This is a genomic window from Bacteroides sp. MSK.18.37, from assembly GCF_019129155.2.
Classification (GTDB): Bacteria; Bacteroidota; Bacteroidia; order Bacteroidales; family Bacteroidaceae; genus Bacteroides; species Bacteroides ovatus.
Genome location: NZ_JAHOIB020000001.1, coordinates 115,344 through 173,014, shown reverse-complemented (window position 1 = coordinate 173,014; position 57,671 = coordinate 115,344). Strand labels below are relative to the sequence as shown.

56 protein-coding genes and 1 pseudogene (2 of these 57 cut by a window edge) are annotated in these 57,671 nt (G+C 43.0%); 31 read left to right on the top strand and 26 right to left on the bottom strand.

The window, feature by feature from the left end; all coding sequences use genetic code 11:
- From tnpC to KSX81_RS00655, 7 genes are all read right to left on the bottom strand, one after another.
- Positions 1 to 581 carry the 5' end (the start) of an IS66 family transposase gene (gene tnpC, locus KSX81_RS00685; protein WP_332058169.1) on the bottom strand. 985 nt of this gene lie to the left of the window's left edge, so only the first 581 of its 1,566 coding nucleotides appear in the window; the start codon lies at positions 579 to 581; its stop codon lies beyond the left edge, outside the window.
- Positions 582 to 667: 86 nt separating this feature from the next.
- Positions 668 to 1,018 carry an IS66 family insertion sequence element accessory protein TnpB gene (gene tnpB, locus KSX81_RS00680; RefSeq protein WP_004296723.1) on the bottom strand — a complete coding sequence of 117 codons (351 nt, stop codon included), beginning with the start codon at positions 1,016 to 1,018 and terminating at the stop codon, positions 668 to 670.
- Positions 1,006 to 1,410 (bottom strand): hypothetical protein, encoded by a 405-nt coding sequence (locus KSX81_RS00675; RefSeq protein WP_004298116.1) that lies wholly within the window; start codon positions 1,408 to 1,410, stop codon positions 1,006 to 1,008. The genes tnpB and KSX81_RS00675 overlap by 13 nt, the downstream gene beginning before the upstream one ends.
- 72 nt (positions 1,411 to 1,482) lie before the next feature.
- Positions 1,483 to 1,638: a hypothetical protein gene (locus KSX81_RS00670; protein ID WP_165601821.1), complete on the bottom strand. Its 156-nt coding sequence runs from the start codon at positions 1,636 to 1,638 to the stop codon at positions 1,483 to 1,485.
- A gap of 466 nt (positions 1,639 to 2,104) precedes the next feature.
- Entirely contained in the window at positions 2,105 to 3,511 is a 1,407-nt protein-coding gene (locus KSX81_RS00665) for an OmpA family protein (RefSeq protein WP_004319956.1), read from the bottom strand.
- A 54-nt stretch (positions 3,512 to 3,565) separates the two neighbouring features.
- The gene (mobV, locus tag KSX81_RS00660; RefSeq protein WP_060451181.1) at positions 3,566 to 5,017 is read right to left on the bottom strand and encodes a MobV family relaxase; all 1,452 of its coding nucleotides are present in this window, start codon (positions 5,015 to 5,017) and stop codon (positions 3,566 to 3,568) included.
- 209 nt (positions 5,018 to 5,226) lie between these two features.
- Positions 5,227 to 6,111: a hypothetical protein gene (locus tag KSX81_RS00655; RefSeq protein ID WP_149923756.1), complete on the bottom strand. Its 885-nt coding sequence runs from the start codon at positions 6,109 to 6,111 to the stop codon at positions 5,227 to 5,229.
- A gap of 226 nt (positions 6,112 to 6,337) precedes the next feature.
- Between KSX81_RS00655 and KSX81_RS00650 the strand changes: the two genes are divergently transcribed.
- A complete protein-coding gene (locus tag KSX81_RS00650; RefSeq protein ID WP_004319951.1) occupies positions 6,338 to 6,703 on the top strand; it encodes a hypothetical protein in 366 nt (121 codons plus the stop codon).
- Here the strand turns inward: KSX81_RS00650 and KSX81_RS00645 are convergent.
- The 3 genes from KSX81_RS00645 to KSX81_RS00635 are packed head-to-tail and all read right to left on the bottom strand — an operon-like array spanning position 6,675 to position 8,750.
- Entirely contained in the window at positions 6,675 to 7,157 is a 483-nt protein-coding gene (locus tag KSX81_RS00645; protein WP_225449529.1) for a hypothetical protein, read from the bottom strand. The genes KSX81_RS00650 and KSX81_RS00645 overlap by 29 nt on opposite strands.
- 9 nt (positions 7,158 to 7,166) lie before the next feature.
- Positions 7,167 to 7,613, bottom strand: coding sequence for a hypothetical protein (locus KSX81_RS00640; protein WP_004319947.1), 447 nt, complete (start codon positions 7,611 to 7,613; stop codon positions 7,167 to 7,169).
- 24 nt (positions 7,614 to 7,637) lie between these two features.
- The gene (locus KSX81_RS00635; RefSeq protein WP_149923754.1) at positions 7,638 to 8,750 is read right to left on the bottom strand and encodes a hypothetical protein; all 1,113 of its coding nucleotides are present in this window, start codon (positions 8,748 to 8,750) and stop codon (positions 7,638 to 7,640) included.
- Between the two features lie 254 nt (positions 8,751 to 9,004).
- Here KSX81_RS00635 and KSX81_RS00630 point away from each other — a divergent pair, with 254 nt between their 5' ends.
- From KSX81_RS00630 to KSX81_RS00580, 11 genes are all read left to right on the top strand, one after another.
- The gene (locus tag KSX81_RS00630) at positions 9,005 to 9,634 is read left to right on the top strand and encodes a recombinase family protein (protein WP_004319940.1); all 630 of its coding nucleotides are present in this window, start codon (positions 9,005 to 9,007) and stop codon (positions 9,632 to 9,634) included.
- 3 nt (positions 9,635 to 9,637) lie between these two features.
- Entirely contained in the window at positions 9,638 to 10,183 is a 546-nt protein-coding gene (locus tag KSX81_RS00625) for a hypothetical protein (protein WP_149923752.1), read from the top strand.
- Positions 10,184 to 10,186: 3 nt separating this feature from the next.
- The gene (gene trxA / locus KSX81_RS00620; RefSeq protein ID WP_004319936.1) at positions 10,187 to 10,486 is read left to right on the top strand and encodes a thioredoxin; all 300 of its coding nucleotides are present in this window, start codon (positions 10,187 to 10,189) and stop codon (positions 10,484 to 10,486) included.
- Between the two features lie 10 nt (positions 10,487 to 10,496).
- The gene (locus KSX81_RS00615; protein WP_044917833.1) at positions 10,497 to 11,069 is read left to right on the top strand and encodes a DUF6155 family protein; all 573 of its coding nucleotides are present in this window, start codon (positions 10,497 to 10,499) and stop codon (positions 11,067 to 11,069) included.
- A gap of 17 nt (positions 11,070 to 11,086) precedes the next feature.
- A complete protein-coding gene (locus KSX81_RS00610; protein ID WP_004319932.1) occupies positions 11,087 to 11,332 on the top strand; it encodes a hypothetical protein in 246 nt (81 codons plus the stop codon).
- Between the two features lie 183 nt (positions 11,333 to 11,515).
- Positions 11,516 to 11,953: a DUF4186 domain-containing protein gene (locus KSX81_RS00605; RefSeq protein WP_004319930.1), complete on the top strand. Its 438-nt coding sequence runs from the start codon at positions 11,516 to 11,518 to the stop codon at positions 11,951 to 11,953.
- Positions 11,950 to 12,156, top strand: coding sequence for a hypothetical protein (locus tag KSX81_RS00600; protein WP_072067344.1), 207 nt, complete (start codon positions 11,950 to 11,952; stop codon positions 12,154 to 12,156). Before KSX81_RS00605 ends, KSX81_RS00600 begins: the two co-directional genes overlap by 4 nt.
- Before the next feature lie 9 nt (positions 12,157 to 12,165).
- A complete protein-coding gene (locus KSX81_RS00595; protein ID WP_060451178.1) occupies positions 12,166 to 12,399 on the top strand; it encodes a hypothetical protein in 234 nt (77 codons plus the stop codon).
- Positions 12,400 to 12,411: 12 nt separating this feature from the next.
- On the top strand, positions 12,412 to 12,978 hold the full coding sequence (locus KSX81_RS00590) for a flavin reductase family protein (RefSeq protein WP_004319925.1): 567 nt from the start codon (positions 12,412 to 12,414) through the stop codon (positions 12,976 to 12,978).
- A complete protein-coding gene (locus KSX81_RS00585; RefSeq protein WP_004319924.1) occupies positions 12,975 to 13,730 on the top strand; it encodes an MBL fold metallo-hydrolase in 756 nt (251 codons plus the stop codon). Before KSX81_RS00590 ends, KSX81_RS00585 begins: the two co-directional genes overlap by 4 nt.
- A gap of 16 nt (positions 13,731 to 13,746) precedes the next feature.
- Positions 13,747 to 13,926 carry a transcriptional regulator gene (locus tag KSX81_RS00580; protein WP_004319923.1) on the top strand — a complete coding sequence of 60 codons (180 nt, stop codon included), beginning with the start codon at positions 13,747 to 13,749 and terminating at the stop codon, positions 13,924 to 13,926.
- Between the two features lie 301 nt (positions 13,927 to 14,227).
- Here the strand turns inward: KSX81_RS00580 and KSX81_RS00575 are convergent.
- The 6 genes and pseudogenes from KSX81_RS00575 to KSX81_RS00550 form a co-directional block, all read right to left on the bottom strand.
- A pseudogene (locus KSX81_RS00575) lies at positions 14,228 to 14,593 on the bottom strand (SLOG family protein); the annotation flags it as partial.
- 141 nt (positions 14,594 to 14,734) lie between these two features.
- Positions 14,735 to 15,013 carry a hypothetical protein gene (locus KSX81_RS00570; RefSeq protein WP_004319919.1) on the bottom strand — a complete coding sequence of 93 codons (279 nt, stop codon included), beginning with the start codon at positions 15,011 to 15,013 and terminating at the stop codon, positions 14,735 to 14,737.
- A 7-nt stretch (positions 15,014 to 15,020) separates the two neighbouring features.
- Positions 15,021 to 15,776 carry a ParA family protein gene (locus KSX81_RS00565; RefSeq protein ID WP_004319917.1) on the bottom strand — a complete coding sequence of 252 codons (756 nt, stop codon included), beginning with the start codon at positions 15,774 to 15,776 and terminating at the stop codon, positions 15,021 to 15,023.
- Positions 15,777 to 15,895: 119 nt separating this feature from the next.
- Complete coding sequence (locus KSX81_RS00560; protein WP_004319915.1) at positions 15,896 to 16,342, bottom strand: single-stranded DNA-binding protein; 447 nt, start codon at positions 16,340 to 16,342, stop codon at positions 15,896 to 15,898.
- Positions 16,343 to 16,394: 52 nt separating this feature from the next.
- Complete coding sequence (locus KSX81_RS00555) at positions 16,395 to 16,625, bottom strand: hypothetical protein (RefSeq protein ID WP_004319914.1); 231 nt, start codon at positions 16,623 to 16,625, stop codon at positions 16,395 to 16,397.
- Complete coding sequence (locus KSX81_RS00550) at positions 16,622 to 17,032, bottom strand: hypothetical protein (RefSeq protein ID WP_225683899.1); 411 nt, start codon at positions 17,030 to 17,032, stop codon at positions 16,622 to 16,624. The genes KSX81_RS00555 and KSX81_RS00550 overlap by 4 nt, the downstream gene beginning before the upstream one ends.
- 1,183 nt (positions 17,033 to 18,215) lie before the next feature.
- Here KSX81_RS00550 and KSX81_RS00545 point away from each other — a divergent pair.
- On the top strand, positions 18,216 to 18,404 hold the full coding sequence (locus KSX81_RS00545) for a hypothetical protein (protein ID WP_225449525.1): 189 nt from the start codon (positions 18,216 to 18,218) through the stop codon (positions 18,402 to 18,404).
- Positions 18,405 to 18,457: 53 nt separating this feature from the next.
- Positions 18,458 to 18,604 (top strand): hypothetical protein, encoded by a 147-nt coding sequence (locus KSX81_RS00540; protein WP_165601820.1) that lies wholly within the window; start codon positions 18,458 to 18,460, stop codon positions 18,602 to 18,604.
- Between the two features lie 132 nt (positions 18,605 to 18,736).
- Here KSX81_RS00540 and KSX81_RS00535 read toward each other — a convergent pair whose 3' ends face one another.
- A complete protein-coding gene (locus KSX81_RS00535) occupies positions 18,737 to 19,123 on the bottom strand; it encodes a single-stranded DNA-binding protein (RefSeq protein WP_004319910.1) in 387 nt (128 codons plus the stop codon).
- Between the two features lie 418 nt (positions 19,124 to 19,541).
- Between KSX81_RS00535 and KSX81_RS00530 the strand changes: the two genes are divergently transcribed.
- Complete coding sequence (locus KSX81_RS00530; protein ID WP_165861582.1) at positions 19,542 to 19,700, top strand: hypothetical protein; 159 nt, start codon at positions 19,542 to 19,544, stop codon at positions 19,698 to 19,700.
- Between the two features lie 263 nt (positions 19,701 to 19,963).
- Here the strand turns inward: KSX81_RS00530 and KSX81_RS00525 are convergent, their stop codons facing one another.
- Together KSX81_RS00525 and KSX81_RS00520 are read right to left on the bottom strand one after the other, a co-directional pair.
- Positions 19,964 to 20,146: a hypothetical protein gene (locus tag KSX81_RS00525; RefSeq protein WP_004319908.1), complete on the bottom strand. Its 183-nt coding sequence runs from the start codon at positions 20,144 to 20,146 to the stop codon at positions 19,964 to 19,966.
- A 15-nt stretch (positions 20,147 to 20,161) separates the two neighbouring features.
- Entirely contained in the window at positions 20,162 to 20,746 is a 585-nt protein-coding gene (locus tag KSX81_RS00520) for a hypothetical protein (RefSeq protein ID WP_195590810.1), read from the bottom strand.
- Positions 20,747 to 20,810: 64 nt separating this feature from the next.
- Between KSX81_RS00520 and KSX81_RS00515 the strand changes: the two genes are divergently transcribed.
- The 9 genes from KSX81_RS00515 to brxL all read left to right on the top strand — a co-directional run bounded on the left by KSX81_RS00515 (position 20,811) and on the right by brxL (position 39,326).
- Positions 20,811 to 21,131: a hypothetical protein gene (locus tag KSX81_RS00515; RefSeq protein WP_004319902.1), complete on the top strand. Its 321-nt coding sequence runs from the start codon at positions 20,811 to 20,813 to the stop codon at positions 21,129 to 21,131.
- 736 nt (positions 21,132 to 21,867) lie between these two features.
- Complete coding sequence (locus KSX81_RS00510; RefSeq protein ID WP_004319900.1) at positions 21,868 to 22,497, top strand: BrxA family protein; 630 nt, start codon at positions 21,868 to 21,870, stop codon at positions 22,495 to 22,497.
- Positions 22,494 to 23,105: a BREX protein BrxB domain-containing protein gene (locus KSX81_RS00505; RefSeq protein ID WP_004319898.1), complete on the top strand. Its 612-nt coding sequence runs from the start codon at positions 22,494 to 22,496 to the stop codon at positions 23,103 to 23,105. Before KSX81_RS00510 ends, KSX81_RS00505 begins: the two co-directional genes overlap by 4 nt.
- 3 nt (positions 23,106 to 23,108) lie before the next feature.
- Positions 23,109 to 26,717 (top strand): BREX system P-loop protein BrxC, encoded by a 3,609-nt coding sequence (gene brxC / locus KSX81_RS00500; RefSeq protein WP_217725669.1) that lies wholly within the window; start codon positions 23,109 to 23,111, stop codon positions 26,715 to 26,717.
- 21 nt (positions 26,718 to 26,738) lie between these two features.
- Entirely contained in the window at positions 26,739 to 30,239 is a 3,501-nt protein-coding gene (gene pglX, locus KSX81_RS00495) for a BREX-1 system adenine-specific DNA-methyltransferase PglX (RefSeq protein WP_217725668.1), read from the top strand.
- Positions 30,240 to 30,248: 9 nt separating this feature from the next.
- Positions 30,249 to 33,071 (top strand): SIR2 family protein, encoded by a 2,823-nt coding sequence (locus tag KSX81_RS00490; RefSeq protein WP_217725667.1) that lies wholly within the window; start codon positions 30,249 to 30,251, stop codon positions 33,069 to 33,071.
- Positions 33,072 to 33,084: 13 nt separating this feature from the next.
- Positions 33,085 to 34,683, top strand: coding sequence for an RNA-binding domain-containing protein (locus KSX81_RS00485; RefSeq protein WP_217725666.1), 1,599 nt, complete (start codon positions 33,085 to 33,087; stop codon positions 34,681 to 34,683).
- Positions 34,680 to 37,220 (top strand): BREX-1 system phosphatase PglZ type A, encoded by a 2,541-nt coding sequence (gene pglZ, locus KSX81_RS00480; RefSeq protein WP_217725665.1) that lies wholly within the window; start codon positions 34,680 to 34,682, stop codon positions 37,218 to 37,220. Before KSX81_RS00485 ends, pglZ begins: the two co-directional genes overlap by 4 nt.
- A gap of 24 nt (positions 37,221 to 37,244) precedes the next feature.
- Positions 37,245 to 39,326, top strand: a complete 2,082-nt coding sequence (gene brxL / locus KSX81_RS00475) for a BREX system Lon protease-like protein BrxL (RefSeq protein ID WP_217725664.1) — start codon at positions 37,245 to 37,247, stop codon at positions 39,324 to 39,326.
- A 142-nt stretch (positions 39,327 to 39,468) separates the two neighbouring features.
- On the opposite strand, the gene KSX81_RS00470 is transcribed toward brxL, so the two are convergent.
- A complete protein-coding gene (locus KSX81_RS00470; protein WP_217725663.1) occupies positions 39,469 to 44,343 on the bottom strand; it encodes a RecQ family ATP-dependent DNA helicase in 4,875 nt (1,624 codons plus the stop codon).
- 445 nt (positions 44,344 to 44,788) lie between these two features.
- Here KSX81_RS00470 and KSX81_RS00465 point away from each other — a divergent pair, with 445 nt between their 5' ends.
- Positions 44,789 to 46,435 (top strand): M64 family metallopeptidase, encoded by a 1,647-nt coding sequence (locus KSX81_RS00465; protein WP_004302155.1) that lies wholly within the window; start codon positions 44,789 to 44,791, stop codon positions 46,433 to 46,435.
- Between the two features lie 175 nt (positions 46,436 to 46,610).
- Here KSX81_RS00465 and KSX81_RS00460 read toward each other — a convergent pair whose 3' ends face one another.
- From KSX81_RS00460 to KSX81_RS00435, 6 genes are all read right to left on the bottom strand, one after another.
- Positions 46,611 to 48,866 carry a cation:proton antiporter gene (locus tag KSX81_RS00460; RefSeq protein ID WP_004302157.1) on the bottom strand — a complete coding sequence of 752 codons (2,256 nt, stop codon included), beginning with the start codon at positions 48,864 to 48,866 and terminating at the stop codon, positions 46,611 to 46,613.
- 51 nt (positions 48,867 to 48,917) lie between these two features.
- Positions 48,918 to 49,934: an inorganic phosphate transporter gene (locus tag KSX81_RS00455; protein WP_004302159.1), complete on the bottom strand. Its 1,017-nt coding sequence runs from the start codon at positions 49,932 to 49,934 to the stop codon at positions 48,918 to 48,920.
- Between the two features lie 15 nt (positions 49,935 to 49,949).
- Positions 49,950 to 50,597 (bottom strand): DUF47 domain-containing protein, encoded by a 648-nt coding sequence (locus KSX81_RS00450; RefSeq protein ID WP_004302161.1) that lies wholly within the window; start codon positions 50,595 to 50,597, stop codon positions 49,950 to 49,952.
- A gap of 79 nt (positions 50,598 to 50,676) precedes the next feature.
- A complete protein-coding gene (locus KSX81_RS00445) occupies positions 50,677 to 51,312 on the bottom strand; it encodes a DedA family protein (RefSeq protein WP_004302163.1) in 636 nt (211 codons plus the stop codon).
- 149 nt (positions 51,313 to 51,461) lie between these two features.
- On the bottom strand, positions 51,462 to 51,893 hold the full coding sequence (locus KSX81_RS00440) for a hypothetical protein (protein WP_004302168.1): 432 nt from the start codon (positions 51,891 to 51,893) through the stop codon (positions 51,462 to 51,464).
- A gap of 84 nt (positions 51,894 to 51,977) precedes the next feature.
- Positions 51,978 to 52,424, bottom strand: a complete 447-nt coding sequence (locus tag KSX81_RS00435) for a GNAT family N-acetyltransferase (protein ID WP_032843206.1) — start codon at positions 52,422 to 52,424, stop codon at positions 51,978 to 51,980.
- Between the two features lie 167 nt (positions 52,425 to 52,591).
- Between KSX81_RS00435 and KSX81_RS00430 the strand changes: the two genes are divergently transcribed.
- The 6 genes from KSX81_RS00430 to KSX81_RS00405 all read left to right on the top strand — a co-directional run.
- A complete protein-coding gene (locus KSX81_RS00430) occupies positions 52,592 to 53,851 on the top strand; it encodes a carboxypeptidase-like regulatory domain-containing protein (protein ID WP_004319878.1) in 1,260 nt (419 codons plus the stop codon).
- A 50-nt stretch (positions 53,852 to 53,901) separates the two neighbouring features.
- Positions 53,902 to 54,453, top strand: coding sequence for an RNA polymerase sigma-70 factor (locus KSX81_RS00425; RefSeq protein WP_004319876.1), 552 nt, complete (start codon positions 53,902 to 53,904; stop codon positions 54,451 to 54,453).
- Positions 54,453 to 55,307: a FecR family protein gene (locus tag KSX81_RS00420; RefSeq protein ID WP_004305691.1), complete on the top strand. Its 855-nt coding sequence runs from the start codon at positions 54,453 to 54,455 to the stop codon at positions 55,305 to 55,307. The genes KSX81_RS00425 and KSX81_RS00420 overlap by 1 nt, the downstream gene beginning before the upstream one ends.
- Before the next feature lie 21 nt (positions 55,308 to 55,328).
- The gene (locus tag KSX81_RS00415; RefSeq protein ID WP_217725662.1) at positions 55,329 to 56,873 is read left to right on the top strand and encodes a carboxypeptidase-like regulatory domain-containing protein; all 1,545 of its coding nucleotides are present in this window, start codon (positions 55,329 to 55,331) and stop codon (positions 56,871 to 56,873) included.
- Positions 56,874 to 56,934: 61 nt separating this feature from the next.
- Positions 56,935 to 57,111: a DUF4250 domain-containing protein gene (locus KSX81_RS00410; RefSeq protein ID WP_004302174.1), complete on the top strand. Its 177-nt coding sequence runs from the start codon at positions 56,935 to 56,937 to the stop codon at positions 57,109 to 57,111.
- 199 nt (positions 57,112 to 57,310) lie between these two features.
- A protein-coding gene (locus tag KSX81_RS00405) for an RNA polymerase sigma factor (protein ID WP_060451175.1) crosses the window boundary here: on the top strand, positions 57,311 to 57,671 show its 5' portion. Its footprint extends 179 nt past the window's final position; the window shows 361 of its 540 coding nt (coding positions 1-361); the start codon lies at positions 57,311 to 57,313; its stop codon lies beyond the right edge, outside the window.

Below are 57,671 nucleotides of genomic sequence, written 5' to 3'. Positions count from 1 at the left end.
TGTATATAACGTAATTCCATCAATCCGGCAATAAATGAACCGTCATAGCTGGAATTCAAGAAGGCCGAAGCCGGTGTTTTTCCCTCAAACAGGCGACCTTCTTGCGTATAGGTGTGTATCTTGTAGACATGCTTGATGAAGCGCATGGGTACACATTCATAGCGGACGCATATTCTGGGAACAGTGGTAAACAACCGGGCCTTATTGATGTCAAAATCGGGATCATCGGGATAAACGACATGTTCTTCTTCCTCCATCTCATAATGCATGTCACGTTTGGCCCCATTGTTCTTTCTTGCTTTACGCTTATCTGCTTTTTCCGCTTCTATCTTCTGCCGCTCTTCTTCGGATATGGCAGATTGGGGAGCCTGTTGCCGTTCGGATGTGTTGGATACAAGTTTGGCGAGTCCCTTAGTAAGGCGCTGTTGCTTGCTAAGAGATTCGCCTTTTTGAAGGAGTGCCTCTTTAAGGGAAGAAACCTCCTTTATCAAAGCATCTATTTGGTCCAAGAGTCTGTTGTTGTCATCTCGTAATCCCTTGATTTGTTCCTTCAATAACTCTATGATCTCATCCTTTTTCATGGCATAAAGATATAAAAAATCAACGAATTGGCCAAATAAACCGGATGATATCTTTAGCGCAAATATCTAATAATCAGAATGTTGAATTAGATCCTAAAACGCTTTCTCAACCGTACAGACTTTAATGACACTCCATTTAAGATAAAAGACAAAACCTGATAAGAAATCTCGTAATTACCTGTATTGGGGTTAAATGTCGGTAACTCAAAACTTCCACCTTCGAGGCGCTTGTAGTACAGAAGAAAGCCATCGCCATCCCAACGCAGTATTTTTACACTTTGTCGGTTTTTACCAAAGAATAAAAAGATATCTCCGGAAACGGGAGACAAGTCCTTCATTTCCGATCGTATAATTTTGAATAAACCGTCAATGCCAAGGTTCATACGAACAAAGCCCTGGTACAGATAGTATCGATTGGCTGATGTTAGAGAATACATGGATCTCCCTCCGTTCTTTCGTAATCGCGCAACATTTTAATAACACCACCGGGTGTGGCCCGTTTGACCGAAATGGTGGTTCCACTGTTAAAGGTGATTGTGATCCCGGCAAGACTAAACTCTTCTTCCGACAACATGGCGGGTGCTATTTGAGTGAATGAAGGAGAGGAAGTTGTCGGTTGGGAGGGTTCAACGCCGCCATAATAATCACGGACCACATCTGCCTTGGCTTGTTTAACGCTATAGCCCCGTCTGGACATCCAGGAACTCATACCACCAAAAGTGGTATGCTGATCGCGGCAAACATCGGCTAAAGAACAATTGTAGTCTACTTTCAATACTTCAAGGAAATGTTTCCAAGTTTTTCCAAATCGATTTTCTGCTAAATCCATAATGCTTCATTTTTATACATAGCAAAAATATAAGAATGAAAAAAGGCCGACAAGATAGAATCGCGGAGACGCTTACTTGTAGATATAATCTCCGCAACGCACCAACAAGGCATCCATGCCATAGTAGATGCGCTTCATGCCTTTGATGCTTCCGCTCTTGTGAAAGTTGGGGAAACGGCTGATATTGCACTGCTTTCCTTGTTCTTTGCTCAATCTTCTTGTCCTCATATCGTTTAATGTTTGAATGTTCAACTTGTTTTTAACTTCGTTGAAGAAACTCACACTCAGCATAGTGAATATATTCCCTCTACGTTCGCATAACCGTTTCTTTCTTCCCTCCTTTTGAAGCCTTTCGGCTCCGCTTGCCGGGAACAGATTTTTCGTGCATCAAAAGACTGCGGAATGAGGGCGATAAGGCAAGGAAACAGACAGAGGAGTTAATGAAATACCCAAATCTTTGATTTGCGGAAAGCTGTCGTTCAGTCCTCTGCCTGTTAGCATGGCGGTACTTGACCATTCGCCCGGGCAGTAACTTTGCAAAGAAAAATGGGCATCGGCAAGTGGACCTGATAAAGCGAATAGAAAAAAATGTATATAAAAGGGAGAGAGCTTATCCGTCACGGACAAGCCCCCTCGCTTAAAATTTATCAATGAAAAAAAGTTTTAGTGCTCTTGTTCGGAGCTGTATGTCTGGCTATAGATACAACATAATTCTGGTATGGCGGTTCGCCTCATTGGGCGAGTAATCGTCAATGCCGCCATCGAAAATCTGAGAGATGGTGCCACTTTCCATACCACGTTTCATCAGTTCCTCTGCAATGAATCTGGCACGGGAACGGCTGAGGTTATCATTGATGGCTTCACTGCCTGTGGCACTGTCGGCAGCGCCGATGACCTTAACTTTCAAGCCATATTTCTTGGCGATGCGTGCTACTTCGTCGAGATTGACGAGCTGCGACCTGTTGAGCAACCTGTCAGTGCCAAGTTCAAAGAAGAAATAGATGGGCGCACCTATGCAAGCCTTTCCTGAGTGGATGAGCGATAGGTAATCGTCTTCCGGCTCACCTTCAGCATTGCCATATTCTTCTGTACAAGAGGCGGACTCCATGACCTTTGTCTTTTGACCATTACCATACTTGTCTCTCATTCTTGCACGCAGCGAGTTGAGACCGCTGTAGTCGTTTCGAGGATAACCGTTTGTGACGGAGGAAGTGGCATCGTCAGAAAAGAGGTGGCCGTATTTGTCCAGAAGTCCCTCGATTGCAAGAATCTTACGCAGCTGTTCCAGAGTCTGACAGTCTCGATCGTGCTGGGCGTGATAGCGGCTGTTGCTGTCAGAAAGGGATGCGGCGTAGGCGGAAAGCCATTCGTTCTGTGCGATGTACGGACGAGCGTCTATCACTCGCTTCCAGCCAGTCTTGCCAATGCGGACAGAGAGGCCGAGGGATGCGGACAGCAGATGGTCGCCAAGGCGGTGTGCCTTGCCATAGCCGTCAAAATCCTGCATGGTGGTCATGTTGCCTATCTCTGCCGTAACAGCAATGCGTGGGGAGAGATGATACAGCCCCTGTATGCCGTAGGAAATGGTAAAGGGCTTGTGGGCATTCACCTTGTTGTGCAGCATACCCACGCCCACGTATGGAATGACACACCATCGGGCAAGGGTGTGTACATCGTCCTTGTAGAGGTTGCCGAGGACATTCCACATGAAATCAGCACGAAGGTACTGGTAGTCCTGCGAGGAGTTGTTGCAGTCGTTGAACTGCATACCGCCATAGTTCAGACGACCGCCGACGGAAGGTGTGAACCATTTGCCGATCGACACGGAGAATGCCGGTTTCATGCGACCGAATAGGTCGTTGCATCCGAGCGGTTTGCCGAGGAAGACCGTAGTTCCTCCTGCCGCTTGGACAAACCAGTTGTCCGTCCACGGCGAAGCGACCAATGCCCCTTTCATGTAGGAAGGTTTAAGCGGACGAAGCATACCGTCTGCCGAAAGTCTGCGTACAACGGTGGTGGTGTCCGCCGTGCGGTGATAGTCTTTGGCTTGTACGCCCAATGACAGGGCTAAGCCAAGGGATAGAATAAGTATTTTTCTCATGTTGTTCAATTTAATCTGGTGAATACTATAACAGGTGATACGTGACAGTGCCGCTTATCGTTTCTTCTTTTTGCCGGAAGAGGGGCGCATCATGCGTGCAGCCTTCATCATGCATCGGCGTGCCCAAGCGCGTTCATCCTCGTCATCGTCACGTCCCCATTTGAGGTCGGACGAACTGCCGCCACCGCCATGACCTTCGGCAAAGGTGGTGGCATCATCGACGTAGCCGAGGAATAGAAGCGTGGCACAGTACATCACCTCCGTTCCATTCTCTGCAAAGGCCTGAAGCAGGGAATCGTCAAACACGTCCTTGCCCTCATTGGAAAGCCGTGCCACACGTTCGGAGAACTCGCTGACCATGTTTTCGAGAAGGGCATTTCTGAGAACGGTGTCCGCACCTTGTCGGATAGTATCGGAATATCTGTGTGCCTCCTGCCGCAACTCCTCCGTGCGCTCTTTCATGGCGGTCATCTCCTCACGCAGGGCATCGAGCTTGCGGTCAGCCTCTGAGAGCTTTTCCTTCTTGTCGTCCAGTTTCGACTGGATAGCGGACAGTTCCTGCTCCAGCTCTTGGACTTGCTGACGGAGAGCATCAGGATTGTCGTGACCCGCAAGAATCTGCCGATGCAATTCAGCAAGTGCCGCCTCCTTCTCAGCCTTCTCCTGCAAGAGGTTGTTGACCATTGAGGTGAGTCCTTTTACTCTCCGCTCTGCCAGACGGATGTCCGACTGGAGCGAGGCGAGTGTCCGCTGATGGGCGGCGACGGACTGCTCAATGGTGGTGCACTGTTCTGACAGCTGGCGGCGGTACTCTTCGGTGGTGCGGTGGCGTGCTCCCGTCTCTGAAACAGAAGTCCCGCGCTCCATGCCCCAACGCTTGTTGACCTCGGCGAACTCGCTGTGCAGGGCTTTCATCCTGGCAGAAAACTCGTACTTGTCCTTTCCGGCAAATATCTGCTTGTACGCAAACTTGCCGTCCTTGATTGGCAAGAGGGTGCAGTGGACGTGCGGATTGGTTTCGTCCAAGTGTACGATGAAAGCGACGATGTTCTCCTCACCGTATTTGTCCGCAACAAAGCGGTAAACATCCTTTGCCCATTCCTCAATGTCCTTGCATCGGGTAAGATGCGAATTGTCCGCTCCATGAGTCAGATCCACCTTCTGGTCACCAAATGCCAGTTCCGTCATACGCTCACGAGAGCCTCCGAAGATGAAATTGACCACAGTGCGGAAGCGCGGCTCTGCCAGTCCCTCGTTGGGGTCTTTGATTCCACGGCTCCGCAGGATGTCAGCCATGCGCTCCGGGATGCTTCGGCTCTTGTCAATGGGATAGACCTTGCCGCCCCGAATCTCGAAGTTGAGCCGCTCACGGCTGCGGTCGTAGTTGCCTGTCGCTTCAGCGGATCCCCAACCCTTTTCCGTCCAACGGCGTTGGTGCTCGTTGCTCTGTGCTGTGGTGATTCCCTTAGATGGTCGGAAATCCATAACCTGTTTTGGTGTTGCCATAACCAATTTCCTTTTATGTGTGTACAACTCTCCTGTCCCCAGCTTGCTGCTTGTAAGGACAGCCTCCCGATGGTCGGAGACCAAGAGGGGTATTAGGCTACCCAAATTCCCTCATTTCCGACCAACGGGCAAGCCCGATTATTTTACAGCAATGGCAGACGTGTGAAGCACGGTGCCAGTAGAAAAGAAGAAGCGTTATACGATGATTATTAGAGGTCATTAGAGCCTATAGTAGGACAGGAAACCTCTTGGTTGGCTATAATGGCAAGGAAAGGTCGGCAGAGCGACTGGAACTGCGACTTGATGGCTGCGCTTTCCTGCTGCAAGGCTGGTGAGCTGCCATCCAATGCCAATTCTGATATTGCCTTTGCCGCCTCGATGAATGAGAGCCAGTCTCCTCCCAGGTCTTTGTAAAAGAAGGGAAGAAGGGAGATAGCGAGGGCGTTATCTGTTTCCTGCGAAAGCACCTGATGGAAGGTGGCTTCGCAGACAGCTGTGAGTGCAGTCATACAAAAGGCGTGTCCTACAGATTCGGGAATGTTGCTTCCGCATGGCACCTTGCCAATTGAATTGCCATTGTCGGCTTTCTGCAAGATAATGGCTACTTCCTCTGTAGCATCTTCGTAGAGTTGTTCACATTCCGAGGCGCAAGCCGATGCGGACATCTTGCCGCTTCGCCATTCGTCCAATGCGGTACGCATCTTCTGGCGGAACACATCCAAGGCTGCGTCAATCGGAGAAACGGCAGGTGTCTCAGCCAACATCGGGATGGTGATGATTTGGCTCTTCGTGAGACGGGTGACGGAAATCTGGTTCATCTTCTCCAACTGCTCGATGAAGGTGCGGACAGTGGCGCGGTGCCAATGCCAGCATCCTGCCAGTTCGGTAATGGTGATTACAAACTGCCCGTTGGACAGGCTGAACTCCTGCTTGCACAGATCCTTGGGGATGTACTGTACAGAAGCCTTGTCCACAAGGTCAAGGTAGGCTTCGAGCTTCGACAGCCTTATCCCGGACCTCTCTTTCAAGAACTCCAACAGGGACATCCGTTCAGACATCTTGCCGGAACTCGTTCTATGTTTCTGTTTCTTCATTTCAATAATCTGTTTGGTGAATACTGTTGTTTGTCGCCAGCTCCATTATACAAAAGGAACGGCATGATACAGGTGATACTTAATAGTAGTATATGATGAGCATTTCTGTGTCTTCGAGGAGCATCTTGCGGTCAGCCTTGTTCTTCCACAGCGATATGACTATGCGCGAGGGATAGAACAGTGATGCCAGAAGGACAAAGGAGATGGTGACAGCAAGCGTGAACAGATGAGGAGTGAAGACAAACACCACTGCCGCCAACGCGGCGATGCGGAATGGTGTCCGCTCCTCGTGCAGACGCTGCAGCCACCTCTCTACATCCATAAAGACAAAGAATATGGCAAACGCTATGGTGGAAGCCACTACGCCTATGTCGTTATAGTGTACACAGAGGTAGAGGAAGTGGAACACGTACAGCAGGATGAGCAGCATCAGCCGGTAGAGCTTCCTTGCTGTCACAAGCGCGGTCATGCGCAGATAGAACCGTGTCATAAACTGTCTGCGGCTTCTGTGCAGAATCATCGGCACAAAGAAGAACGCCGACATCAGGATGAGAAACAGTATCTTACTTGTCATAATATGTATAGCATGTGAATAATGGAAGTGGACTCAGGTCGGGCTGGACGACACCGTGTGTGGCAGTGGATATGATACGCTCCACATCCTCCAGTGTCAGTTCTCCCTTGATTATTCTCTGACGGAAAGCCCCGTCGGTTGTCCGAAGGCTCTTGATAGCCTGTTCCATGTCGTACTCGGCTATCTGCCACACTTGCCCTCTCGTGTAGGGGAAATGATGGTGGATGGCCTTGACCACAAGCACACGGCTGAGGATGTCGGTCATTCTGCCGTTCCTGACTATCGTGTGGTTGCGGACAGTGGCGATGCTCTCAATCTCCAGCCATGTGCGGTGACGGTCGAGAAGATGGATAATCTTCATGTAAAGCGTTTCCTTCATCAGATGGTCGGGAGTTTGCGGCATGACTTTAGCTTTGGTTGTGGACAACAGAATGGTGCGTTGTTGCGGTAGAACAGGACTGTCATCTGGCAAATGTAACTTTCAGATGAAGTCGAGCAGGACTTCCTCCTTGGGCTTCATGTATTTGAAGAATCCGTTCTTGCAGTGCAGGCTGAGGTCGAGGCATACATCTGCCGACATGTGCTCCAGCGAGTCATAGATGGTCACTTTTATCTGGCTGACCATGCCACGCTCATCGGTGGAGCCGTTGACCTTGAACATCCGTCCGAAAGAGGGGTTGGAATAGGCACAGCAGCTGTGCCCGAACTCCGTATGACGGCTTGGAATGTGGTGATAGAGGATTATCATTTCCATCTCGTCTTCGAGCATATCCATCACTTCCTCTATCGTGAAAGGGGTGTTCAACTGGAAAGTAAGAAGCACGTAATCGTCATACTTGACAGGCTTCTCCATCTTGCGCTTGTCCAGCAGTTCTGGCAACTGCAAAGGCACGACGGCAAGGAAATCATCGCAAAACTGTTCTAACATAATCGTATTCTCTGTTTGGGGTGTTTATAATCTTGTAACATAAATCTTCATCATGAGAATGGGCATATCTGACAGGCGTTGCTTGTCGAGGTGCAGCTTCTTGGCCAGGTTGTCCATCTCCTTAGGAAGCGCATCGGCTATCTTGTAGAGGTCTGCCTTGTCCTTGTCGGAGAGCACGCTCACGGAAAGGTCATCCATCGTCATGAACGGCTGCATCATCATCAGGAGGTAGGCGTGCATGGTGTGCTCGTCCTTTACCCTGCCACTTTTCAGATCCTCGATAGCTGCTTGTGCATTGCGCAGCAGACGGAGGTTGGTGCGCATGGAGAGATAAATCATGGCATCCTTGTGTGACAAATCCTTGCGGTCGGCGGCACGGAGTATCTCCCGACAGCATTGTTCGGTATTCCGTCTGATGTCACCGATGTCATCGTCAGCAAAATCCGGCAGGTATTGCAGGAAGGATTTGAAATACAAATGCTCTTCCTTGATGAAAGCGAGCAGGTCTTCCTTGCCGTGAATGCCTTGCTTGGCGGATTTTTGCAGGAACAGCAGGTAACGCTTCAGTACCGCCTGTTTACCACCTTTATTATATATAGGCAGGCTGTCCAAGGAAGCAAAGAACGGCTGTGCTTCCTTCACGGCTTGCTGTAGTTCCTCATCACCAACATGGGAAGAGGTCTGTTCTCTGAGATAGAGCAGGTCGTGAAAGGTGCGTTGCTTAGACATCGCCATACGGCACAGCTCGATGTGGATGGAGTCGTTCAACTCATGATATACCGTGAACGGGTATGAGTGGGCTTTCCTGACAGTGTCACGTGAGATGCACGATGTCACGGAATCGTCCAACACGCGCCATTCGTTGACAATCTTAACTAATGTCTGAATTGAGACCTTGTCGTTCTGTCGAAGAGTGGTCAGAAAGCCATGATACTCTCTGATGGCTTCATCGCTCGAATGGAACGACTTCGTGCCGTTTCCGTCTGAACATGCTGCCAGCATGACTACGGCAAACGCAGTGGCAATACAAATGGCAAGTCTGATACAGCCATGCGAGTTTGATTTTGCATTATGCAATATTTGCTTCATGCAATGGAGGTTGGTTTGTCCTCCGAAAAGTTGGGTTTCATATTTCATTGTTGTCATTATTTTGAGTCTGATTTTGAAATTGACGGTGCAAAGTTAATGCGTTTTAGCGATATATTTGCAAGAATGAAAGTAAGTTTAATCTTATTTGTGTATCATACTTGCGAGTATGATTTTCAATGAAATCAAGTGAAAAGAAAATGGCAAATTATCGTGTTTAAGTATGATTTTTCGTCCAAGTATGATTGTTTCTCGGAAAAATAGTGTACCTTTGCACTTGATTTCATTTAATAGCGTACAACAGTATGGCAAAAGTAGGTTACATCTTCATCGCCACCAATGGCGAAGAGTATGCAGAAGACAAGGCTTGGATGCAGCAATACGGCTGTGTACAGGTGATAGAAGAACTGTCCGAACACGAGAGGCTGCGCCCGATGTGGAAGCAGCTAATATCGAGTCTGGAGCGCGGCGACGAGCTGGTGGTGTCGAGATTCAGCAACGCACTGCGTGGCACCCGTGAACTGGCTACATTCATAGAATACTGCCGTGTGAAGGTGGTTCGCATCATCTCCATCCAAGACCGCATCGATACTTTTGACGAACTTTTTCCCGACACCAAGCCCTCACAGGTCATCCGTATGTTCGGGTCACTCTCTGAGGAGTGTGCCGTGCTGCGCAAGGCATCGGCACACATCATCCATCTGCAACAGAATATCCGGCCGCCCAAGAAGTCGGAAAGGGCACTGTCGAAGCTGGAGCGTGAGAAGAATATCGTGAACATGTACAACGAGGGGCACAGCATTGATGACATCTTCGCTATCAGTGGCTTCACAAGCCGAAGTTCCGTGTTCCGTATACTCAACAAGCATGGTGTGACGCTGAACCGTGGGCCGCACAGCGGACCATTGAAGAAAAGGAATAAAAGAGAGGAATAAGAAATGGAAGATATTAGAAAGGTTTTCACGATTCAATGGGTTGGTCCATTCGATACTTTTACGTCTTTGTCCGAGTATTTGAATGACCCAAATACTTGTGACTGTCATTTGTTCAGCTTTTATTATTGTTCGGGTAACAAAAAAGGTAAAGGGCATCCCATTAGCAAGGATGACTATCGGTATTTTGGCCTCCATCGCTCTGGAACACCAATACATACGAGAGTGGCTCCTTGGCACGAACATTTAAGAAACTTTCGAGAACCTTTTTCTTTATGGATTGGTAGTTTTAGCGATTCGACTCAACAGACTCCACAAAACGTTGAGGACGTTGAAACAGTTTTCATTTCGACATACAAGGATGTCCTTACAGAAAACACACAAAAGAAAAAGGCAACACCTAAAGAAAGCATCTGTATCATAAACCTTTGGTATAGGTCTAATGAGAAAAGATGGTTGAATAAGAAACGAGACATCAAGATCTTCGATGATGTGCTTATTTATGAGGCAGAAAGCATGACCTATTCCAAAGGTAATTTGTCAATAGTTTAAAATATGGAAACATTCAAAGACGTTATATCAGGCGACCAACTGGTCTTGGTCGATTTCTTCGCCACATGGTGCCAGCCATGCAAGATGATGCACCCCATCCTGAAGCAGGTGAAGGAAGTGTTGGGTGACAGAATACGCATCATCAAGGTGGATGTGGACAAGTATGGGGTGGCTGCAAGCCAGTATGGCATACAGTCTGTGCCCACATTGATGCTGTTCAGACACGGCGAAGTGTTGTGGAGGACGAGCGGTGTGATGCAGAAATCAGAGTTGCTGGCAACGATTGACCCGTTTTTAAGATAAAAGAGCAGAAATGTCAAAATCTAAATTAAAGTCTGTCCTCATGTCCATGGACAAGAGTGAGATAATAAAAATGGTATTGGAACTTTATTCTGCACGGAAAGAGGCAAAGGAATATCTTGACTTCTATGCAGAGCCGAATGAGGGTCAGAAGTTGGAAGAGTACAAGCACATCATACGAGAAGAGTTCTATCCGAGCAGAAACAGAGAGCCAAAGACACGCTTCTCAGTGTGCCGCAAGGCATTGTCCGACTTCAAGAAACTGAAGCCTTCGGAAGATTCTATAGCAGAATTGATGGTGTTCTATATGGAGAACGCCTGTCAGTTCACTTACGACTATGGAGACATGTGGGAGCAATTCTATGATTCTGTTGAGAGTAATTTCGACAAGACATTGCGCCACATCGTGCTATATGACCTTTGGGACAAGTATGATTCCCGAATCAAGCAATGCCTTCGTTGGGCAAGCCCTTGTGGATGGGGATTTCCTGACGCACTGAATGATATGTATGAGGAAATGAAGGCGCATAATGAGGAACTCCGAAAGAAATACAGGAATTTCAAGATGCCCATCAACGCTGATTAATAAACGAATATACTCAAATGGGGAAACCGAAGAAAAAACATAAGAAGGCGAAACAACTACCCTTAAGCAAAGAAGAGCAGATTTATCAAGCGGCAAGAGACCTTGCAGCTGAAATTGGCATATCCTATTCTGAGGCATTAGGGTTTACCTTGGGCATAAAGGACGTAACGTATGGTTGGGAAGACGACTATACGGAAGAAGAGTTTCAGGCACTGATTGACCATGCTGTGGGAGACACTGATTATGAGCACACCCTCTATTGAATCATCTACACGAGAGGAACGTTTGGATTACGTTCTGAATGAATGGAAATGCCTACACAACTGTGAGATATGCGGCAAATGCCATGTTCTGAAAGGCAGAAGTGAGGAAATGCTCTATGCCGACTATATTGACGGCAAGCGGTCATATATGGATATAACACTGGAAATAAGAAGTAACAGATAATGATGTCACAGAAATACATATATCCATCGTTGTTCCAGGAGGAGGATCCGCATGAGAGCATTCCTTCTGAGAAAACAGAGTACGACCTGACCAATCTCTTTGAGAGGCTGGCAAAGTCTGACTTTCGCAGCCGTTTCCATCTGTCCAAGAAAGACAGGGAGTATGTAATGGAAAAGGGATTGCCGACGATACGAAAACACGCAGAGGACTTTGTGGCAAAAAGACTTGCTCCGGCTGTCATACCGAACGACGGCAAACAGACTCCAATGCACGGGCATCCTGTTTTCCTGGCTCAACATGCCACTGGCTGTTGTTGCAGGGGATGCTTCTTCAAGTGGCATCACATCCCAGCAGGCAGGGCACTGACCAAGGAAGAACAGGAATATGCTGTTGCCGTATTGATGGCATGGATTGAAAAGCAGATGAATAAAGGATGAAGATAGAAGAAGCCATAGTATATGTGATGGTAAAGCGAAATGGCGGCATGACAACTGACCAGATTGCCGATGCCATCAATCGTCATGGGCTGCACCTGAGAAAGGACGGTCAGCCTGTGACAAGCAAGCAGGTGTATGCAACAATCTGCCGTTTCCCTGAAATGTTCACAAAAGAAGCTGGCAGAATCATGTTAATGATATGACGTAACGATATGACAATAGATACAACCAACATGTGCTCACACCTTCAGAAGAAGTTGTTTGAACCAGAAGGTGTGTATTATCCTATATGGCAAGCCATGCAGGATGATGAGACCTTGACGGCTGTGGTGCGAAGCAGGCAGCTGCACATATACAGGAATGGGAAGAAGATCCTCGTTCTGGCAGGCAAGGCACAACCGAAAGTAATACGAGAAGATAAGTTGAATGAATTGATAACACAATAAAAAGAAGTAAGAATGAAATCATTTGGACAAAAATCGTGGATGCTTCCACAGCCGGTACTGATTATCGGCACATACGACAAGAACGGCAAGCCCAATGCAATGAACGCTGCTTGGGGCGGTCAATGGGACGCAAAGGAGATTATGATTGCCATGGGCGCACATGCCACTACGGAGAACCTGAACAACTGCCCCGACTTCACCGTGGCATTTGCTACAAAGCAGACCATGGTGGCAGCAGATTTCGTAGGCATCGTATCTGCCAAGAACGATGCGGATAAGATGGCGAAGACAGGTTGGAACGTCGAGAAGGCAGAGAATATCAACGCTCCCGTCTTTACAGACTTCCCCATGACATTGGAATGTCGCATCAAAGAGAAAATCGATGAGTCACCAGAGGGTTATTATATCGTGGCAGAGATAGTAAACATTCTCGTAGATGAAAAGTATCTTGCCGAGAATGGCAAGCCAGATATGGAGAAGATGGAACTCATCGTGTTCGATCCCATACATCACGGCTACATTGAGCTTGGCAAGACAGTTGGTCACGCATTCTCAGACGGTAAGGCTTTGAAGGGATGATACTCAGATACATCTTCCATAGCGGCTTCTTGCTTGAAACGTCTCAATGCATCCTGGTATTTGACTACTGGATGGATCCTGCTGGTGTCATGAGTGTGTACATGAATACATGTAAACCTGTGTACGTGTTTTCAAGTCACTTCCATGAAGACCACTTCACAAAAGAAATCTTCAAGTGGAAGAATCGCATTCCCAATGTCACATACATTCTGTCAAAGGACATACTCAAACGAAGAAGAGCTCAGAAAGAGGATGCAGATGTTTGGATGGTAAAAGGAACAGTCTGGGAAGATGAGTATCTGAAAGTGACAGCAACAGGCAGTAACGATAGCGGTGTAAGCTGGATAGTAGAAACTGAAGGAAAAACTATCTTTCACGCAGGAGACCTATGCAACTGGTACGCACGCTTCCTCGCCGACAACACACCTGAAGGAGAGGTCTTCAGCGAAGAGTTCGGTCAATATATCAATCCTGTGGCGGAGGAAAAGCGATTCCTTGGTGAACTTAAAGACATTCGAAAGATAACTGATTCCTTTGACCTCGTGATGTTTCCTGTGGACGGACGCATCGGTAACGGCTATACGCTGGGAGGAAGGCAGTTTATTGAACGTTTCAAGGTTGGAATGTTTGTCCCGATGCACTTTGTCATGAGTGGATTTGAGAGTGTATGGCGCATGGAACCTTTCTGCAAAGAGAAGGAAGTTCCCTTTTGGTGTATCGAGCATGAAGGAGACAGCATAACAATTTCATAATCAAATCATCAAAACAATGGACGCAAAAGAAAAAGTATTGGCAACAATGAAGGAGGCTGGTCAGCCTCTCAACGCAGGTAAAATCGCAGAACTCAGCGGTCTCGACCGCAAAGAGGTTGATTCTGCAATGAAACAGTTGAAGGCAGAGGGTGCAATCGTCTCTCCTGTGCGTTGCAAATGGGCACCTGCAGAGTAAGGTTTATACTGCTGTCTTGAAATATAGGCAGCAGTATCTTTAGTTTTTATCAAAATGTTAAGGTGAGGAATCTGAATATCCTTGCCTACGGACATGAATATCCGCTGCATCTTTTTGGGGTAAGGTGCAGACGTGTGGCTGTCAGCGTATCTTGGATTAGAAACGCTTAGCGGTCACGGCGAAAGTCATTTCGTCTCTCTCCGCCGAACAAAGCTCTGAGCACATTGCCCAAAGCTCCGAACACGAAGCAGCAAACGATGATTGCAACAATATCGTCCATAAGCATTTTCTGTTTTATGGGTTATACACTATTATGAAGATTCACTATGTCCAAGCCCTGCTGCTTGGCTTCTCTGACGGTGTAGAATGTGCCGCCCTTGGGATTGCCATTGAAGTAGGCAATGAGCCGTGAACTGCGGTTGACCATGTAGTCGTTGCGCCTCAGAAGGCAGCCATTATAGTATCGCTCGCTCAATACGACCACGTCATCCACGATGCGTAGGATGGCATCATATTTGGCTTGCTCTTCCTTGCCCCACCTATCAGACTGACCACGGAACGGCACAACGGCTATCACCTGCAAGTCCTTCAACTCGCATTGCAACGAAAGGGCGGCTTCTGCCGCCAGCAGGTCAAATCCCATTGCCATGCCACAATAGAAATACCGAGTATAATAGTATAAAGTATTTACTAAGGGGATTATCGACTACGAATAGTAAAGTAGTACAATAGTATTTACTACGATTAGTTGAGTTCATAGAAGAGATAGCGGTATCATCGTCTGTCCGGCGATGATACCGCGCGGCACTCATGTGTCATGCCGCTTTAGGTATTCGGTCATTGCCTCATTGACAATATTACGCAAGGACATCCCTTTCTTGATGGCGAGGTACTTCATCTTCGTGTGGATGCTCTTGTTGATAAGGAAATTGCAATGCACCGGCACTTCTGTAGTCTCAGAAACAGACACTGGTGGGGCTTGTGTGTTTTCTGTGACTATCTGCTCTTTACTCGGCTTCTTGGTGGAAGAAAGGAGTCCGTTGAGACCGCCTTTCATTCCCTCTTTCAACATACTGCTCTTGCTCATGGCCATACTATTTTAGTTTCAACACTTCCTTTGCCAAAGACATGTAATCACTGGCACCATTGGACTTGGGATTATACTCAAAGATAGTCTTGCCGTTGATGGGGGCTTCTGCCAAAGCCACATTGTCACGGATGACGGTCTTGAAGACTTTCTCGTGAAAACTGTCATTGACGATTTCCCTCACGCTTCGGTTCAACGTCTTGCGGCGGTCGAACTGCGTGATGACAATGCCGCCCACTTTGAGGTTGGGATTAAGCCGCTCCTGAACGATGCGGATAATATCCATCAACTTTGCCATACCTCTCATGGCAAGGTATTGTGCTTGAACAGGGATGATGATGTAGTCTGCTGCGGTGAGGGCATTCAAGGTCAGCAAGCCCAATGATGGTGGGCAGTCGATGATGATGTAGTCGAAATGCTCTTTGGCGATGGCTTTGGTGATAAGTCCCTTCAAGATAAGTTCCCGTCCCGGCTCACTGATAAGCTCTGACTCAGCCGCTGAAAGGTCAAGACAAGAAGGAACAACCGTGATGCCATTGTGCAACTTGACCAACGGCAAGGTGTACTGTCCACACATTGCGCCATAGACTGTCTGTTCTTCCTCGATGGACAATCCCAAGGCTTCTGTGAGGTTAGCTTGTCCATCCATGTCAATAGCCAAGACGTGCTTCATACTCAGTTGCAGAGCTGCCGCAAGGTTTACTGCGGTCGTACTTTTCCCTACGCCTCCTTTGTGATTTAGAATTGCAATTATCTGTGTCATAACGCGATACTACTATTAGTGAATACTACTTTACTATTCTGCTACTGATAGTACATACTAACCATAGTAAAATAGGATTTACTACGATTAGTACGTACTACTCTTAGTCAATACAACCCTCAGAATGGAAGGTCTTCGCTCTTGTCCTGCGGTGCATCGGCTGGCGGTACGGGAGCCTCGCCCTCTGCCTTGGCTGCCTTACGTGCCTTTGTTGCTGGGGTGTCGGCGGCATCTGCATTTTGACCGTTGTCAAAAGCCTTCCCTGCATTGACAAAGGCGATGGAGTCAGCTATGATGCTATGCTGTATGTGGTTCTCTCCGTTGCGGTCTGTCCAAATGGAAGAAGTCAGTGTGCCTTCCACAAGCACCATACGACCCTTGGTGAGGTATTCAGCCAAGCGGATATGGTTCTCCTTGCTGCTCTTCACCCTTACCCAAGTGGTGATTTGCTTGCCCTTACTGTAGTCGTCCACTGCGATGTCAACAGCCATGAATGTTCCGTGTGTACCTGTGATGACGCGGCAATCCTTTGCTCCGATGCGTCCGATAGTGTGAGTGTAAATCATAATGTAAAAATGTTATAGTGGCAAGTTGGTTAGGCTTGCCGTTACCTTGTTATTAATATCCTTTCTTCGTCTGCCTTGTATTGGCGACAAAAGACTTGTTGCTGCCTGTGAGACTGATAGAGCCGCAATTAACAAACTCTCCGTCGGAATATACCCTGTACTTCTGTCCGCTTACCTCATGCTTCTGTTTGATGCGCTCTCGCATCCACTTCTTGGCTGCGGTCAATGAGCAAAAGGTCTCGCTCTCCTTGGTAGTCTCGTCATATACGATGCACTGGGTCATACATGCTCCTCCTTCATCCATGCACCTATACTCGACGTGACATAGTCCAACTGACCGCCAAATATGTCGCTTGGCTCTATGTCGTATTGTCCATCCCTCACTTCCTTGTCCTCTCCGAGAAGCGACAAGTTGCCGTCAGAATCCAAACGTGCCGCATCTATGACTATATCACGAGGCTCGTCAAAGAGATAACCTGCCACGATGGGCTGCTCTCCCTCGAAATGCACCTCAAAGCCTCCGTCCACCTCCGTGCCGTACTTGCGAAGAGCCGCTTTCAGCTCGTCCTGCTCCCGGTGCTGCAATGCCAGGAGTTGTCCGTGGATGGTGAGGTCTTTAAGTTCCGCCTCTCGTTGGGTGTGAGTCGCCTCGCCGGTCTTGCGGTCGATGTCGTACTTGTGGTAAACCACTGGGATATGGTCTGCCGATGTGACAAGCCATGTGATGTTGTTCACTGAGAAGCCCTGTCTGGTGAGGAACTCCTCGATGTCAGAGCCGATAAGATGGTCGGCTACGTCAAGATACTCGATGCGTGCGTCAGCATCATGCAGGATGATAATCTTCATTGCCTTTCAATTTTAGTGATACAAATAAGTTTGTCGCCCATGTCGCTGGACTTGGTTTAACTACGTTGAAGAAACTTACGCTCAGCATAGTGGATAAATTCCCTCTGCGTTCGCTTAACCGTTTCTTTCTTCCCTCCTTTCGAGACCTTTCAGCCTGTGGAGGGATATTTTCTGCTCCCAAAAGCCGCAAGAAAAGACATAAAGACAAATTATGTGTGAAGAATACTCTTTTCCGAGGAAAAGGAAGATTGTTCACAGTCACAAGACCTCAAGCAGAATTTGACGATTGTCTCAGACGCGGCTAACTTTGCAGGAAATATGCCTACCACTGCGCTGATTGGAAGAAGATTATTGATATTGGCTGCAAGAGGAATGATGTGTTATATATAAAGAGGTAAGAAGAAAGATTGAAACAGTAAGGGTGGGCTGTGAAGCGTTTGCAGGTCTGCTGTACCGGCATAAAGCGAGTGTGTTGGCTGACCGGGATGCAAGTCATCAAAACTTCTGCCTTGATAGCTTGTAGCACGGACAGACTATTCTCTCGCGTCGGTACTTCGGCATACTGTCAGCTTTGGCTAATAGCAACGTGTTGCCATCAGCCAAGGATGTCTGTATGACGACAGACCATGTAACGCTTCGCTAAGGTGTGGGGCGTAGCAGTATAATTAAGAGGTAGATAGTAACGTATATCAGGTAAGAAGAGACAGTTGCGTAACGGACAAATCGGGCACTCTTGTCAGCATGACAAATGTGCCTTGTCCTTGCCGCAGGACACTGAGGCAGATTGGACGTAGCAGACATGTCTGCCACATTCAATATGCCTGAGTGGACAAGAACTGGCTCTTGTATAGCAGAAGAAATATTGTAAAACAGTTGATTAGTGGTAAAAGTGGTATGGGTGGGCAGAATGGCATTACACGGTCATTGCCGAAGCCCGATAATGGGACAGCCAGACAGCAATAAAGGCAGTTATCAGAAGTGGCAGTTTCTGATAGTGCCATTGTAGGCACCTGTCACATGGGCATTCGTGCGGTGTCCGTACAGTAATGCCGTTCTGAAGGTGTGGGGCGAAGCGGTACAACGCATATGGACGGACACACCGATTATAGCAGAAGATATTTTGCAGTCAAAGAGAAGAAGAACAGTAAAGCAGGCGTGGGTGGGTAGTGAAGCTGGCGCCAAGATTGACGGTCTGAACATCAAGGCGAGTGGATAGCCAGTAAAGGACACAATTATCAGAAGCCTCGGCTTCGGCATCTTGTGGCATAGATGGCAGTCCTCTCGCGTTCAGACCTTGGCGTTCAGTCTTTCTTGGCTAATAGCGACCTTGTTGCCATCAGCCAGGAATGTCTATATGCCAACCATCTTGGTGACGCTTCGCAAATGGAGAGGGACGAAGTGGTTAGGGTAAAATGAAGACGGCATCGCCGATATAATCGATGACTGAACGAAGACTTTATCTGAGGAGATAAACGCTATAACAGCATATTGATATCCCTGAGCAAAACAAAAGCGACCCGAAGGTCGCCTTGTTATGGAGAGGAAAGGCTATTTCTTGCCTTTCTTGGTTGCTGGCTTGGCCGGCTCTTCCGCAGGAGTCTCCTCCTTGTCGGGACACTCGTAGAACTTGGTTGCAACCATGATGATTCTGGAGTGCTTCACGCCATCCTTGTCTGTCCATTCCTCTGGCTTGAAGAAACCCTCGACGGTGAGCAACGTGCCTTTTGTGAGCTTGTCGAATGATTCGGTGTGCTCGTTCTTGCGCCATGCTTCCATATTCATGAAAGCCGATACGCGGTTGGTTTCCTCGCCGTTCTTCTCCTGACGGCCTACTGCCAATGAGAAGCGTGCTACGCTGGCGTTTGCGAACTGACGGATTTCTGCATCCTTACCTACGAAACCTGAAACTGTGAAGTTGTTCTCGATCTTTTTCATTTTGAATTGAATTTAAAAGTGAAACTTAATTTTTACATGCATTCAAAAGCAGGGATGTGACACCATGTGGGAAGCACCATGAAAATCGTTCGCAATACTCTTTTTCTTGTTGGCGATGAACGACAGAGAGGAAGAAAAAGGAAGATTACGCACTATTTTATTGGTCACAGCGATAGCGGCCACACAAGAAGGAGGAAGTCCTTCGCAGCATCACGCTACCTTTGCATGGTAAAAATAAGTGGCTTTCAAATAACTCAATTCAGAAAAAGACGGGGCCAAACAATGGAACAAAGGTTGTAAGCAAGGAGGCAATCCGTATGCAACTGACAGAGGCACTGCTATGGCGGTATGCCTGGAGTAACGAAGCGGGAAATCCGACCTTACAGCTGTATCAGCAGAAGATGGAGGAGCATGAACAATGATGCACAATGAACGACAAGCCACAAAGGTGCAGCTTACCAACAGAGGCATCAAGCCAAAGGAGGATAGACATCAGAGGATTGGCGATAACACTCTCATCATGCCAAAGCCAAGTTCTGTGTCCGACAAGGAAGAGTTGCAAAAGACAGACGAGTAAAACCAAAAGGCGAAATAACCATTCCTATAACAAGGTAAAGAGACGCTTAAAACGGCGAAGGGACTTTGGCGACGTGTAGCTATACAGCTGTCGAAGCATAGCTTCTATAACAGGACTGGAGCAAGTGAGCAAACCGCACAACTTGCTCCTAAGATATTTCAGTTACAACAACCATAACCTCATTGGAGGATTGTCCTAAAAGAGTTTTTGCAGTCAAAGGAAGAAAGAGTCTGCAAGCACATAGCCAACAGACTCTCTCCTGATTATTCACAGATGACAACATCATCCTTGTACTCCGTCACTTCCTTGCCGTTGATGAGCTGGACAATGACCTCACAACCCAAGTCCTCGACAATCGTTCCCTCTGTCTGACCTCTTCGGGGATAAAGCAAGGTGCAGAAACACCCTACAACGCCGTCCAACTGCTCCATGTCTATCGTTGCCATATCCGTTCCTCCTTGTTAGCCGAATGTGATTGGATTGATGCAGAAGTTCGTGTCCTCTGCCTCATACTCGTATTCATTGATGAAGTCAATCATCTTCTGTTCGTTTCTTCCGTCCTGTGAGATACCTGTCTTTTCACACCACAACTTGATGGCATCACCAAAGGTGGAGTAAGCACCCTCACAATCCTCAAAGAGTTCTCCGTATGCAGTGACATAGCACTCTTCGGGGAAGAAGTCGTTCTCATCGTGCGTATAGAAGATGTCGCAACCTGGCTCAATCTCTCGCCAACTGATTGAAAGTTCGTCGCCAAGTGCCTTGTTCACCTCCTCAAAGAACAAGTCGCAGGAAGACCAAGCACTTTCGGTGTCAAAGGACAAGAGGGTATAATCGTCTTCCACGTTCTCCTCATACTCTGCCCAATAGATGTGTCCTCTCACCGAGATGCCTTTCTTCTCGTAGTCAATGCCATAGTGTTCTGCCAAGAGATACAGATACACATTCTTACTGTTCACCTCCAACTCTTGGAGTGTGTTCCAAAGGTCTGCCACGGCTTTGCGTGAGCCTGTCACCTTGTACTGAGTGTCGCAAATGTTAGCCATAAGATAATATTTTATTTTCTTCCCTTATGTAGAACCAACTACCATCGGGATTGATTAAAGAATTATGTTGCCCCAAAAGGTGTTATGGCTCATCAATGCAAGGTTTTGCCGTCAAATACTACCTCTGCCACAATCAGAGCGTGGAGATTTCACGGACAAACCACAGGCACCGACCTTGCAGGATGAACGCCATGACAGGTACCTTTGCAACACAATTCCTATCAAAGCCCGATGGGGTGGTACATGGCAGACAGCATGGTACAGCAGTATGACTGAACGTTACAAGTGGAGAAAAGGCTATAAGAGGTTTTTGCAGTCAAAGGAGAAAAGAGTCCACAAAGTGCAGTATCTACAGGACAAAAACACTTTAGTTTACCTTGGTTAGCTTTTATATATATGCTAACCTAAAGTAAACTGTATATATGTCTGTTTGAAGCTCGAAAACCGTACGGGTCAGCTTACGTCAGAAACAGAAGCACAGAACCATATAAGAGGTTCAAGAAGTCTTTCTTCCTTTGACTGCAAAATATTATCTTTGCACGAATCATAATGGTCCTGTAGGATTTAATATAATTTAACGCTCTTTGTTGAATGCAAGGAAGGAACAGCTTCAATATACTGAATATCAGTAGTATATCATTGTATTGACCCTTAATCTGTAGAAAAGGATGTTATCATACAAAGTAATGTCCATTTGTACTTTTTCTATATGGTTTTATACTTACATTTGCATATCATTTGTACCTTTCTAACAGTAACTAATTGATTATCAATATACTTTATATTTGAGGAAGTCAAATGATTCCGATAAGGAAACGAATAATAAACAATAAGCAAAAGCGTGCAGCTCAATGAGTTGCACGCTTTTTACGTTTAGGAGTCGGTGAGATTGAGATAATGTTTTTGGCATCCTTCCCAACAGCTATTTGGAATCAATGATCTAGTGAAGTGGGAAATACACTTATTGTGTTAAAAAAGGCGGCAAAATTTATGGTTCAACCGAGTAACTTCATTACATTTGCGTTATGTATGCAATTATGGCAGATTTGAATCGCATTAAAGTAGTTTTGGAGATTGATGTGCGAGAACTGATAAATAAATCGAAAGAATAAAAGAACAATATGGCAATGAAGATAAATAGCCCTTATACGGCTGCAATTACGGGTGGAGGTTTTTTACTTAATGAGACGCTTGCTCTGCTTCCTCTCTTGCAAAGTGAAGATCGAGAAGAACTTCTCAAAGATGAACGATTGAACAACCGTGTACTGATGATTAATGCTGAAACATCAAGAAAGAAGGCAATCCTAGAGATTAGTCGTCGTTATGATACGATGTCACCTGCTTTCTGGCAGGACTTTTTAGTGATGACTGCCGCAGAGCAGCCTATTGCTCTCTTTTTTGTGATGTTGAAGACGTACAAAATACTTTTTGATTTTCATGTAAACGTGACGATACGTCGTTGGAACAGCGTTGCTAAGTCTGTGAAGAGAGAAGATATCCTCATGGAATTTAATGAAATATCTGCTCGTGATGCATTTGTTGACTCGTGGAGTGAAGCTACGAAGGACAAAGTGATTAGTGCCTATTTATCTATTTTGCGAAAGATAGGAATTCTCGATAGAACTAACCAATTGCAAGTGCTTGATTGTACCAACTATCCATACTATTTGCAAATTGGCGAATCTTGGTTTTTGGAGGCTTGTTTGTTACAGCCTTATCAAATAGAAAAGATTAAAAACAGTTTGGCATGACGATAAAAGAACTGGATGATAAACTTAATAGTCCCGGATTTCAGGATACTGAGAACGGCGACTTATTCTATAATTTCTTCATCTACCAATATCCGGCAGAGAAGGAATATGATATCCGTAAGCAGATACAGGAGTTCAAACAAAACCTTATCCGTCCTACGAATTATGTGGATGTGCTCACGCTCGACTTGTTTGAAGAGTTCTGTAACTACCTCAATGGACAAAAGTTTCTCAAGTTCGACTCCATGCTGCAATATTTGCTCGAGAAAGAACAGGAGCAGCCCGATACGAGCGATAAGATATTCAGCACATTGGAGCGTCATGCCCATAGTGAGAAGTTCGTGAAATATCTGCATGAGCGGATCGTGGCGCATATCACGATTGATGATGAATATCGTCGTCCATACGTGTTTATGTATGGCATCGGCACCATGTATCCTTATCTTCGTGCCAATGAACTTTTGGCAAAGTACGAGGATTACAATGAGACCGGACGCTATAAAATCATTCTCTTTTATCCCGGACATCGGGAACAAAGTTCATTCAAACTCTTTGATACCTTAAATGACCATCATACTTATCGTGCAACCTTTTTAATAAACGAATAAACGATGCAACTACAAGATCTGTATATCAAATCCATTAATCGTCCGGTCAATCCGGCAGTTTCTGCTACCAAGTTCGATAAAGAGACCATTGATATTGAAATCAAGGAATACGTTTTTACCGATGAAATCCTCAATGGACTTTATCGCATTCTGAATGCTATCAAGAACAATAAACCTTACGACCATGTTGGTATTTGGATTGATGGCTACTACGGTTCGGGTAAATCTCACTTCTTAAAGTACCTCGACTACTGCATTACTCCCGAAACTCGCGATGTAGCTTTAGAACGTTTACTTGATGCTGTGAAAGAAATCGATCCTTTCGATGGTAAGCACAACCTTCAGTTTGAGTTTTCACAGGTTCAAGATATTGCTTCGTGGCTCAAGACTGCCACCATCGATACCTGTATCTTCAACCTCGAAACCTCCTACAATGCGGCTACCGACAAAAAGAAGGCTTTTTTGCAGGTGTTTTGGGATGAGTTTAACGGCAAACGTGGACTGAACAAGTTTAACCTCACCTTAGCACAGCTTTTGGAAAAACCGCTGATGGAGCGTGGGCTGTTGGAACAATTTAAGGAGGTGATTGCCGAGATGGGTGGCGATTGGAACAATCCCAGCGAGGCTGCCGATTTGGTGGATCAAGCCTTGGAGATGGTTGTAGATGCCGCTTGTGAACTCAATCCGCAGTTTGACCGCAACTCCCTTTACAACCATATCGACAAGCGCGACTATGCCATCAGTATCGACCGCTTCGGTATGGAACTGGCAGACTATATCAAAGACAAAGGCGAAGATTATCGCTTGATATTGCTTGCCGATGAGGTGAGCCAGTTTATCAATAAGGAACGCGACCGTTACTTGAATCTGCAAGAGATTATCACTAAACTTTCTGAAGCTTGCAACAATCAGGTGTGGGTGGCTTGTACAGCTCAGCAGGATCTCAGCGAGATTATGGATGACTGTAATATTGGTGAAGAAAAGGACAAGGAAGGAAAGATTAAAGGTCGTTTTGAAGTGAAAGTATCACTCAAAGGCACGCAGCCCGAAGTGATTACACAGAAGCGTATCTTGGAAAAGAAGCCGGAGGTGAAAACCGACTTAGCTGCCATGTACGAGCAGCAGCAAGGAGCCTTCAGTCTCCAGTTTAAGTTACCAAATGCGTATAAGAGCTACGATACGGAGACTGACTTTATCGACTTCTACCCCTTTGTTCCTTATCAGTTTAAGCTCATCATGCAGGTGTTCGACTCTTTCCTTGCTTTGGGGTATGTGGCTAAGGAGGTGAAAGGTAACGAACGAAGCATCATCAAGGTGATTCACGCTACGGCTAAGGCTCCCAACAATGCTCAGGCCGAAGTAGGTAAGTTCGTTTCGTTTGATGAACTTTACAACAATATGTTCGAGGAGGGTTTGCAGGCCCGTGGACAGAAGGCTGTGGATAATGCTATCCGCATTGCCCGTACCTATGCTGACCCGAAACTGGCGGTACGTGTAGCCAATGTCCTCTTTATGGTTTGCAACATTTCGCAAACTGATCAACTGGTTTTCCCGGCAACGCTCGACAATATCACCACGTTGCTGATTAACGATATGACCACGCCTCGCCTCAATCTGAAGAATGAGGTAGAAAAGGTGGTAGATTTCCTTTGCGACAACAACATCATCCGTCGTGAACAAGGCCGTCAGGGTGCGCCCGACTTCTTCTCGTTCTATAGCGAAGAGGAAATGAAGGTAGCCGAGCTGATTAAAAGTCAGACTGCTGATAACAACCTACAAGCCGGTGAGCTGAAAGAAATTTTCAACCGTTACTTGAAAGGATTGAAGAACAAGGAGCAATACAAAACTCGTTCGTTTGCCGTGGGAATGACCATCAATCAGCGTAACTACCTCAGTAATAACCCTGATGTGGTTGTGGAGTTTATGATGGATGACGACTATGATACACCCGAACAACTTGCTCTACAAAACCAGACCAATCGGTTGGTGTACTATGTGGGGCCACAGTTTCGTGCCAATGCTCGTTTGCGCAACAACTTCTATTGGTATTGCAAGGTGCAGAGCTATATGACCGCCAATCCTGCTACCAGCGACGAGAATGCTGCCGTGCGCGAAGAATTTAAAAAGCGTGCCAGTGAAGTGATGAGTGGCATTATTGAGAAAGAGTTCCAAAAGATTCTCGACACCTGTCCTCTAGTAAGTGGACTTTCTGTAATTGATGATGTAGAGTTGGGTAATAAAAAAGGGAATGACCGCTACTTGGCTGCTATAGAGAAACACCTTTCCGGCATCTATACCAAAGCTGGGTTGGTAGATTTACCGCAAATTCCCCGAAACAGTGATAGACTCAAGACGGCTATCCTTCGTCCCGTGAATCCGGGTGATTACGAGGGATTAAATGACTCGCTTACCGAAGCGGAACATGAGGTGGAAATTTACCTCAACAAGCAATACGAGGAGTTGAATGTGGGTGATGTGGTAGCCAAGTTCTCTAAAGCACCGTTCGGTTGGGATGGCATCTGTACCCTATATGTGGTGAACGAACTTGTGCGTCGGCATAAGCGTGACTATAGTTATAGCAACAATCCCAATGTGGAGGTGAATATTGTAGCAAACCGTTTGCTGAGCCAAACCAACAAGTTTACTATTCGTCCGGCTGTAACCATTTCGCCCGAGGTGATTAATGGTTTCATTGCCGCTTGGAAGAACATCTTTGGTGTGAGCGAATCTTTCTCCACTACCGATAGTACCCAGCTATTCCGTCTCAGTCGAGAGAAAGAGAATGTGCGAAGTGTGGAGAATGTAGTAGCACGCTACAAGCAGCACTACAAGGATAATGCCGCATACTCTTTCAGTGCGCCGCTCGACGAGATGGTGACCTTGCTCGAAGGTTGGCTTGCCGAGCGCGATCCGTTGAAGTATTTCCGTCGTGTGATTGACGAACAGCAGCAGGCGCGCACCCTCTTCGATACTTGTAAAGAAGTCGTGCAGTTTGTCCAAGACCAAATGGGTAATTATAAGGATGTGCTCCGCTTTGTACGCGATAATCGGGATAATTTTAGCTTCGTACCTATTGAGCTTCACGAGGCAGTTACGCAGTTGATAGGAATAGAGAATGCAGCATGGCCCATCGGCATACGTACTTATATGAAGCTTCGCAACACTCTTGCCGGGGCTATCGATGTTAAACGAACAGAACTTCGCAAACAAATTGCTGAAGAATATGCCAAAACGTATGCTCAGTTGGAGCAAGGCTGTAAGGAAAACGAGGTATCGACTTCTGTTCTCTCAGATCAAGAGGTCATAGTAAAACTCAAAACACAACCGGATAGCATTCCTGTGTTGCAGACCAACCTCGATACCAATGCATTCTTTGCAGAGCAAACAGCGAAGATATTGGCTGCAAAACCGAAGCCTAAACCTACGGTTGGTGATGACAAAAACAAGAAGGAAGAAATTCCTGCTAAGAAGTATCCTACACAGGTAGCTTTGAGTACTCGTACCACTTTACCTATTGGCTCAGAGGCTGATGTGGATAAGTATTTGGCACAACTCAAGAAGCAGCTAATGGCACATATTGACAAAGGCGAGACGGTAATGATTATCAAATAATGAAATGAAGGAATAAGATAGATGGATACTAATAGATTAAAGAAATTTGCTATTGAAGCACGCAATATACTAAAGGCGGGTATTGCCGCCAAACTCACCAGCTTGGGCTTTGACAGCAAGGGTGGAGTGGCTGAGAATTTACGCCCGCAACTCTTGCAGGGCGGTACGCTTTGGAACGGACGGACTCTCTCCGAAGGATTTTATCACCAATGGATGCGGCTCTATGAGGAGGTGCAGGCTAAGGGTGTGAACGAAGTATATGAGCAAGCAGCTTACACATGGTTTAATCGTCTGGTAGCCATTCGTATCTTACAAAAGAACGGACTTTGCGAACCGGTAAGTACATACGCCGACTCTGCACATACCCCGCAGATTGTAAACCAAGCCCGGCAAGGGCTTTTCCCTCCAATGGAGGAGGCGAGCAAGCGTCACCTCTTGGAACTCCTTGATGACGATACGAAAGTTACTGAACAGTTTGCTGTGCTTTTGGTGGCATGGTGCCATGCCAACCCTATCCTGCAACGTTGCTTTGGCACTATGGAGGACTATACTGAACTGTTGCTTCCCGCCAATATTTTGGTGGAGAATGGTTTTATCGACCTCTTGAACCACACTGAGTTTATCACCGACGAAGAGTTTCGCTCGCCCGAACTGATTGGTTGGCTTTATCAGTTCTACATCAGTGAACGCAAAGATGAGGTGTTTGCCAAGAAAGGTAAGTTTGAGGCTGATGAGATTCCTGCCGCCACACAGATCTTTACACCTAACTGGATTGTGAAGTACATGGTACAGAATACGGTGGGGCGCATCTATCTCGATAACAATCCCTATACCACTTTGGCTTATAAGGAGAAATGGCAATACCTCGTGGAGCCTGCAGAACCTACTCCTGCTGAAGCTATTCTTCATTACAATGAACTGACCGACTTAAAGGTAGCTGACCTTGCCTGTGGTTCGGGACATATCCTTAATGAGTGCTTCGATCTACTCTACGATCTTTATATCACTGAAGGTTATACACGTGTCGAAGCCATTACACATATCTTCCAAGATAACCTCACGGGTATCGATCTCGATCCTCGTGCACAGCAACTTTCGCTCTTTGCGTTGACGCTGAAAGCTTGCCAACGCGATCATAGCTTTGCAGATGCACATTGCTTGCCACGGGTGCTGACGATGCCGAAGGTGCAATTGCCTTTGCCCACTGATACTCGATTGGCGGTTGAGATTGATGCAGTCAATACTTTGTTGAAGGATGCTGATTCCTTAGGTAGCATTATGAAGTTTGATCTTACACCTGCTGCTCGTGAATGGGTGGCTTCGCTGGTTGCTGAGAATGAGTCGGCAGCGTTGGTAATAGCGTTGACAGAGCAGTATGATGCGTTAGTGATGAATCCGCCGTATATGGGCGGAGGTAATATGAATGAGGTATTGAGTAAGTATGTTAAGGACAACTACGAGGAGGTCAAAGCCGACCTTTTCTCTGTATTTATGGCACTTGCGATCGAACGGCTAAAAGTACATGGAAGGTATGGTATGATTAATATGCAGAGCTGGATGTTCCTTTCTTCGTTCGAGAAACTTCGCAAGACATTACTCGACAACTATCATATTGAGAATATGCTTCACCTTGGTCCTCGTACTTTTGACGAGCTGAGTGGGGAAGTGGTGCAGAACGCAGCTTTCGTGGTGGCAAAGCACACTGCCCAACAAGGTGGAATGTACTTCCGTTTGCTGGATGGGAAAAGCTGTGCCGATAAAGAGCAAATGTTCTTGAACTATACAGGGCAAGGTACAAAGATATACTATCCTAATGTACCGCAGGCTAACTTTGAGAAGATTCCGGGATGTCCGATTGGATACTGGGTGAGTAAATGTTTTATGAATGTTTTCTGCAATAGCAAGAAGTTGGTTATGAGCCATGATGTTAAAAAGGGTATAGATACAGGGAAAAATGAAATATTCTTACGATACTGGTATGAAGTTTCGAACTGTTTATTATCACTTTCTACATCAACTAAAAAGTGGTTTACATATATAAAAGGTGGTGATTTTAAGCGCTGGTATGGTAATATTGAGTTGGTCGTAAATTGGGAGGATGATGGTAGAGAAATTAGAAAGTACCCAACTTCTACAATAAGGAACCAACAATATATGAAAAGAGAGGCCATTACATGGACCCTTCTTTCTAGTAAATGTGGTATAAGTGCAAGATATGTAGAACCTAATTGTCTTTTCGATAATAATGGTTCTTCTGCATTTCCCTTAGCAGACAAGTATTATTTGTGCGCATTTCTTAATTCTAAAGTAGCTAATGTTTGTTTATCTATATTAAATCCCACATTAGCATTTCAAGTTGGAAACATAGCTTCATTACCTTATAAGAACAGTCAATATAAATCAGAAATTGAAAAAATCGCTTTCCAAAATATCTTCATTAGTAAGTACGATTGGATTTCTCACGAAACCTCTTGGGACTTTCAGCAGAACGAGCTTATCTCTCTTATAGATTTCTCCGAAGAAGACCTTGCAACAGTGTCATTGACTGTCTTATGTAATACTACTTCACATAGTGATGTAGCAACACAGCAAGCCGACGAAAATCCTTGTGCGGCCAAATTGCAAGACCTTGTGGAGCGTTATCATAAAAAGTGGAATACTCTCTTCATGCAGCTACATGCTAATGAAGAAGAACTCAACCGTCAGTTCATCGATATCTACGGCCTGCAAGATGAGCTTACTCCCGATGTGCCTTTGAATGAAATTACCATCTTGCAACAAGACGAGGTGAGCATTGAGGGCAATGCCTTGAAGTGGCATGATGAAGTAATATTGAAGCAACTCCTCAGTTACGCCGCCGGGGTATGGATGGGTCGCTACCGTCTTGATAAGTCTGGTCTGCATATCGCCCACCCCAACCCTACAACCGAGGAATTGGAACCTTATACCTATAACGGTCACACCATTGAGATAGATGATGACGGCATTTTCCCTTTAATGGCTGCTGATAGTGGCTTCACCGACAATGCCTGCCTGCGTACTGCCCAGTTTGTGAGCGATGTGTTTGGCGCAGAATATCAGGTGGAGAACCTCAACTATATAGAACGCACCTTCGGTAAGACTATCGAGCAGTATTGGCAAAAGGATTTTTGGAAGGACCATAAGAAAATGTATCAGAATCGTCCCATCTATTGGCTGTTTGCGAGCAAAAAAGGCACCTTTCAGTGCATTGCCTACCTGCATCGCATGACACCTTATACCCCCGAACGCATCCGCAGTAAATATCTTCTGCCTTTCATTGAAATGATAGGTCGCAAGATTGCCGATCTCACAACTCGCGCTGCCGACCTCAGCACCGCCGAGCGCAAGAAACTCGATACACTGAACAAGCAGCTTGAAGAGTGCCGTGAATACCATGACCGTCTTGCTGTAGTAGCTGAGCAAGCAATCCCGCTTGATCTTGACGATGGTGTGGTGGTGAACTATGCTAAATTGGGTGATGTAGTTAGTAAACTAAAATAGAGTAGTACAATGGATAAACAGCAATTTTCTAATTTGTTACATATACAAAAAGCAAGCCGTGAAAATCGTTTGGTCGTATTTGTTGGTGCTGGGGTTTCAAGAAACTCCGGTATTCCGACATGGAACGACCTTATTAAAACGATGAAGTCTGAGTTACCTGATAAACTTGCTAACGATATGGATGCGCTGAAGGTGGCTCAACTGTATAAAGATGCAAGAGGTCACAAAGAGTATATGGATAAAGTAAAAGAAGTTTTACTTTATAATAAGGCTGTTCCCAATCCATTGCATAAAAGAATTTTAGCGCTTAAACCATGTCATATGGTAACTACTAATTATGATGACCTAATCGAACAAGAACTTATTAATGAATTCATACAATATGCTGTAGTAAGAGAAGATAAAGATATACCGCAAATGGTACATCCTAATGCTCTTGTGAAGATGCATGGTGATTATGCAACAGATAATATTGTTCTTACAGAAACGGATTATTATAATTATTCAAATAATTTTCCTCTTATTCGTGCCTTCGTGCTTTCACTATTTGCTAGTAAACTTGTATTGTTTGTAGGTTTCTCTTTTGCGGATTTAAATCTCAAAATGATTTTAAACGAGTTAAAAGGTATTTTATCCGAAAACATACAGAGAGCATATCTCTTATCATGTGAAGAACCCGATTCTATAACAAAACAGTACTTTGAAAAAAAAGGTATTAATGTATTATATTTCAGCGAGAATGATATAGATTCAATCAATGGCTCTGATTATCCGGAATGTTCTCTAAGTGGAATTGGACTTCTTACAGATAAAATCTTATTTGCAATAAAAAACTATAGTCCCATATCCAAAAATGACCTTGCTAGCTACATATATACCCGTATTATGTCATATAGCAAGGAACTTCATTCTTTTGGTGATGGGCTAAAATATTTTTTTCCAAATTACAAAAGCATGTTCTGGAATATACATTCAAGCGGATTACAAACATACTTGCCCTATTTTAAGGATTTAGCAAAACAGCTACAGTCTAACCAACGGAAACGTCAATTCCTAATCTTTCATCAAAATATTGATTTAAGATCGTTGCTAAAAATGGCGTACTATAACTATTTATATGAAATAGATGGAATTGAGATACTTGATGATAAGTTCTGCAAGAATATAGATAATTATATTCTACCAAACACTATGACTTTCTTGCATAATTTTGATCAACTCAAGACATGTGAACGGCTAAAGGTCTTGCGCACTCAATCCATTCAATATACTATTGAAGATTTAGAATTTCCGTTTACCTTATATTTATTAGGGGATTATTGGGAGGCTTATAAACAATATGTAAAATTATTACCTTTATATTGGAATCGTCAAAAGTATATCTTATATTTCATTTGTAGATATAATATATGGTCTATACGAAATGGCGTTAGATATCAGCAGTTGCAAGACGATAGTTTCAATTCTGATAAAGAACTTCATTTAGCCTATACTTCGGATTTAGAAGATATTTTAAATAAACTCCCAATAGATTTAGAGATTAAGAAAATATTTCAAGACTTAATATCATATAGATTTATTGGAAGTCGTGTTGTGGAAACTGATAAACTTAAAGAAGAAATTTTTCAGCAGAGAAAGTCTGCTGAGAAAGGGGGGTGCTCCATTAATAGCAACATCCTCGTTCTAATGTCACTCTATCAACGCGAAAGTATATTCTCTTGGGCTAATTATATAATATGTGATAATAACGAACATTTTAAATCAGTTTGCAATAATACAGCATTGGGTATATTGAATAGTTTTGCTACGCCAACTAGCAAAATGTTTGGTGGGAAATTGTGTTCAACAAAAATCAAATTACTTGATTCATTTATGCTTGAAATGCTGATATTTGATGTAGACCATAAACAATTGATATCAATTTTTAAAGGATACGACATAATGAATTTAGAATTTGATACTTCTGGTGTTGAATACCTAAATTTATGCCTTAATGGTTTAGGCGTCGATTGTCAGTATTTGTATAAATCTGATCTGTTTTTTTATAATCCCTTATGCAATCTTTTTCTCATTATCTCTAAATCACATATTAACGAAGTAGATGCAGAGACATTGTATAAAGTATTATTGAAATATTGGAGATTTGAATTTCAAATAGGTCATGAAACCATTAATAATCTTATACGACAATACTCACCATCTAGTGATTTTGCAGATAAACTGATAAGCCAAATGCTTTATAATTCTCATGATGCAGAATATTACAGAGAAAGCATTCGACAATTGGCTATTATATTAAAGAAAAATGAATTAGTATTTAGCGATATTCGCATGGATACTCTTAAGCAGAATCATGAAGATAAAGTTCTTATGTTACTATATCCTATTTGTTCGGAGTCATTAAAAGACACAATATTGGATTATTGTTTGGAAAATATTGAAGATTTCTGGTATTATATCTACTTTGTGTTTCATAATGCTATTCAAATTCCTACAATCAGCAGATTTAAAGAACTATTTGAGAAAGATAAAAATAGTATCAATGAAAACTATTGTTATATTCTTGCTAAGATAAGGAAGGATTCTATATTTGCTAATCTCCATGGAATAATAGACGAATTTGCTATTTCAAATGATTGTATGCAATTCTTTCTTTCTCCAGATGAATATATGTCGCCTGAAAAGGTAGAGGTTGATTGGATTTTGAAATTTAACCAAGAAAAGAGAGAACGATTCTTTAAAAACGAAGTATACAGGAATAAACTCAAGGAATATATAACAAGTAATTGGTTGAGTGATAGTAATCGACAGTATCTCATCAGCCTTCTATAATTTTATTGTAACAATGACCACAGAAGATATACAGAAACTCAGAGACCTCGGCGAAGTGAGCAAGGTACAGTTCAAAGAACGTATCTTGGATAAATATGATATAGGTTGCGAGCTGGTTGCCATGAGTAATGCTCGCGGAGGGCAACTTGTCATTGGTATCAACGACAAGACAGGAGCTTTTAATCCGTTGTCGTATGCCGAAGTGCAGGAAACCACCAATCTACTGAGCAATATGGCTTCGGAGAATGTGGTACCCAATATCCTACTTGAGATAGATACGATCAGCGTTGAAGGTGGCAGTGTAGTGATAGCTACTATTAAGGAAGGAATTAACAAGCCCTACCATGACAATAAAGGTATCGTGTGGATGAAAAATGGAGCGGATAAGCGTAAGGTTTTCGATAATGCAGAGTTGGCGGAGATGATGACTGAGTGTGGTAGCTTTACTCCCGATGAAGCCGCCGTTAGAGATGCCACGTTGGATGATTTGGATGAAGGCACTATCAAGCAGTTCCTGCAAAACCGTTTTGCTATGGTATTGGAGAAAAAAGGAATGATTGGCGATGCTTTGCAGGAAGCGTCACTTGATGAGATAGCCAATGCGATTGCCAAAGGACATGATCTTAATAAACTGATGCGCAACCTGCGTTTTATCCGTCCGGATGGGAGTCTTACAGTGGCTGCCATATTGCTGTTTGGTAAGTACACCCAGCGTTGGTTGCCTGTGATGACAGCGAAATGCATCAGCTATGTAGGTAATTCAATTGGAGGCAAGGTCTTTCGAGACAAGGTGAACGATGCAGTAATGGAAGGAAATCTTCTGCATCAATTTGAGACCATTATGTCTTTCTTCACTCGCAACCTCAAGAATGTACAAGTGGAAAAAGAGTTCAATTCATTGGGCGAGCTTGAGATTCCATACGTGAGCTTGATGGAGTTTGTTGTAAATGCACTGGTCCATCGTTCGCTGAATTGGAAAGCTCCCATACGTATCTTTATCTTTGATAACAGAGTGGAAATTCACAGCCCGGGCACGTTACCTAACGGCTTGCAAGTAGAAGATATTACCAATGGCACCTCGATGCCCCGTAACAACTTCCTTTTTAACAATGCTATCTATCTTCTTCCCTATACAGGTGCAGGTAGTGGTATTCAACGTGCCTTGGAAGAAGGGGTGCAAGTAGAGTTTACGAATGATGAACGGATACATGAGTTTCTAACTACCATAAAGAGAAACAAAGACTTGGATAGTAATCTAGCTGACTCTGACACTACCCCTAACACTTTTTCAGAGCATTCAGACACTACCCCTAACACTTCCGATGAATGCCCTAACACTTTTTCGGAGCACTCAGACACTACCCCTAACACTTTTGATGAATGCCCTAACACTCATCAGATGAAACTTACCAATAAACAAAAGGATATAGTAAACTTTTGTAGTGTACCGAGAAGTAGTCGGGAGATACTTGAGAGGGTAGGAGTGAAATATCATAATAGTAATATCAAAAGATATGTTACCGAATTAGTAGAAGCTGGGTATTTGGAGCGAACCATTCCCGATAACCCTTTTGATATGAATCAAAAGTATAAAAAGAAGCAATCATTATGACTCAAGAAAGAATATACAGTTATTTTCAGCGTAACCCGCAGTTGCATGTGCTTTTCATCTTCGACAAGGCGAATATCATTATGAATGATTTGGCAGACTGTTCGTGGGAAACTGAATATATCTATAAAGTATTTGATGGAGCTTGGTTCAACACTAAATATAACATTGAATACGCATGGAAAGAGAAACGTGTGGTATTACTCTTCCCATTAGGCACCTATCCCATAAGTGAGGAACAACAGCTCAGATTCCCTCTTATGGACATGCTGAAAGCTAACATGGAATATAAAGAGGAAGATTATGCCGCGTTCATGCAACAATATAAACTTCCTGAGAAATATCGCGCCTTTATCAGCCGCCATATCGGTGAATTGATGTCGAATAAGATAAATGCAATGCTGAAAGACCGGTTTACGCCGGAAGCATTCAGTGAGGATGTAGTAGTCCGCGGTTTTATTTCTTCTTATCTGGGTGAAAAGAGACTCTTAGAATGGGAAAACATCATCATAAGAATGTTCATACTCGGATTGGATTCAGAAAATAAGAAACGGTTGGATTTCTATCATAAGTTGGAACGAAACAAGGATGCCAAGACAGCGGTGGATGAGCGTTTGACTAAGATATTTGGATTCAGTTACAAACCTAATCAAGAGGAGAAGGTGAAAGAGTTGGTAGAGAGTTTGAAGTATAACAGCATCACCCAACTTCTTGATGTGATTGCCGATGACCCCTATAAGGCTTACAAAATAAAGAGCAGTATAGCACTTGAACAAATGAATCGTATCTATGAACTGGGCACACGTGACCGGGAGTTTGTAGATAAATTCATGAAAGTGATGAAAGAACTAGGTGCTGATATTCGTGAAAGGGAGCTGACTACTATTTATGGTATGGATGCCTCCTTCTATTACTTGACGGAAGAATTAGGTTGGCCTATATTGCAAGAAATTGCCGGTAGCAAACTTGTGACAGAACCTGCAGGAATGCAAGAACGTTTGCGTTTGCTTTCCCAAAAACTTCCTGCCGATAGTGTGCTTCAACAAGCTATAAGCTTCTTGATGCAAATGGCCTTTTATTATGAAATGGTAAGAGGACTGGGCAGCCTGAAGTTGAATACTCCGGAAGCTTATGTGCAACTCTATACGAATGACTTGTACAGGCTTGACACCTTCTATCGTTGTGCATTGGAAGAATATCATGAATTGTTGTCAAAGGATGTTCCTATACTTACTTGTTTGAATGGACTGAAACAACAGTTTGACGGAGAGTATGCACGTATGGTTAATGTTTTCAATCTGGAATGGATGACCTGTGTGATAGAAAAAGGGAACTACTTTAACGACCTGTCGTTGAAAAAACAAGAGGATTTTTATGCAAATGAATGTGTCAGCAACAGTAAGCAGGTAGTAATCATTTCTGATGCGCTACGCTATGAAGTGGCGGCAGAATTGATGCAGGAACTGGCTAAAGAGAAACATATAGCAAAGTTATCTGCTTATCGGGCCATGCTGCCTACTGAAACCAAATACTGCAAGCCGGCTCTTCTACCTCATACCTCGTTGATATGGAAGAACAAAGAAATGCTGGTAGATGGTGAAGTATTAGACACATTAGAGAGCCGTTCGGCACAGGTGGCAAAATACAAAGAAAGTGCTTGTTGTGTAGACTATGAAACTGTAATCAAAGCAGATGTAAAAACTGCACGCGAACTATTTAAACGTCCATTAGTCTATATTTTCCATGATACAATTGACGCTGCTAGCCATGGGGCTGGAGCCGGAGATGTAATTGCGGCTTGTCGCAAGGCTATTGAACAGCTCGCTGTGCTGATTCGTCGCCTTCATGCCTCTTGGAATGTGACGAATGTTGTGCTGACAGCTGACCATGGTTTTCTCTACAATGACGTGGAATTTGCAGAGAAGGATAAACATGCGGTGACGGTTGCGGGTATTATCGAGAAGAAAACGCGTTACTACGTGAGTGATCAAGTTAGCGTGCAAGAAGGGGTGGTAACAATGTCATTGGACAAAGTGTCGGGTATGAAAGCCGAGACTCCTATATATATAGGAGTACCTATGGGTACCAACCGTTTGGCTGCTTCTGGTGGATACAGCTTTGCCCATGGCGGAGCGACCTTGCAGGAAATGCTTATTCCCGTGATTCATAGTTCGCAGAAACGCTCTGATAAGACTAATAAAGTGGGTGTGGCATTGGTTGATCACAATCTCGTGATGGTAAGCAGTAGATTGAAATTTCAATTGATACAAAGCGAAGCGGTTTCCATGACGGTCGTTGAACGTAAGGTCGTTTGTCAAGTGTATCAAGGCGATACACCTGTAACCGGAAAGCAAACCATTACGCTTGACAGTGCTGATACGATCAATTTGAATAATAGAGTATACGAGGTTGTGCTGACCTTGAATCATTCAGTACATTCAGGTATGCTACAACTACGTGTGTATGATGAAGAAGACTGTTTGAATCCACTTATTCGTGAAGTGGTGAAGAATAATACAATGATAGAACAAGACTTTTAAGTATTAGTGATTAAGTTTTTTGATATGACACTACAACAGAAAATAATGAATGCTTTCATAGGTAAAGTGGTTCGCAAAGATTTGGCTTTTCTTGTAAAGGGAGGACTCCCTGTACCTACATACGTATTGGAGTATTTGCTTGGGCAGTATTGCGCCTGTGATGACGAAGCGACCATAGAAGAAGGCTTGGAAAAAGTGAGACAAGTGATCCAAAACAATTATGTGCATCGCGCGGAGTCAGAAGTCATTAAGGGTAAAATCCGTGAGCAGGGTCGCCATCGTATCATTGATAAGGTGACTGTTACTCTCAATGAGAAAGCGGACGAATACCAAGCTCATTTTGCTAACTTAGGTCTTACTAATGTGCCTATTGGCACTCAATATGTGACAAACAATCCCAAGCTCTTATCAGGAAATGGCGTTTGGTGTATCGTCACTATTGGCTATATATCAGGCGAAGATATTAAAGTACGTTGGGAAATTCAAACACTGAAGCCTGTACAAATATCCAATGTGGATGTTCAAGATTATATAGATAAACGCAAGAACTTTACCACGGAGGAGTGGTTGGACTTCATGATGCATACCGTTGGATTGAACCCCGACACCTTAAATCGGCGTGAGAAGTTCATTACGTTAGCTCGTCTACTCCCTCATGTTGAGAATAATTTCAACTTTATGGAATTAGGACCTAAAGGAACCGGTAAGAGTCATGTCTTTCAGGAACTGTCACCATACGGTGTTTTAGTGAGTGGTGGTGATGTAACCAGTCCCCGACTGTTTGTCAAGATGAGTGGTAATAAAGAGATTTTAGGATTGGTAGGCTATTGGGACGTAGTGGCTTGGGATGAATTTGAGCAGCAAAAAGGCCGCGCCGTAGATGCGGTATTGATTGATACCATGCAAAATTATCTGGCCAATAAGTCATTCAACCGCGGTAAGGGTACGCATGAGGCTTCCGCTTCTATTTGCTTTGTGGGTAATACGAAGCACACGGTTCCTTATATGCTAAAGAATAGCCATCTTTTTGAATCAATTCCTACCTCGTTTATCAAGGGAGCTTTTTTAGATCGTATCCACCTCTACAACCCGGGTTGGGAGATTAGGATGCTGAAGAAAGATAGCTTCTCAAAAGGATACGGTCTGATTACCGATTACATAGCAGCCATTATGCACGAACTGCGCAATAAAGATTTGACCGCATTATTGAAGGATTATGCTAAGTTTGATGGTTCCCTGTCTGAACGTGATCACTTGGCCATCCGGAAAACATTTTCCGGTATGGTGAAGTTGATTTATCCGGATGGTAACATGACGGACGAAGAGGCATTTGAGTTGATAGACTTTGCTGCCGAAAGCCGTAAGCGTGTCAAAGACCAGTTATATATTGTGGATGAGACATTTAATGCAGAGCCTGCCAAGTTCAGATACGTGCGTGAGAAAGATGGTGTAGAAATTAATGTGGAGACTCTAGAGAAGGTGAGTAATGCATTTATCATCCCTAACAATATTCACCAAGAATCTACTATTATGGCAAATTGGGATGATAGCGATATTCCGCTTTTCCAAGAAGGAACTGAAACAACAATGCGAGTAGAGCCTTCTTCAGAACGACAGTCTCGCAAAAGATTCATTCCTTTACAGGAAAAGAATCAGTTCTTCCGTTTAGGACAGACTGGGGTCACTTATCAGTCTCTCTTTGCCGAATATCTTAAGGATGCAACTGAAATCACGATTGAAGACCCGTTCATCCGAACAAGTTGGCAAGTAAAGAATCTCATGGAGTTTCTGACGATGCTCATTGATACCCGCGACGTAGATGACCTTAAAGTGCATCTGGTGACCAATGAAGAAGAAGATAAGTTACCTGATCTCATAGATAAACTGGATGACATAAAAAACGATATGATTGGCTATGGCATTGAGTTTGATTATAATTTCCGTGAATTTCACGATCGTTGTATCAAGGCCGACAATGGTTGGGTAATTTCAATGGGGCGTGGACTTGATATATACGAGAAGTATAGTCCGTATTCTGTTGCAGCCACTCGGCCGGATAAACGTAAATGCAAAGAGTTTATGGTTACATTCACTAAGGATAAATAGATAAATATGAGTAAACTAAGTAAGTCTTTTTAAAGAGTCTGTTGCTTTTCATTTTGATGTTTTAATAAGATTGACACTTTTTCTTATTCCCTAGGGTACAATTTACTTTGTTAGCTACTTCTTTCGCAGGAATTATCTTGACTTACAAAGAAAGAACCAAATCTGCTAAAAGAACAGCTGTTTCTGATTCATTTTTTTGTGCATCTTTGGGCTTCCATGCTACAACGAACCGTACAGATGCGGATTTCACCTTATAACCTCTTTCTTCCCACTCTGATAATGTGTCTTGCATTTTTAATGATAACCTTGCTACAGGTTTATTAGTTGATGAACTATACAAAAAGAAATCATTATAATTCAAAGAATCCCCACCTCTTAATGCTAAAACTTCCTGCTTACGTTCTTTGAAGAATCCTAGATAGACATCTTTATGTGAGAGCTGTAGTACGATTTCTTCGGGCATGTCATACTGTCGTTGGTCGACAAAATATCGATCTGTACTTAAACGATTAAAGCAGTCACCGTTCGTATGTATAAACAGCCGGTTTTTCGCACGAGTTATTCCTACATAGTATTTGCGCATCAGATAGGCATCTTTTGAATAATTATCAGATACTAGTATATACACGTCGTCAAACTCTCTACCCTTGGCTTTATGAATGGTTGATACCACTACTTCTGCTCCTGAAACATCACAAAAGTCTTCCACCGATGATTCAAATACAAACTCTTTGAAGTCACAGAGGTATTTTGCTTTGTTGGTTTGTTCAAACTGCTCTACACAACGCTTTACATACGTCAGACTTAGACTACCATCATAAGCAGAAAAGGTTGCATGTTTGGCTTCCTCCCATAATTCTTCTGGAATTAGAGGGGCTTTTGCTCGTTTGTCTATATACCGCAAGAGATACCTTATTTCGGCCATATTCCAGAAGCGCAAACCGTTCATTGACTGTATTAATTTGCTATTTATGCCATGTTTCCGCAAAAGAGCCATCAGGATAACAGCCTCTTCGTTTGTTTGGGTGAGTACACACGAAGTGCCTTTGTCTTTATGTTGAAGTAATTTTTCAACGAGTGGCTGATACATATACTTTGATTGATGGCGTGTTACTTCGACCCAACCCTCTTCTTTTCTCATGGAGATAATTGGCGTACTTTTTATTCTTTTATCAATGGTTCTCAAGAATCCGTTGGCAAAATTCACCGGATGGTGTGCACTGCGGTAATTTTCGGTCATCTCGACAAATTTACTTCCGTTTTCTTGTGTTAGTCGGTACATATAGTCGGAATCAGATCCACGGAATTCATAGATGTTTTGGTCATCATCTCCCACTGCTATCACACGCATTTCTTCGTTGTTGGCCATCAAGGCCCTTAACAGTGCATATTCTTCGACTCCCATATCCTGAGCTTCGTCTATGACCAGTACCGTCTTGCCTATTTTGTTTGGCTCTACTTCTCCTTGACAGATCATTTCGGCTGCTTTTGCAACGACACTTTTTGCATCTTCAAGATTTCCTATCCGCCCCAAAAGGTCGAAACAATAGGAGTGGAATGTCTTTATTTCAATAAAATGGGCTGCATTGCCTATCAACTCCATGAGTCTCTGTTTGAATTCAGTAGCCGCTGCCCTTGAAAACGTCAACATCAGAAGTTGCTCGTGTTTTACGTCTTCAAGTAGCAGAAGTGAGGCAAGTTTGTGAACCAATACTCGTGTTTTCCCGCTGCCTGGTCCGGCTGCAACCACAATGCAACGTGAATCCTTATCGGAAATAATCTCCATTTGACGTTTGGATAGCTGCCCGAACAACTGCTTGTATTTTTGTGGCGTCAAGTTACGTTGTATTTCGCTTACTCTGTCCCCTTTGAAGTATTTTGTAACAAACTTCCTGTAATCCATTTGGAAATAGTCTTGAACATATCGCAGGGCTGTATTGTAATCCCTAACCATCAGATTAGCATATTCGCCCACAATATGTACTTGCTGAATCTTCTGTTTGTAGAATTCGTTGAGCATCCGGTAATCATCCTGCTTGTATCTTGATTTGTTGTCCTTTATTCTTTGGATATTCATGGCGTTATAAAGAACCAGGAAACCGCCTTCAAGTTTTAGCGCACCAATTTTTGATAAGTACAGAAGTGCTTCTTCCACGTCTTCCAATTGAATGTCATCAAGTCCGCCGAAAAGGGATTGGGGGCTTGATTTTATTTGATTCAGAAGTTCTACTACAGAAAATTGGATAGCCTTATTGGGTGAATTTCCCGTTTCCGTATCTGAGGCGATCCTGTATAGCCATTCTATGGCGAAACGACTAATTTCCAATCGTTTTTCAAAACGCTTGATGGTTGATTCCAAGTCTGCCTGACGACTTATTTCTATATTACGAACCGCATCCTCTTTTTTGCGGGTATAGCCCTTGACAGTGAGGAAATAGAGTAGTGTCCGAATATCTTTTTCTTTGGATGTATTGATCCCGTTGTTTACTGCATTGTCATTCAGTTGCTTGCATGATATTCGCAAAGATTCGTCAGGAATATGGTTGAGGATATATTGTTCAAGTTTTGCAAAACGTTCGAGGAGTGTTTGCGACTTTCGTTCCGAGTCACCTGCATCCAGTAAATAAGCAGATATATCTTTGCTGTCTGCCAATATGCCTTCTTGTCGCATTCGTTCCACTACGGATATAACTTCTCTTTTGCTTATTCCCAAAATGTCTGCCAGATAATCAATCCGCGACTCTGCTTCTGAATCTTGGGCTTTGGCAATGTGTTTTTGGGATATCAATGATTTGATGATTCGGACTGCCTTTTCTATTTCGTCGCGGTCGAAGAGCAATGACATTGATATGCGCTTTCTTGCTTCATCCATATTCTTTACCGTGATGCCTGTGGCATATACGTGAGGCACATTATTTCCTCTTATCAAGTATCCACTTTGTTCCAAAGCTGCTAATGCTGTTCGTACACGGGTTTCAATATCAGATACCGAATCGTCCCATCCTGCCTGCCGGGCAATTTCCAATGCAGAACAGCTGACTTTCATACGTTGTCTGGTAAGGTCTTTTATGGCTTTCCATACCTGTTGTATTTCACTGATGCTTAGTTTTGTTTGGTTCAATAGTATAAAATGCTTGTCCAAATCATTGTCACTATAAAGCACATAACAACGCGCGCTGAGGCTGGGATCACGACCGGCTCTACCTGCTTCTTGAACGTAGTTCTCCAGCGAATCGGAAATGTCATAATGTACCACAAGACCGACATCTTTTTTGTCGACTCCCATACCAAATGCAGACGTAGCCACGATGATGTGTACTTGGTCATTCATGAATGCATCTTGGTTGGCAATTTTTTCATCTGATTCCATTTTACCATTGAAAGGTAGTGCCTTATAACCGTCACGAGTCAATTTGGTTGCCAGTTCTTCAGTCCGTTTGGTACGTGATACGTAAATGATTGTCGGACAATTGGATTCAGCCACAAGTTCTCTTAGCTTTAAATATTTATCATTGTCACTATCGGCATGTATGACGGAATAACGCAGATTTGTTCTTGAGGCTGTTGATGCGAATAATTCTAAGTCTAAATTCAATGTTTGTTTGAAATAGTCGCAGATGTCTTGTACTACTTTTTGTTTTGCCGTAGCCGTAAAGCAGGATACGGGTATTGGATTCTTGCATTTTTTCTTTTGCTGGTATTCTCGGATGAATTTACCTATGTAGAGATAGTCAACCCTGAAATCCTGCCCCCATGAAGAAAAGCAATGCGCTTCGTCTATCACAAATCTTACAACGTGGCGTGCTATCAATATTTTCTCGATAGTTTTTGAACGAAGCATTTCGGGAGATATATACAAAAGTGAGGCTTCTCCGTCTTGTACTCTTTGTATGGACAGTGCTCTTGTGATGGGGTCTAACATTCCATTTATGGTCACGGCATCCGTGATGCCTCTGTCGGCAAGGTTGTCTACTTGGTCTTTCATTAGTGACTGTAAGGGGGAGATAACAACCGTAAGCCCGTGTACAGAACGTCCTGCCATGAGTGCTGGTAACTGGAAGGTAAGTGATTTGCCTCCACCAGTAGGAAATATCGCCAACAACGATTTGCCTTTTACCGCAGCTTGAGCTGCTTGTTCTTGCAGTGGCTCGCCTTCGTATGTTCGAAAGCGTTCATATCCGAAAAATACTTTTAAGTTATGAAGCACGTCCAGTTGCGTATTGCAGTAGTCACAGCCTTCCCGGCAACTGGTGTGGCGCAGGAGTTTTACAATAAATTCCACTTCCGGATAATTGTAAAGTACCCATCCGGGAGTGATGGAACGGTAATCAGTAGTATCAATTAGAGCCAATGCGTATGCCAATCCGCATGGATATTGTTCGATGAGCATGTCAAGGTCAGCATGTTGGCAAATCTTTCCTGCATACAGTTTTTTTATAAGTTCAGGTATTCCTTCATTGATATACTCCGCATTCATTATGCTGAGAAATCCCTCAAACTCTTTTTTGCCCTTTAGTAGCGATGCGAATAGTATGCGCTTTTCTTTCGGCAATGAATTCCAGCATGCTATTTCGTCCAGTAACAAGTCGTTTGCTTTCTTGCAATCGTTCACCGGATTGTTCATCTGTTCACTAATCAGTTTGTCATCTTTCACAAGCCTATGGTAAGGGCGTTCCGGGAACAATAAAGGCGAGACATAAAGTGTATCAACTAAAATCCAGCGGCATGTTTTATCCGTGAACAGATATTTGGCATCATGATGAATGATATTGTGACCGCAGATGTAGTCTATATCACAAAGAAAACTAAACAATTCATCTTTGGAAGTTTTATGGAATGTCGTGCCATCATGTAGGAGTGCCCCTATATCATGGATTTTATGATCTTTCAAGCCAACTTCAACATCTACTATGGCATAGTTTGGGGCACTAAATGGTACAGATGTAATTTTATTACCGATGGCATTGTTTCTGTCCTCAGTTTTCTTGATTCCTATAAGTTTGCTCCATATTGACATATATTCAATATAATAAATTGTTTTATAATTTGAATTTGTTATGTATCTACATGGTTTTCTTATTATTGTTCGAGTACAATAACTCAATATCACATACAAAGGTAAGGATAAAACCGAAGAATCTGTTAAAATAACCGCTTTCTTTTGATTTTTATGCGTTTACATCCCGTTGTTTATGAATATCATATTTTTGTGGGCAAGAACTGTTGTTGCCTGTGAATGCTTATTTTCGGATTTGCGTTATATTTGCAACACATGTACGCAAGTCGCTAATAGATATATCATGTTGATTTTGAAGAGGTGAAATAAAATTGCTGAATGACTATTATTCTATATCGGAAAGTTCAAAAAAAAGTCCGTACGTCTTTTTTTTAGGGCGATTTGTCGAATAAATTTTCTGGTAATGAAAATGTAGCTTATCTTTGGTATAACAAAATAACATGTAATGGGTATGAGAACAATTTATCTTCTATTATTTCCCTTGTTTTTGTTTTTTATAGTATCCTGTACTGAAGATGAAGTAGATCCTAACTTCTCGATAGAGAATGTCGGAGATGTCGTGATGGGTTCGGCTAAAGGTTCGCAGGTAACAATCAGTTTTACGAGTACCCGTGAATGGAAGGCGAGTACAGTTGCGGATTGGTTTACAATCGCTCCGGTTTCGGGAGAAGCGGGTACGTGCAATATTACGCTTACTGCTATCAGTGAGAATATAACAGGAAATGTACGTACAGCAACACTTACATTAACTTCTGGGACATTGACGCAAGACATTACCATAGAGCAGGAATCGGCAGAATTTGTGAATCTTGAGCAGAATATATATAATGTATCTGTTGAAGGTGGGGAATTGGATATTAGATTCTCTACGAATATAGCTGAAGATGAATTGTTGATTTATGGTTCTTTGGGTACTGGCACTTGGCTGACACAGGAGACAAAAACTCGTGCATCCTCTTCCTACATGCTTAATCTGACTGTATTGCCTAATACTGATGGTGTTTCCCGTACTGCCTATATCTACTTTGTGAAAGTAACTGATATGGAATCAATCGTAGTAGAGATGGTTACTATCATACAAAGGGGGGAAGTGGCTAGTGAATCTACTGATTATTCGTCAGATAAAAAAGTACGTGTTCTGCAAACAGCAAAGTTGGGAAAAGGGCTTCCTATTGTGCTTATGGGCGATGGATTTATAGATACTGAAATTAACGATGGAACTTATGATGCGGTTATGGACAAAGCTTTTGAGAATCTTTTTACGGAAGAACCCATCAAGTCACTTCGAGATTATTTTAATGTATATGCAGTAACTGCGGTTTCGAAACACAATATTTTTGGTACAGGATATGAAACAGCGCTTGGTTGTGAACTGGCGGGTGGAAACAGTACGGGGATTTCCGGTGAAGATAATGCTGTACAACGTTATGTACAATGCGTGGATAATATAGATATGAGTGAAACATTGGCTGTTGTAATTCTAAATTCTCCTGCGTATGCAGGAACTACTTATTTTGGTTATACTAATCAGACGAAAGTGGTTGAGTTTGCTATTGCTTATTGCCCGGTGATATACGATTTGCAAAGTGAAAGTTTCAGGCAGGTACTTGTACACGAGGCTGTTGGACATGGTTTTGCCAAATTGGAAGATGAGTATGCTTATCAGGAAAATGGGACTATTTCTTCTAAAGAAATAAAAAATGTACAGTATCTGCAGACATTAGGATGGGCGCAGAATGTTGATTTTACATCCGATCCATCTCAGGTACTTTGGTCTGCTTTCTTGAATGATAATCGGTATGTGTCAGAAAAACTGGGAGTATTTGAAGGGGCATGTACTTATATAAAAGGGGCGTATCGTCCTTCGGAAGAGAGTATGATGAATAGTAATACCGAGGGATTTAATGCTCCTTCCCGTAAAGCGATATATGATAAAATAATGGAAAGAAGTTTGGGTACACAAATGTCTTATGAGGAGTTTGCCGTATTTGATTTACAGAATAAATCACAAACGCGCAGTGCTAAACCAACTGTAGGACCAAGTAAGCCATTCACGCGTCCTCACTTTGTAAATAGAATGTTAGATAAGTAAAGCAGATGAGGCTGAACTTCAAGTTTAGTTTTGAGTTCAGCCTCATCTGGACTTTATATGTAACGTATTTATTTTGAATCAGAACTTTATTGCAGTATACAGCCTGTACAAAAACATTAAAGCTGTTGTATTGGGTGTACTTTACTTTTGTATTCCATTCTGGCTTAGATACAAATTACGTTAAGTACAGTATTTCTCTAATCTTTTCCCGGTTGCCTACAATCCAGACGAGATCCCCTAATTGGAAAGTTGTGTCTTTATCCAAGGTAATCAGTTCGTCATTTCGTTCAATAGCTACAACAATGCTATCATGCTTCTCTCCTAAATGAGACTGAGCGATGGTCTGATTTAAAAAGCGGAATTCTTCGTCTACCGTGAAAGAGTGGAGAGTTATCTTTTTATCCACTGCATCCATATCTGATGTATTTTTTACATCTTCTATTCTATTTCTGAATTCCTGCAATTGCGTATCTGTACCAACTACTGTCAATTTATCCTGCGGATAGATGTGTTCAGAGCTTTTCGGTATATATATGTTCAGATCGCCACGAGTGATCGCGACGACATTTACTCCAAAATTTTGCCTGAATGAAAGTTCTCCTAAAGACTTGCCGATGTAATCGGAATAAGGCGATACGAGGATAGATGTCAAGTCAAGGTCTTTATCATTGAATTCGCTATTGAAACTTGTTTTTAGCGGGTGCCGTTTTTTAGCTACCTCTTCCCGTCGGTTAAGATTGGCAAGGAATCTTGTTTCCAATCGTGAATATTGCGTGAGGTCTTCCCTAAGAATAAGAATCAATGCTACTACGGCTATGGCAATAATCACACTTATTCCCCAGTTTAGTTTAAAGTAGCTGATGACTACACTAGTGATAAAGAAAAGAGCAACAGATACACGTCCCAGAACCAGGGAAACCAGGCGTCCGTGATTGTAATTCTCGTCTCTCCATAGCTTCAGGAATAATTCCGAAGAGTTGTATTTGTTGGAGATGAGCGCCCATAAAAAAGGAGTCATAAGCAGAAGAGTACCCAGACACATCACCAGTTTGATCCATATAGTGATAGGAGTAAACATTTCGCTGATGGCGGGATAAATGATTTGTATCGACAGCAGCCAAATAGCAGTGAGCAGTACGCTATAGATGACAACTCTCCCAATCATGTTTTTTAGTAATTTCTTCCAGTCACTATCGTGGTTCATGGTCTTCTTGCCGGAAGCATAACGATCTAATGTCTCCTGTACTTTAGTAGGCAATATTTTGTAAAGCCATTCGGCAAAAGGATTGGCTAAACGGATAAAGTAAGGAGTCGTGAAAGTGGTAATAACAGATACAGCCACAATGATAGGTGAAATAAACGGATCAAGCACTTTGAGCGAAACACCCAGTCCGGCAATAATGAAAGCAAACTCTCCGATTTGTGCCAGGCTGAATCCGGATTTGATGGAAGTGTTCAGTGGTTCTCCGGATAAGAGTACGCCAAACGAAGAGAAAATGGCTTTGCCGATAATGGTAACCAGTGTAATGATGATGACAGGCCAGGCGTATTCTACCAATACAGCCGGATTCACTAGCATACCGACCGAAACGAAAAAGATAGCTCCGAAGAGATCTTTTACCGGTTGTATGATATGTTCGATATGTTCGGCCTCGATGGTTTCGGCAAGGATAGATCCCATGATAAATGCTCCTAGCGCTGTTGAAAAACCTGTGTAAGTAGCCAATACCACCATTCCCAGACAAAGACCGAGAGAGACAATCAGAAGAGTTTCGTTATTCATCAACTTCTTTGCTTTTTTGAGAAAGGCCGGAATAACGAAGATACCTATGAGAAACCACAGGATTAAAAAGAAAACGACCTTGAGCACACTTATCAGCAAATCTTCACCCACAAAGTCTTGACTCACTGCCATTGTGGAAAGAAGCACCATCATTAAGATAGCAATCAGGTCTTCCACTACCAGAGTACCGAATACGATACCGGTAAAACGTTGGTTACGCAATTCCAGATCATTGAAGGCTTTGATAATGATTGTAGTGGACGACATAGACAACATTCCCCCCAGGAAAATGGAATTCATAGTGCCCCATCCTAATAATTGTCCCACCAAATATCCAATGAGCAACATACTGATTACTTCGGTGATAGCCGTTATAAAAGCTGTGGAACCTACATTCATGAGCTTCTTAAAACTAAACTCCAGTCCGAGTGCAAAGAGCAGGAATATAACACCTATTTCTGCCCATATATTGATATTCTCAATATCTCCTACTGTAGGGAAAATATTAATATAAGGACCTGCCAGCAATCCGGCAATAATGTAACCTAAGACTAAAGGCTGTTTTAGCCATTTGAACAACAAGGTTATGATACTGGCCGATATTAATATCAGCGCAAGGTCGGCAATCAAAGTTGGCAAGTGTGACATTAGATGTGGGTTTATTTATTATAACATTCCTGATAGATAATATGTTTCCATCTATAAAAAGATGGAAACAATATAATAAATAGCTGCAGCTAAGAGTCCACTGACTGGAATTGTAAGAATCCAGGCAGTCATGAGGCTTTGGGTTACTCCCCAACGAACGGCAGAGAGGCGTTTAGTTGCACCTACTCCAATAATCGCTCCTGTGATAGTATGTGTAGTACTAACGGGGATTTTCAACATTTCCGTAATGTAGAGAGTGAAAGCACCTGCTGTTTCGGCAATCACTCCTTCCAATGGGGTTACTTTGGTAATTTTTGTTCCCATTGTTTTCACTATTTTCCAGCCACCGGACATCGTACCGAGTGAAATTGCTGTGAAGCACGAAAAAGCAACCCAGTCGGGAAGGTCATTGATGCTGTTGATACCCATGCCCAATCCCATTGAATGGCCGGCTATCATGGCAGCGGCAATAATACCCATTACTTTCTGTGAATCGTTCAAGCCATGTCCGACGCTGAAGAGGGCGGAGGATACGAGTTGTAACCTCTTGAACCATTGCTCGGCTGTGTGAGGATGTGCGCGTCGGCAGATGTAGAGGACAAACAGGGTGAAACCAAAAGCAATGACCATTCCGATAAAAGGAGCCAGAAAGATAAAGGCTGCAATTTTAAGAATGATGTTAAGCTGAATTGCTTCAAATCCGTTTGCCATAATGGCAGCTCCTGCAAACCCTCCGATAAGGGTGTGTGAGGAAGAAGACGGAATCCCTTTCCACCAGGTAACCAGGTTCCAAGTGATAGCCGCTATAATTCCTGCTAATATAATGGGCAGGGTGATATATTGCTCTACCACAGTCTTGGATACTGTATTGGCGATACCGAATCCACCTATTATATATTTGGCAATGAAGAAGGCTACGAAGTTGAAGAAAGCAGCCCATATTACAGCTTGAAAGGGAGTAAGCACCCTGGTAGATACGATGGTAGCTATTGAGTTTGCTGCATCGTGAAAGCCGTTGATATAATCGAATATCAGAGCCAGAATGATGATAGTTACTAATAATTCCATGTGTTCCGGCTTGCTTTATGCGTACTTTACAATCAGGTTTTTGAGAATCTTACCTACATGCTCTGCGGCATCGGTCGTTTTTTCCAGTTCATGCATGATCTCCTTTATTTTGATAAGTTCAATGCAATCTTTTTCCTCTTCGAAAAGTTTGGTGATAAAGAATTCGTATACATCATCCGCCTGGTTCTCGATTTCATGCAGTTTGGAACAGTATTCACGGAGAAGAGTCGGTTTCTTACGGAATGTTTCGAGTTCGTCCATGGCTTTGCATATATAGATCGCTTCCTCCTGAATCAAACGGCTCAACTCTTTGCCATTCTCTGAAATAGGACGGGGATTGTAAATAGAGATTCGTTTGGCACAACTGTTTATTCCGTCAATGACGTCATCCATGCAGGAAGCTAAGTCATGAATATCTTCGCGGTCGAAAGGAGTGATAAAGGTAGTACCTAATTCATCAAAAATCAGGTGTGTCAGTCTGTCGCCTTCCCGTTCTAGGTCTTTGATTTTTTTGTAGTAGTCCGAACGTTCTGTAGGTGAGTCATGTTGCAAGCTTTCTATTAAAACAACTGATGCTTCGCAGAGCACTTCTGATAGCTGTTTCAGTAAAGGGAAAAATTTGGGCTCCTTTGGAGTAAACTGGCTAAAAAAAGAATTTTTCATAAGTGTAAAAACTTTAAATTGTTTTTTTCTTCTCTATTTATATTAGTAACAAATGAATACAGATTATAGTTTGCTGTTTTTAAGATTTTAGTTTGGCACGTACTACCTCTATAATGGCAGGCAATACAGAGATAAATATGATGGCTACAATCAGTAATTTCAGGTTTTCCTGCACAAACGGAAGGTCGCCGAAGAAATAACCAGCATAACAGAATACGGCAACCCAGAGCGCACCACCAACTAAATTATACATCATAAAATAGTAGTAATTCATCTTTCCCATTCCTGCTACGAAAGGTGCAAATGTGCGTACTATCGGGACAAATCTGGCTAGAATAATTGTTTTCCCACCATACTTTTTATAGAACTCGTGTGTTTTCTCCAGATAACTTTGTTTGAATATCCTGGAGTTGGGGTTATTAAACAGCTTTCGGCCGAAGAAATGTCCTATCATGTAATTGCAGGAATCGCCTAATACGGCAGCAGCAAATAAGATAATGACAAGTATATGCACGCTGATGGGCATATCGGGTAATGCTGAAATGGCTCCTGCAACGAAGAGTAAAGAATCACCGGGAAGAAAAGGAGTGACCACTAATCCGGTTTCACAGAAGATGATAGAAAACAAGATGGCGTATGTCCAGGCATGATAATCACGCACAATCATCACCATATATTGATCGATATGAAGTATAAAATCCAATAAAAAGTCCATTTTATATACTTTGGTTATTATTGTAATGAAAGAATGTTATAGGCTTCCAGACCATAGTGAATTCTTTTTTCACTCAAATGGTGGAGGCAAACAGAAAGTGGGGCATAAAAGACTTGAATTGTCCTATGCCGAAAAAAGATATAAAATGGCTAAATGAGTATGTGTCCTAATGAATAGATATGATATCTATCGGAATATTTAAAAAGATTGGTATAATATGAAAAACCTGTCCATTGATTTTTAGGAAGTTGAATCTTTAGCGAGCTTAGTATGCGGATAGTGACAGAAGGAATATTGAATCTTAGTATTTTTAAGGGAGAGAGGTGGCGGAAGGAAAATGGATTTAAAACGCCGTTATCGTTATTGTAATTTTGCTTTCCGGCGTATTCTTTTGTCTTGACTAGTTTCTGTTCTTGATCCAGTTGTATAATGCTAGCTTTAGAGGTATATGAATAGGAATAGGTTTGTATGCCGTTACTACCGGCTTCTAACCGGTATGCCTCTTGTGCTTCGTTGAAAATCAGATGGAATCCCCAACACAGAAATACGCCTAATAGTATACAAAATATGTACTTCATCATAACGGCCGCAAAGGTAGAAACTATTTTTATATGAAATACATATTCACAAGCATAATTAACAATTATATCAGTGATTACCGGGAATTATTCTTTGAAGTTGCTTATCGTAAATTTCATCGGAGTATATGTTATCCCATTGGTACATTGTTTCCCGGCAATTTTATCGAAGCCCAGACTTTGATAAAAAGGAATAGCGTATGTGGATGAATTAACCGTCATTTCATTTACCGGGCAATGCTTGATTGCAAAATTGAATAATTGTTTGCCGATGCCTTTACGGTGGTGTTCTTTTCCGATGAAGAACAGGGATAGATGCTTCCCTTCATTCTTCGTTCCCATAATGCCTACTAGATTTTCATTGTCAAAAGCCCCGTAAATCACTAATTCATTCATAAGTTGCTCACTAAAGATAAAACTTTTGAATGAATTCAAACCTTCTTCATCGAAGTCTTCCGCTCCACATTGTATATATACCTCCAATGCTAATGAGGTAGCCCGGTCATATTCGGTCTTGTCTAATTTGCGTATCATGGCGATTGCTTTTATCATTAATCTGCCGGGAAATTTACTATTAATTCCCGGATATAATATTGGAATATGATTTCTTTTTCTTTTTTTTGTAAAAGCTGTAGGGTATTTCCAGTCTGAGCGCTCTTATAAATAGAAACGTAATTTATTTACCTTTAAAAAGCATCAGTATGAAGAATGTAGAAAAACACTTGGTTGGATGGCTGTCAGTTTGTTTGCTGCTTTGTAGCTTTCCTGTGTGGGCGCAAGGAGATGCCGGAGATTATCTAACAATCGTTGGTATGGTGAAAGACAAGCAAAATAAAAAAGCTCTGGAGAACGTAAATGTATCTGTGCATGGCAGTAATATCGGCACTGTGACGAATGCGGAAGGAGAATTTGCTTTGAAAATCAAAAAAACAGAAGCGCTGCGCGAACTGGAGATTTCACATATAGGTTATGTAAATAATCATATCTCTCTGGAGAAAGAAACACCCTCTAAGTTGACGGTTTGGCTGACACCTCATGCCAACCTGCTGAATGAAGTGGTGGTGTTTGCTGAAAATCCACGTATGATTGTAGAGAAGGCAATCAGTAAGATTCCTCTAAATTATAGTGATAAGCGTGATATGCTGACGGGATTTTATCGGGAGACTGTACAGAAAGGGCGTCGGTATATCGGTATATCGGAGGCTGTGATCGATGTGTCCAAAACAGCCTACACTAATAGAAATACTAATTATGACAAAGTAAGGGTGGTGAAGGGACGTCGCCTGCTTAGCCAGAAAGCGAGTGATACATTAGCTGTCAAGGTTGTTGGCGGCCCTAACTTGAGCATCACTTTGGATGTTGTGAAGAACAAGGGAGCATTACTCGATATGGAAGAATTGAATAATTATGAGTTCTGGATGGCGGAATCCATGCTTATAGATAACCGTATGCAGTATGTTATTAATTTCCGCCCGAAGGTAATCCTTATGTATGCTCTCTTGTATGGCAAATTATATATCGATCGTGAACGCTTGTCATTTACCCGTATAGAGATGAGTCTGGACATGCAGGATAAATCGAAGGCAACCACTGCCATTCTATATAAAAAGCCTCTCGGTTTAAGATTCAAGCCGCAAGAGCTGTCCTACCTGGTCACTTATAAAGATGTGGATGGAAAAACTTATCTGAATTACATTAGCAACACAATCCGTTTCAAATGTGACTGGAAGAAGAAACTGTTTTCCACAAGCTATACAGTAGCTTCCGAAATGGTCGTGACCGACAAGAGAGAAGGAATGTTGGAGACTATTCCCAACAAAGAAGCCTTCAGCTTGAATCAAATATTCTATGATAAAGTAGACGAATATTGGAGTCCGGACTTTTGGGGAAACTACAATATCATCGAACCTACGGAATCTTTGGAGCACGCAGTGGATAAATTAAAAAAGCAATCGAATTGAAACAGGGATAGTTTTCTTATATTTGAGGTCAATCATAAAGAAAAGCAAGTATGCTGGATGAACTGCTCATACTAAAAAAGATAAAGGGAGGTGACATAAAAGCGTTTGAGGAACTCTTTCGCCGTTACTATTTTCCTCTTTGCTGTTATGCGGCAGGCATTATCGGGCAAATGGAAGTGGCTGAAGAGATTGTGGAGGAACTTTTTTATGTACTTTGGAAAGAAAGGGAGCGCTTACAGATCTTTCAGTCCGTTAAAAGTTACTTGTATAGAGCGACTCGTAATCAATCTTTGCAGTATTGCGAACACGAGGAAGTTCGGAACAGATACCGTGAAACTGTATTGACTACTTCCAACCCAGAGCAGTCAACAGATCCTCATCAACAGATGGAGTATGAGGAATTGGAGAGATTCATAAATGGAACCCTTGAAAAGCTGCCGGTTCGCAGACGGAGGATTTTCGAGATGCATCGTCTGGAAGGGCGGAAATATGTCGAGATAGCGACGCAGCTTTCGCTTTCTGTTAAGACAGTAGAGGCTGAAATGACAAAAGCCCTCCGGACATTACGAGAAGAAGTAGAAATTTATATTCACATGAAGTGATGAAAACAGATATTTATAAAATAAAGACAGATCAGGCGTGGAATCGATTGTATAATCGCTTGGACAATGACCGTTTACTTGCGAAAGTGGATGAAGGCCACCATACACGCAAATATTCACAATGGATCAGGTACGGAGCAGTTGCCGCCGTTTTGATAGGCGTCATTTGGGGAACTTTGTATTGGGTGACCGGTTCTGATAAAGAACTGGCACAGCATCTTCTTACACAGGAAAATCAAGGTGTTTCCACTTTGGCAACGACTCTCGAAGACGGTTCTGTCGTACTCTTGGCAAAAGAAACTTCCCTGTTATATCCGAAACATTTTATTGCTGATAAACGGGAAGTGAGTCTACAGGGAAATGCGTTCTTTGACGTAGCAAAGAAGCAGGGACAACCCTTTTGGATTGACACGGAGCAAGCTAAGATTGAAGTGCTAGGTACTGCTTTTAGTGTGCAAAGTGATGAAAATGCTCCGTTCCGTTTATCCGTACAAAGAGGGATAGTGAAGGTTACTCTAAAAAAAGGAAATCAGGAGTGTTATGTAAAAGCGGGGGAAATGGTAGTAGTGCGATCACAACGATTAGTCGTTTTGGATACAGATAAGGAGAATGAAGAGTGGGGGAGCTTCTTTAAGCATATACGATTTAAAGATGAATCGTTAGCGAACATTCTGAAAGTCATGAATTTGAATTCGGATAGTTTGCAAATACAAGTTGTCTCACCGGCATTGGAGGAACGTCGGCTGACTGTCGAATTCTCTGACGAATCTTCTGAAGTTATAGCTAATCTGATAGCTAATGCGCTCGGTCTGCAATGTATCCGGCAAGGAGATATTCTTTTATTATCGGAATAGAACTCATTAAAGTTGGGAAAAATGAAACAGTCTTATCATTATCTGTCCGTTCTGCTGATACTCTTCTTCTTCGTCGATATGATGAGAGCGGATGGAAGTGATGTGCTGGAACGTATAGTCAGACTTCCCAAGATAAAAGGTACTGTTTATTCATTGTTGAGTGATGTCTCTCAACAGTCGGGATATATGTTTATTTATGATAGTAAAGTCATTGATAATGATGCAGTAGTGAAGATAAAGGGAGGCGAACGTTCCATTCGTCAGGCAGTGTATGACATCGTAGGAAATACCAGTCTGGAGTTTCAGGTGATGGGCACTCACATCCTGATTACTCTCCCTTCGGAGAAAAAGGTACGTGTGCAACAAGATTTTGTTCCGGAACAGATAACAAACTTTGTCATTATCGGTACTTTGCTGGATAAGGAGACAGGAATACCTATCTCTTCTGCTACTGTTGGAGTGCGAGGAACATCTATTGGCAGTATAACGAATCAAAATGGAGATTTTAAACTGTCTTTACCCGATTCTTTGAAAAATGATTCGATTACTTTTTCTCATATAGGTTATCTTTCACAGGACATAGAGTTTGCTTTGCTGATTGGACGGCACAATATACTTAGTCTCGAACCTAAAGTTGTCCCTTTGCAGGAAGTGGTGATTCGTCGAAGTGATCCAAAGAAACTTTTGCGTGAAATGATTGAGCGGCGGAATAAGAATTATTCGCATACTCCGGTATATCTGACTACTTTTTATCGTGAAGGAGTTCAGTTGAAAAACAAATTTCAAAACTTGTCGGAAGCTGTGTTTAAGGTTTATAAGACATCCTCATATTCTTCTGTACCGGATCAGGTGAAGCTGTTGAAGATGAGTCGGCTAAGTAATGTAGAAGCAAAAGACAGCTTGCTTGTAAAAGTAAAATCCGGAATTCAGGCTTGTATCCAGATGGATATCATCAAAGATATGCCCGAGTTCCTGACTCCTAGTGTAGAGAAGGGTATTTATGACTATACTTCAGAAGGAGTAACATTTTTAGAGGACCGATTTGTAAATGTGGTGTATTTTGAGCAGAAAAAGGGAATCAGCGAACCTCTTTTTTGTGGAGAGCTATTTCTTGATTCCGAGACAAGTGCTCTATTGCAAGCCCGTCTGGAAGTTCATCCTGTATATGTGAAGAATGCGGCAGGTATGTTTGTCGAAAGGCGTACGCGTAACGTGCGAATGATTCCTCAAAAGGTGGTATATACAATTTCTTATAAACCGTGGCAAGGGACTTATTACATACACCATATCCGTGGAGATCTTCATTTCAAAGTGAAACGGGCAAAAATGCTGTTCGGCAGCCGGGATCTTCATATCTGGTTTGAGATGATTACTTGCAAGGTGGATACCGAACAAGTGGTCGTATTTCCCCGTACAGACAGATTGCCCACCCGTACCATCTTCTCTGACACCTATTTCAAATATGATGAGAACTTCTGGAAGGACTTCAACGTGATCCCATTGGAAGAGGAAATCAGTAAACTGATAGAAAAGATCTCTTTGAAGATAGAAGAAACAGGAGATTGATTTGTTTTGTCATTCAATGAGATTGCTGTACCTTTGCATCCGGTTTAAAAGATTGTATGTTATGGAATTACCAAAAGATCCGATGATGTTGTTCAGCGTCATCAATATGAAGTTACGTGATTGTTATTCTTCACTTGACGAACTTTGTGAAGATATGAATGTGGATAAGGATGAATTAGTGAATCAGTTGAAAGCCGTGGGCTTTGAATATAGTGTGGAACACAATAAGTTCTGGTAATCATTTTCTTGTTTACAACTTATAGATAAACTACTAAAAGTGCCTTCATCGCCTTTACAAAGGATATGGAGGCACTTTTTATATCTTATGCGCAGCTTCTCTCTTACTCTTTCTTGTTAATAAAAGCAAAATGCGGATTCCCGTATTTAACTTCCCCGCTCTTCTTCGTTCTAACTAATAAAGCTCAGAAAAAGAATTGATGATAAACGAGAATAAAATTCGTGAAGCTTGTGCCTCGAATCGCGAACGGGGATTCAAGATGTTGATGGACTCTTTTCAGGTACCGATATATAATTATATCCGTAGACTGGTCGTATCTCATGAAGATGCGGAAGATGTGCTTCAGGAAGTCTTTATCCGGATATTCCGGCATATCGATCAGTTTCGCGAAGAAAGTTCACTGTCAACCTGGATTTACCGGATTGCAACGAATGAGAGTTTACGCTTGCTCAACGGACGTAAAGATGAAGGAGTTGTTTCTGCGGAAGATGTTCAGGAAGAGTTGATGGGCAAGTTGAAGGCTTCCGATTACATTGATTATGAAAATGAGTTGGCAGTAA

What these genes read in the sequence shown, in the direction of transcription:
- tnpB (WP_004296723.1), bottom strand. Translation starts at nt 1,018, where the DNA reads ATGTATTCTCTAACATCAGCCAATCGATACTATCTGTACCAGGGCTTT.
- KSX81_RS00675 (WP_004298116.1), bottom strand. Translation starts at nt 1,410, where the DNA reads ATGGATTTAGCAGAAAATCGATTTGGAAAAACTTGGAAACATTTCCTT.
- KSX81_RS00670 (WP_165601821.1), bottom strand. Translation starts at nt 1,638, where the DNA reads ATGAGGACAAGAAGATTGAGCAAAGAACAAGGAAAGCAGTGCAATATC.
- KSX81_RS00665 (WP_004319956.1), bottom strand. Translation starts at nt 3,511, where the DNA reads ATGAGAAAAATACTTATTCTATCCCTTGGCTTAGCCCTGTCATTGGGC.
- mobV (WP_060451181.1), bottom strand. Translation starts at nt 5,017, where the DNA reads ATGGCAACACCAAAACAGGTTATGGATTTCCGACCATCTAAGGGAATC.
- KSX81_RS00655 (WP_149923756.1), bottom strand. Translation starts at nt 6,111, where the DNA reads ATGAAGAAACAGAAACATAGAACGAGTTCCGGCAAGATGTCTGAACGG.
- KSX81_RS00650 (WP_004319951.1), top strand. Translation starts at nt 6,338, where the DNA reads ATGAGGAGTGAAGACAAACACCACTGCCGCCAACGCGGCGATGCGGAA.
- KSX81_RS00640 (WP_004319947.1), bottom strand. Translation starts at nt 7,613, where the DNA reads ATGTTAGAACAGTTTTGCGATGATTTCCTTGCCGTCGTGCCTTTGCAG.
- KSX81_RS00635 (WP_149923754.1), bottom strand. Translation starts at nt 8,750, where the DNA reads ATGAAATATGAAACCCAACTTTTCGGAGGACAAACCAACCTCCATTGC.
- KSX81_RS00630 (WP_004319940.1), top strand. Translation starts at nt 9,005, where the DNA reads ATGGCAAAAGTAGGTTACATCTTCATCGCCACCAATGGCGAAGAGTAT.
- KSX81_RS00625 (WP_149923752.1), top strand. Translation starts at nt 9,638, where the DNA reads ATGGAAGATATTAGAAAGGTTTTCACGATTCAATGGGTTGGTCCATTC.
- trxA (WP_004319936.1), top strand. Translation starts at nt 10,187, where the DNA reads ATGGAAACATTCAAAGACGTTATATCAGGCGACCAACTGGTCTTGGTC.
- KSX81_RS00615 (WP_044917833.1), top strand. Translation starts at nt 10,497, where the DNA reads ATGTCAAAATCTAAATTAAAGTCTGTCCTCATGTCCATGGACAAGAGT.
- KSX81_RS00610 (WP_004319932.1), top strand. Translation starts at nt 11,087, where the DNA reads ATGGGGAAACCGAAGAAAAAACATAAGAAGGCGAAACAACTACCCTTA.
- KSX81_RS00605 (WP_004319930.1), top strand. Translation starts at nt 11,516, where the DNA reads ATGATGTCACAGAAATACATATATCCATCGTTGTTCCAGGAGGAGGAT.
- KSX81_RS00600 (WP_072067344.1), top strand. Translation starts at nt 11,950, where the DNA reads ATGAAGATAGAAGAAGCCATAGTATATGTGATGGTAAAGCGAAATGGC.
- KSX81_RS00595 (WP_060451178.1), top strand. Translation starts at nt 12,166, where the DNA reads ATGACAATAGATACAACCAACATGTGCTCACACCTTCAGAAGAAGTTG.
- KSX81_RS00590 (WP_004319925.1), top strand. Translation starts at nt 12,412, where the DNA reads ATGAAATCATTTGGACAAAAATCGTGGATGCTTCCACAGCCGGTACTG.
- KSX81_RS00585 (WP_004319924.1), top strand. Translation starts at nt 12,975, where the DNA reads ATGATACTCAGATACATCTTCCATAGCGGCTTCTTGCTTGAAACGTCT.
- KSX81_RS00580 (WP_004319923.1), top strand. Translation starts at nt 13,747, where the DNA reads ATGGACGCAAAAGAAAAAGTATTGGCAACAATGAAGGAGGCTGGTCAG.
- KSX81_RS00570 (WP_004319919.1), bottom strand. Translation starts at nt 15,013, where the DNA reads ATGAGCAAGAGCAGTATGTTGAAAGAGGGAATGAAAGGCGGTCTCAAC.
- KSX81_RS00565 (WP_004319917.1), bottom strand. Translation starts at nt 15,776, where the DNA reads ATGACACAGATAATTGCAATTCTAAATCACAAAGGAGGCGTAGGGAAA.
- KSX81_RS00560 (WP_004319915.1), bottom strand. Translation starts at nt 16,342, where the DNA reads ATGATTTACACTCACACTATCGGACGCATCGGAGCAAAGGATTGCCGC.
- KSX81_RS00555 (WP_004319914.1), bottom strand. Translation starts at nt 16,625, where the DNA reads ATGACCCAGTGCATCGTATATGACGAGACTACCAAGGAGAGCGAGACC.
- KSX81_RS00540 (WP_165601820.1), top strand. Translation starts at nt 18,458, where the DNA reads ATGGCAGTCCTCTCGCGTTCAGACCTTGGCGTTCAGTCTTTCTTGGCT.
- KSX81_RS00535 (WP_004319910.1), bottom strand. Translation starts at nt 19,123, where the DNA reads ATGAAAAAGATCGAGAACAACTTCACAGTTTCAGGTTTCGTAGGTAAG.
- KSX81_RS00530 (WP_165861582.1), top strand. Translation starts at nt 19,542, where the DNA reads ATGATGCACAATGAACGACAAGCCACAAAGGTGCAGCTTACCAACAGA.
- KSX81_RS00525 (WP_004319908.1), bottom strand. Translation starts at nt 20,146, where the DNA reads ATGGCAACGATAGACATGGAGCAGTTGGACGGCGTTGTAGGGTGTTTC.
- KSX81_RS00520 (WP_195590810.1), bottom strand. Translation starts at nt 20,746, where the DNA reads ATGGCTAACATTTGCGACACTCAGTACAAGGTGACAGGCTCACGCAAA.
- KSX81_RS00515 (WP_004319902.1), top strand. Translation starts at nt 20,811, where the DNA reads ATGTTGCCCCAAAAGGTGTTATGGCTCATCAATGCAAGGTTTTGCCGT.
- KSX81_RS00510 (WP_004319900.1), top strand. Translation starts at nt 21,868, where the DNA reads ATGGCAATGAAGATAAATAGCCCTTATACGGCTGCAATTACGGGTGGA.
- KSX81_RS00505 (WP_004319898.1), top strand. Translation starts at nt 22,494, where the DNA reads ATGACGATAAAAGAACTGGATGATAAACTTAATAGTCCCGGATTTCAG.
- brxC (WP_217725669.1), top strand. Translation starts at nt 23,109, where the DNA reads ATGCAACTACAAGATCTGTATATCAAATCCATTAATCGTCCGGTCAAT.
- pglX (WP_217725668.1), top strand. Translation starts at nt 26,739, where the DNA reads ATGGATACTAATAGATTAAAGAAATTTGCTATTGAAGCACGCAATATA.
- KSX81_RS00490 (WP_217725667.1), top strand. Translation starts at nt 30,249, where the DNA reads ATGGATAAACAGCAATTTTCTAATTTGTTACATATACAAAAAGCAAGC.
- KSX81_RS00485 (WP_217725666.1), top strand. Translation starts at nt 33,085, where the DNA reads ATGACCACAGAAGATATACAGAAACTCAGAGACCTCGGCGAAGTGAGC.
- pglZ (WP_217725665.1), top strand. Translation starts at nt 34,680, where the DNA reads ATGACTCAAGAAAGAATATACAGTTATTTTCAGCGTAACCCGCAGTTG.
- brxL (WP_217725664.1), top strand. Translation starts at nt 37,245, where the DNA reads ATGACACTACAACAGAAAATAATGAATGCTTTCATAGGTAAAGTGGTT.
- KSX81_RS00470 (WP_217725663.1), bottom strand. Translation starts at nt 44,343, where the DNA reads ATGTCAATATGGAGCAAACTTATAGGAATCAAGAAAACTGAGGACAGA.
- KSX81_RS00465 (WP_004302155.1), top strand. Translation starts at nt 44,789, where the DNA reads ATGGGTATGAGAACAATTTATCTTCTATTATTTCCCTTGTTTTTGTTT.
- KSX81_RS00460 (WP_004302157.1), bottom strand. Translation starts at nt 48,866, where the DNA reads ATGTCACACTTGCCAACTTTGATTGCCGACCTTGCGCTGATATTAATA.
- KSX81_RS00455 (WP_004302159.1), bottom strand. Translation starts at nt 49,934, where the DNA reads ATGGAATTATTAGTAACTATCATCATTCTGGCTCTGATATTCGATTAT.
- KSX81_RS00450 (WP_004302161.1), bottom strand. Translation starts at nt 50,597, where the DNA reads ATGAAAAATTCTTTTTTTAGCCAGTTTACTCCAAAGGAGCCCAAATTT.
- KSX81_RS00445 (WP_004302163.1), bottom strand. Translation starts at nt 51,312, where the DNA reads ATGGACTTTTTATTGGATTTTATACTTCATATCGATCAATATATGGTG.
- KSX81_RS00440 (WP_004302168.1), bottom strand. Translation starts at nt 51,893, where the DNA reads ATGATGAAGTACATATTTTGTATACTATTAGGCGTATTTCTGTGTTGG.
- KSX81_RS00435 (WP_032843206.1), bottom strand. Translation starts at nt 52,424, where the DNA reads ATGATACGCAAATTAGACAAGACCGAATATGACCGGGCTACCTCATTA.
- KSX81_RS00430 (WP_004319878.1), top strand. Translation starts at nt 52,592, where the DNA reads ATGAAGAATGTAGAAAAACACTTGGTTGGATGGCTGTCAGTTTGTTTG.
- KSX81_RS00425 (WP_004319876.1), top strand. Translation starts at nt 53,902, where the DNA reads ATGCTGGATGAACTGCTCATACTAAAAAAGATAAAGGGAGGTGACATA.
- KSX81_RS00420 (WP_004305691.1), top strand. Translation starts at nt 54,453, where the DNA reads ATGAAAACAGATATTTATAAAATAAAGACAGATCAGGCGTGGAATCGA.
- KSX81_RS00415 (WP_217725662.1), top strand. Translation starts at nt 55,329, where the DNA reads ATGAAACAGTCTTATCATTATCTGTCCGTTCTGCTGATACTCTTCTTC.
- KSX81_RS00410 (WP_004302174.1), top strand. Translation starts at nt 56,935, where the DNA reads ATGGAATTACCAAAAGATCCGATGATGTTGTTCAGCGTCATCAATATG.